We start from the raw sequence: 48,343 nt of genomic DNA, 5'->3' as shown, positions 1-48,343 counted from the left end.
GCCGAGCTCTTCGAGGCTCCTCCTGCCCTCCTCGCCGAGCCGGGCGAGCCCGTCCGACCGGAACAGCTTGCCGCTGCGGACGGCTCCGCCCGCTGCCGCGTACCCTCCGACGTCGCGGAAGTTGTAGGTGCCGTTGACCGGGATGCGCTGCGCGAGCGTGCTCATGGCATCAGTCTGCCATCCCGCACCGACGCCGCCGGCGTGGCGGCCGCTACTCGCCGAGGTGCTTGCGGCTGGAGATGGCGCGCTCGGCTTCGCGCTTGTCCTGGCGCTCGCGCAGGGCCTGGCGCTTGTCGTACTCCCGCTTGCCCTTGGCGACCGCGATCTCCACCTTCGCGCGTCCGTCGTTGAAGTAGATCTGCAGCGGCACGATCGTGTAGCCGCCCTGCTTGACCTTGTTCTCGATCTTGAGGATCTGCGCCTTGTGCAGCAGCAGCTTGCGCTTGCGCCGCGGGGCGTGGTTGTTCCAGGTGCCGTCCAGGTACTCGGGGATGTGCACGGCGTCGAGCCACGCCTCTCCCCCGTCGACGAACGCATAGCCGTCGACGAGCGACGCGCGTCCCTCGCGCAGCGACTTGACCTCGGTCCCGGTGAGGACCAGTCCGGCCTCGTAGGTGTCCTCGATGGTGTAGTCGTGGCGCGCTCGGCGATTGGTGGCCACGACCTTCTGGCCACGTTCCCTGGGCACAGCTGCTCCTGTTCGTTACGGCGGAATGCTGCCCGGCACGGCGCGCGGGCAGCAGATCAGCCTACACCCTGAGGTAGCGCTTGATGGCGAAGTTCGCACTGATGGCGGCCAGCGCGACGCCGATCACGATGATCAGCGGGATGACCGGCCAGGCCTGCTCCATCGACACGAAGTTGATCGACTGGATGCTGTTCTGCAGCGCGCCGCGCACGAACACCTGCACGATCACCGTGATCACCACCGCCGAGAGCACCGCCCCGATGAGCGCGGCGATCACCCCCTCGATGATGAACGGCGTCTGGATGAACCGGTTGGACGCGCCCACGAGCCGCATGATCCCGATCTCCCTGCGCCGCGAGAACGCGGACAGCCGGATCGTCGTCGCGATCAGCAGCACCGCAGCGACCAGCATCAGCGCGGCGATCCCGAGCGCGGTGTAGCTCGCAGTCGAGAGGATCCGGAAGATCTGGTCGAGATAACTGCGCTGGTCGACCACGCTCTGCACGCCGGGACTTCCGGACAGCGTCTCGGAGAGCACGTCCGACTGGTTCGGGTTCTTCAGGTTCACCCAGAACGTCTGCGGGATCATGTCCGGCGTGACGTAGTCGGCGATCTGATTGCCCTTGAACTGCTGCTTGAACTGCTCGTAGCCCTGCTTCTGGTCCTGGAAGTAGAACTTCTGGATGTACGGCGCGAGCTCGGGCGACTCCAGCTGCTTCTCGACCGCGGCGATGGTCTGCTCGGTGGCGGCCCCGCCCTGGCAGTTGTCGGTCTGCGTGCACATGTAGACCGCGACCTGCGCCCGGTCGTACCAGTACGTCTTCATCTGCCCGATCTGCAGCTGCAGCAGGGCGGCGGTACCGACGAAGGTCAGCGAGATGAACGTCACGAGGATGACCGAGACGACCATCGAGAGGTTGCGGCGGAGGCCGTTGCCGACCTCGGACCAGATGAGTCCGAATCTCATTTCGTCGGCCCCACATTCTGCTCGCCGTCGCGGTCGGTGTCCTCGCGCAGGCCGCGCAGGTCGAGGTTGGCGGTGAAGTTCAGGTGCTCGGGCAGCCCTTCGCCCGCGGGCGGCGGGGGCACAGGAGCGGTCGCGAACTGCACCGGCGCCGGGTAGCGCTCGGCGGCCGGCTGCGCGGCCGGGACCGGCTCCGGCGCTGCCTGCGGCTGCTGCGGCGGAGCGTACGCCGGCTGCTGACCGGTCGGCGGCGCCGAGACGGGCGCCTGCGGGTTCGAGACCGGGGCGTGCGGGCGCGTCATCGGCTCGGCCGCGGACGGCTGCTGGACCGGCTGAGCCTGCGGCTGGGTGGCCGAGGGCCCTGGCGCGGCCGGCGTCTGCACCGGAAGCACGACGGGGACCCCGTCGACGGCTCCCGGCAGCGGGATCGCGGTGGTCACGCCGTAGCCGCCGTGCCGCTCGTCGCGGACGATCTGACCGTTCACCAGCTCGATGACGCGGCGCTTCATCTGGTCGACGATCGCTGCCTCGTGCGTCGCCATCAGGACGGTCGTGCCGCCGGCGTTGATCCGCTCCAGGACAGCCATGATCCCGGCGCTGGTGGCCGGGTCCAGGTTTCCCGTCGGCTCGTCGGCGAGCAGGATCTGCGGCTTGTTCACGACGGCGCGGGCGATCGCCACGCGCTGCTGCTCACCGCCGGAGAGCTCGTGCGGGAGGCGCTGGGCCTTGCCGTCCAGGCCGACCATCTTGAGGACGTCGGGGACGGCCTCCTGGATGAAGCCGCGGGACTTGCCGATCACCTGCAGCGTGAACGCGACGTTCTGGAAGACGTTCTTGTTCGGCAGGAGGCGGAAGTCCTGAAAGACGACGCCGATGTTGCGGCGGAAGTACGGGACCTTGCGGGAGGAGATCGTGCCGAGGTCCTGCCCCAGCACGTGGATCTTGCCCTTGGTGGGCTTCTCCTCCTTCAGGATGAGGCGCAGGCAGCTCGACTTGCCCGACCCGGACGCGCCGACGAGGAAGACGAACTCACCGCGCAGCACCTCCAGGTTGATGCCGTTGAGCGCCGGGCGCGTCGTGCCCGAGTACTGCTTGGATACGTGTTCGAACCGGATCATGACCTCTAGAGACTAAGCACCCCGGTGCCGATCCCGCAGTAGCGACATGCCAACCGGCCGCAAGCCTGACAGCGAGCCGGACGCGAGGTGTGCGAGCGCTATCCCGCGTACCGGAAGACGCCGGTCTCGCGCCGCACGAATCCGACCGATTCGTACAGGGCGATCGCCGCCGCGCGGGAGGGACGCGATGTCAGCTCGAGCGAGCGGACGCCGTTGCGCTCCGCCTCCTCGATCAGCCGCTGCAGCAGGGCGCGCGCGCAGCCGTGGCCGCGCGCGGACTCGTCGACGACGACGTCGTCCACATGCCCGCGCATCCCGGTGACGAGCGGGTAGACCACCAGCGACGCCATCCCGACGATGCGGCCGTCGAGCCGCGCGACGAACAGCGAGGTCGACGCGCTCTCGACGACGGAGGCGACGACCGCAGGATCGGCGACGGCGGAGCCCGAGAGCTGGGGCAGCAGCCGCTGCACCGCCTCCATCACCTCGTCGCCCGCGGCGACGACGCGCTCGACGACGACGGAGCTCACTCCTCGTCGCCCGCCTTCTTGCCCGCGCGCCAGCGGATGCCCGCGGCGATGAAGCCGTCCAGGTCGCCGTCGAAGACGGCGGACGGGTTGCCGGACTCGTACCCGGTGCGCAGGTCCTTCACCAGCTGCTGGCCGTAGAGGAAGTAGGAGCGCATCTGGTCGCCCCAGCTCGCGGTGATGGTGCCGGCGAGCTCCTTCTTCTTGGCGGCCTCCTCCTCCTTCTGCAGCAGCAGCAGGCGGGTCTGCAGCACGCGCATGGCCGCGGCGCGGTTCTGGATCTGCGACTTCTCGTTCTGCATCGAGACGACGATGCCGGTCGGGAGGTGCGTGATGCGCACGGCGGAGTCGGTGGTGTTGACCGACTGGCCGCCGGGGCCGGAGGAACGGAACACGTCGACGCGGATGTCGCCCTCGGGGATGTCCACCTCGGTGGCCTCCTCCATGAGCGGGATGACCTCGACCGCGGCGAACGACGTCTGGCGCTTGTCGGCGGAGCCGAACGGGCTGATCCTGGCGAGCCGGTGCGTTCCCGCCTCGACCGACATGGTGCCGAAGGCGTACGGAACGTCGACCTCGAACGTGGCCGACTTGATGCCAGCACCCTCCGCGTAGGAGGTGTCCATGACCTTGACCGGGTACTTGTGCTGCTCCGCCCAGCGCAGGTACATGCGCATGAGCATCTCGGCGAAGTCGGTGGCGTCGTCTCCGCCCGCTCCGGAGCGGATGGTGACGATCGCGGCGCGCTCGTCGTACTCGCCGTTCAGCAGCGTCTGCACTTCGAGGTCGCCGAGCGCCTTCTGCAGCGACTCGAGCTCGGCGCGGGCCTCGGCCGCGGACTCCTCGTCGTCGCCCTCGTTGGCGAGCTCGACGAGCACCTCCAGGTCGTCGAGCCGGCGCTCGATCGTGGTGATCCTGCCGAGCTCGGCCTGCCGGTGGCTGAGCGCGCTCGTCACCTTCTGGGCGTTCGCGGTGTCGTCCCAGAGGTCCGGCGCTCCCGCCTTCTCGCTCAGGTCGGCGATCTCCGCACGGAGCTTGTCGACATCGACGACGGCGGTGATGTCGCCGAGGGTGGAGCGCAGCTCGGCGATCTGCGGGGAGAGGTCCAGTTCAATCATGGCGTCCTCCAGCCTACCGGCCGCGGGCGCGGCGGGCGCGGGAGGCGCCGGCGGACCTCAGAAGCCGACGGCGAACCCGGAGGACCAGATCGTCGCGAACGTGCCGATCAGCGCGACGAGCGCCGTCGCGACGAGCAGCCAGGGGCCGAACCGGACGCGCCATCTGCGCACCGGGAGCAGGACGGCACCCGCCACCGCGAGCGCGCCCATCCCGCCGAGGGCGATCATCGCCGGCCGGTTGCGCGACGCCGGGTCGCACGGCTCGCCGTCCGCGGCGGAGCACACCACCTCCCAGCCCCACACCCACAGGATCAGCAGAACGCCCGCCGCCCAGATCAGGACGAAGGCGGCGGAGGCTCTGACGGGACCGTTCACGGCCCCCACCCTATGCACCGCGGAGAGCCGCGACGACAGTTGTAGTGTGTTAACGACATGACTTCCGACGAGCGCCCGTTCAGTTTCCGCTCCGTGGCCCTCGCCGCCTTCCTGCCCACTCTGCTGTTCTCGATCGGCGAGGGCGCGATCATCCCGATCATCCCGATCGCGGCGGGGAATCTGGGCGCGTCGCTCGCGATGGCCGGCTTCATCGCGTCGATGGTGATGCTCGGCGAGCTCGCCGGCGACATCCCGAGCGGCTGGATCGTCTCGCGCATCGGCGAGCGCTGGTCGATGGTCGGCGCGGCCGGCGTCGCGATCCTGGGCGTGGTGGTCTGCCTGCTCGCGCCGAACTACTGGGTGCTGATGGCGGGGATCTTCCTGGTCGGCCTGGCGACCGCTGTGTTCGCCCTGGCCAGGCACGCGTTCATGACCACCTACGTCCCGCCGCGCTACCGGGCGCGCGCGCTCAGCACCCTCGGCGGCATCTTCCGCGGCGGCTGGTTCGTCGGGCCGTTGATCGCCTCCGGTGTGATCGCCGCCACCGGCTCGACGCAGTCCGTGTTCTGGATCTTCGTCATCAGCTGCCTGGGGTCGGTCATCGTGCTGCTCACCCTTCCCGACCCCGAGAAGATGTTCGGGCCGAGCCCGCGGGTCGCAGACGCGGCGGGCGAGCTGCTGACCGCGGGAGAGGAGGACGCGGAGGAGCGGACACACGGGCTGTTCCGCACGATCTGGTCGTTCCGCGCTGTGCTCGCGCGGATGGGCTCCGGCGTCGCGCTCGTCGCCGCCGTGCGGTCCGCCCGCACGGTCCTGATGCCGCTCTGGGCGGTGTCGATCGGGCTGAGCGAGTCGAACACCGCCCTGATCATCGGCATCGCGGGCGCCGTCGACTTCGCGCTGTTCTACGCGAGCGGCCAGATCATGGACCGGTTCGGCCGGATGTGGAGCGCCATCCCGTCGATGCTTGGCCTGGGGACCGGGTTCGCCGTCCTCGCCTTCACGCACGATCTGGACGCGAAGGTCGCGTGGTACATCGGCGTCTCGATCTTCCTGTCGGTCGCCAACGGCATCGGCTCCGGCATCATCATGACGCTCGGCGCCGACCTCGCACCGAAGGAGAAGCCCGCGGCGTTCCTCGGCGCCTGGCGCTTCGCCGGGGACGCCGGTCAGGCCGCCGCTCCCCTGTTCGTCTCGCTGCTGACGGCCGTCGTGTCGATCTCGTTCGCGAGCGGCATCATGGGGCTGCTCGGACTCGTCGGCGCCGGGATGCTCGCCAGGTACATCCCCCGCTACGTGCCGCGCCGCCCGCGCACCGCCTGAGTCGCGCGTGCGGGCACGGCCCCCGCCATCGCTTCCCGAGTTGTTCACGCGACACGCCGGCGCTCGGCGTGCAAAACTCAGGAAGCGATTGCGGGGCCGCGGCCACGCCGGGAATAGCGTCCCGGCGCCGGCGGTTCGGACTCGATGCAAACGCATGAATCGGGAGGATCGCATGGCGGCAACGCTGGAACTGGGCATCGACACCTTCGGCGACGTCACCGCCGACGCGGACGGGAACCTGCTGCCGCACGCGCAGGCGCTCCGCAACGTGGTCGCGCAGGGCGTCCTCGCCGATCAGGTGGGACTGGACTTCATCGGGCTCGGCGAGCACCACCGCCGCGACTTCGCCATCTCCTCCCCCGAGGTCGTGCTCGCCGCGATCGCCGGGCGGACCGAGCGCATCCACCTCGGCTCCGCCGTCACCGTGCTCAGCTCCGACGACCCGGTGCGCGTCTTCCAGCGGTTCGCGACCCTCGACGGCGTCTCCGGCGGGCGCGCGGAGGTCATCCTCGGCCGCGGCTCGTTCATCGAGTCGTTCCCGCTGTTCGGCTTCGACCTCGCGCAGTACGAGGAGCTCTTCGACGAGAAGCTGGACCTGTTCGCCGCGCTCCGCACCCAGGAGCCTGTCACCTGGCAGGGCGCGCTGCGCCCGAGCCTGACGAACCAGTCCGTCTTCCCGCCGGTGGAGAACGGCCTGCTGAAGACCTGGATCGGCGTCGGCGGCAGCCCGGAGTCCGTCGTCCGCGCCGCGCGGTACGGCCTGCCCCTGATGATCGCGATCATCGGCGGCGGCCCGATGCGCTTCCAGCCGCTCGCCGAGCTCTACCGCACCGCGCTCGACCAGTTCGGGATGGACACCGACCTGCCGATCGGCGTTCACTCCCCCGGCTTCGTCGCCGCGACCGACGAGGAGGCCAAGGAGATCCTGTGGCCGCACTACGAGGCGATGACCAACCGGATCGGTCGCGAGCGCGGCTGGCCGCCCGCCACCCGCGCGCGTTTCGAGCACGAGGCGGCGGAGGACGGAGCGCTCGTCGTCGGCTCCCCGGAGACGGTGGCGAAGAAGATCGCGTACGCCGCGAAGGGCCTCGGGCTGACCCGCTTCGACCTGAAGATCAGCAACGGGACGCTCGGCCACGACCACCTCATGCGCGCCATCGAGCTCTACGGCACCGAGGTGGCCCCGCGCGTCGATGAGCTATTGTCGTAGCCGCGCCCAGCGCGCGCTGCGGGAGTGGTGAAACTGGCAGACACGCAGGATTTAGGTTCCTGTGCTTCACGGCGTGAGGGTTCGAGTCCCTTCTCCCGCACCGCTGTCCGGTACCGCCGTCGCGCGGCCGGCGTCACGACTCGGGACAGCGGGACCACCGCAGGGGACCCGACACGCCGCGGATACCCAGACGACACGGCGAGTCGCGTCCCTTGTGTGCGAGTTCGTGGTCGCCGCGGGCGCGTGCGCCATCGCCCCATGGTGCGATCAGCAAGGCCACAGTCAGACCACAGGATGATCTTTGCAGCCGCTGCGGAATTCGCACGGCGCGTGCAGGTTGAGCCCAGTAAACTCGGCTGCACCCGCACCCGATCCCCTGGAGAGTCTTGATCCACCACGCTGGCCTCATCCCCTGGCTCGACCCGCACACGATCATCTCCGCGGCGGGCCCCTGGGCGCTCCTGGTGGTGTGCGGCATCATCTTCGCCGAGACCGGCCTGCTGGTGGGCTTCCTGCTCCCCGGCGACACGCTGCTCGTCATCTCCGGGCTGCTCTCGCACAGCGACCACCCGGTGTTCGGCTTCGACGTCTGGTGGGTCGCGCTGTTCATCGCGATCGCCGCGTTCCTCGGCGGCGAGGTCGGCTACCTGATCGGGCACAAGGCGGGGCCACGGGTGTTCGAGCGCAAGGAGAGCGGTCTGTTCAGCATGGAGAACGTGCGGAGGACCAACCACTTCTTCGAGCGCTTCGGCGCGCTCGCGGTGATCCTCGCCCGCTTCGTGCCGATCGTGCGCACGTTCGCCCCGGTCGCGGCGGGCGTCGGCCACATGAACTACAAGAAGTACTCGCTCTACAACGCGATCGGCGCGCTGATCTGGGGCGCCGGCCTGACGTTCTTCGGGTACCTGATCGGCTACATCCCGCCGGTGGCGCGGTTCGTGTCGAACTACATCGACATCATCCTGATCGGCGCGGTCGTGATCACGCTCATCCCCACGCTGTTCCACTACGTGCAGTCGGTGCGCAAGGCCAAGAAGAAGCGCATCGCCGACGAGGCGGCCGGGACGCGCCCCGCCACCAGCCCCGACGCCTGAGGCCGCGGAGGCCCCGCGCCGCAGCAACTCAGCGGTGGAACTCGTCCTCGTGCGCCGCGTGCTCGGCCGGCTCCAGCTGGAACGTGGAGTGCTCGACGTCGAAGTGCTTCGAGAGGCAGCCGGAGAGCTCGTCCAGCAGCCGCCCGGTCCCGCCGGAGCGGAACACCGCAGGCTCCACCACGACGTGCGCCGTGAACACCGGCGCGCCGGAGGTGATCGCCCAGACGTGCACGTCGTGGACGGCGACGACGCCCGCCGTCCCGAGGATGTGGTCCCGGATCTCGGCGACGTCGGTGTCGGCGGGCGCCGCCTCGCTCAGCACCCGCACGACGTCCCTGAGCAGCAGGAACGCGCGCGGGACGATGAACACGGCGATCAGCAGCGACGCGATCGCGTCCGCCTGCACGAAGCCCGTGAGCATGATGACGACGGCGGCGACGATGACGGTGACAGAGCCGATCAGGTCGCCGAGCACCTCCAGGTACGCGCCGCGCATGTTGATCGAGTGACCGGCGGCGGGACGCAGCAGCAGCAGCGCACCGACGTTCGCGACCAGGCCGATGGCGGCCACGACGAGCATCGGCGTCGACTGCACCTCCGCCTCGCCGTTCACCAGGCGGCCGATCGCGCCGATGGTGACGGACACCGCGACGGCGACGAGGATCAGCCCGTTGATCAGCGCGCCGAACACCTCCGCGCGCCGGAACCCGAAGGTCTGCCGGTCGGTCGCCGGCCGCGCGGCGACGATGGTCGCCATGAGCGCCACGATCAGCCCGGTCAGGTCGCTGAGCATGTGCCCGGCGTCGGCCAGCAGCGACAGCGACCCGCTCAGCAGGGCCCCGACGACCTCCACGACGAGCACCGCCGCCACGATCCCGATCGCGATCAGGAGTCGGTTGCGGTTGGCGGCGTGCCCATGGTTGTGACTCATCACTTCTACGGTAGATAGAAGTCGGCCCCGCCGCCAGCGATCCCGCTAGATAGGAATGAGTGCCGTTCTCGTTATCGCGGAGGGCGTCACCCCGACGCCAGGGACCGCAGCGCCGGCGCGATCGCCGCGAACGCCCTGGCGCGGTGGCTCTGCGCGTTCTTGACGTCCGGTCCGAGCTCGGCCGCCGTCTCGTCGAAGCCCTCCGGGATGAAGATCGGGTCGTAGCCGTGGCCGTGCTCGCCGCGCGCCTCCGACGCGATCCGGCCCGGCCAGATGCCCTCGACGACGGTGGTCGACCCGCCCGGGACGACCAGTGCGAGCGTCGCGGTGAAGTGGGCGCCGCGGGTGCCCTCCGGGAGCTCGGCCAGCTGGTCGAGCAGGAGCGTGAGGTTGGCCTGCGCGTCGCCGTGCCGGCCCGCCCAGCGCGCGGAGAAGATGCCAGGCGCGCCGCCCATCGCGTCCACGCAGATCCCCGAGTCGTCGGCCAGCGCCGGGAGCCCGGTGTGCGCGGCGGCCGCGCGCGCCTTGATCAGCGCGTTCTCCTCGAAGCTGACGCCGTCCTCCACGGGCTCCGGGCCGTCGTAGGAGACGATCTCCAGGCCCGGGACGGCGTCGCCCAGGATCTGCTGGAACTCGCGGGCCTTGTGCGGGTTGTGGGTCGCGAGGACGACGCGGACCATCAGCCTTCGATCCCGAGCTCGGAGGAGGCGAGCGCGGCGGTCTGGATGCCGGCGAGCTCCGTCGTGCCGGCGAGCGCGAGGTCGAGCAGCGCATTCAGCTCGCCGCGGTCGAACGGGGCGCCCTCGGCCGTCCCCTGCACCTCGACGAAGAGGCCGCGGCCGGTGACGACGACGTTCATGTCCGTCTCCGCGCGGACATCCTCGACATATGCCAGGTCGAGCATGGGCGTTCCGTCGATGATCCCGACCGAGACAGCGGACACCGAGTCGATCAGCGGCGTCGCCTTCTGCGCGATGAAGCGGTGCTGGCGTCCCCACTCCAGTGCGTCGGCGAGGGCGACGTACGCTCCGGTGATCGCCGCGGTGCGCGTGCCGCCGTCGGCCTGCAGGACGTCGCAGTCGAGCACGATGGTGTTCTCGCCCAGCGCCTTCATGTCGACGACGGCGCGCAGGCTCCTGCCGATCAGGCGGCTGATCTCGTGCGTGCGGCCGCCGATCTTGCCCTTGACGGCCTCGCGGTCCATCCGCTCGTTGGTGGAGCGGGGCAGCATGGCGTACTCGGCCGTGACCCAGCCGCGGCCCTTGCCCGCCATCCAGCGCGGGACGCCGTTGGTGAAGGATGCCGTGCACAGCACGCGGGTGTTGCCGAACGAGATCAGTGCCGAGCCCTCGGCCTGGCGGCTCCAGCCGCGCTCGATGGTGACGGGCCGGAGCGCCCCGGCGGTGCGCCCATCGGCGCGGGTGGTGTCGGACATGTCTCTCCTCGAGGTGGTGGGGCGGTTGCTCCCGCTGCTCACAGCGGCAGGTCGATCACGCCGGTCTGCACCAGGTCGACCCGCGAGACCTCGGGGCCGATGAAGCGGTGCGCCAGGCGCAGGAAGTCGTCGGCGTCGTCGCCGGTGGCCTCGTAGCGGATGGTCGGGCCGGTGGCGGCCCGGCGCTCCAGGCCGCCGCCGACGAGGGTGCGGTAGACGTCCTTGGCCGTCTCGGTGTCGCTGGAGACCAGGGAGACGCCCTCGCCCATCACGTACGAGATCGCGCCCTTCAGGAACGGGTAGTGCGTGCAGCCGAGCACGAGCGTGTCGACGTCCGCATCCCGCAGCGGCGCCAGATAGTCGGCGGTGACCTGCAGCACCTCGTCGCCGCTGGTGATCCCGGCCTCCACGAACTCGACGAACCGCGGACAGGCCTGGGTGAACAGCTGGAGCGTCGGCGCGGCGGCGAAGGCGTCCTCATAGGCGCGGGAGGCGACCGTCCCGACGGTGCCGATCACGCCGACGCGACCCGTCCTGGTGGCGGCGACGGCGCGGCGCACGGCCGGCTGGATGACCTCGATCACCGGCACCGAGTACCGCTCGCGCGCGTCCCGCAGCACGGCGCTGGACGCGGTGTTGCACGCGATCACGAGCAGCTTGACGCCCTGGTCGACGAGGAAGTCGAGCACCTCGAGGGAGTACCGGCGCACCTCGGCGATCGGCTTCGGGCCGTACGGGGAGTGCGCCGTGTCGCCGACGTACAGCAGCGACTCGTTCGGGAGCTGGTCCCTGATGGCGCGGGCGACGGTCAGGCCGCCGACGCCCGAGTCGAAGATCCCGATCGGCGCATCACTCACAGCAGTCCAGCCTACCCCGCCCGCCCCGGGTCTCCGCCGGTATGGTGGTCGGGTGACCGAGTCCTCCGCGCTCCTGACCGACCGCTACGAACTCACGATGCTCGACGCCGCACTGCTGGCAGGCACGCACGAGCGCGAGTGCGTCTTCGAGGCCTTCACCCGGCGGCTCCCCGCCGGCCGCAGGTACGGCATCCTGGCCGGGACAGGGCGGCTGCTGGAGCTGGTGGAGGCGTTCCGGTTCGGCGACGACGAGCTGGAGTACCTCCGCGAGAACGCGGTCGTGCGCCAGGAGACCCTCGACTGGCTCGCCGACTACCGGTTCTCCGGCACCATCCGCGGCTATCGGGAGGGCGAGGTGTTCTTCCCCGGCTCGCCGTTCCTGATCGTGGACGCGCCGTTCGCCGAGGGGGTCATCCTGGAGACGCTCATCCTCAGCGTCTTCAACTACGACTCGGCCGTCGCCTCCGCGGCGGCGCGCATGGTGACCGCCGCCGTCGGCCGTCCGCTCGCCGAGATGGGCTCACGGCGCGCCAACGAGCGCAGCGCGGTCGCCGCGGCCCGCGCCGCGTTCATCGCCGGCTTCGGCGCCACCTCGAACCTCGAGGCCGGCCGCACCTGGGGCGTCCCGACGATGGGCACGGCCGCGCACGCCTTCACGCTGCTGCACGACAGCGAGGAGGACGCGTTCCGCGCCCAGGTGGAGGCGCTCGGCCCCGGCACGACGCTCCTCGTCGACACCTTCGACGTGGAGCGGGCGATCGAGACCGCCGTCCGCGTCGCCGGTCCCGGGCTCGGCGCGGTCCGCCTCGACTCCGGCGACCTGCCCAAGCTCGTGCGCCAGGTGCGGGACCAGCTGGACTCCCTCGGTGCGACGGCGACGAAGATCACCGTCACCAACGACCTGGACGAGTTCACCATCGCCGCCCTCGCCGCCTCCCCCGTCGACTCGTACGGCGTCGGCACGTCGGTCGTCACAGGCTCCCGCTACCCGGCCTCCGGGATGGTCTACAAGCTGGTGGCGCACCGCGAGCACGGCTCGGACGGCGCGTGGATCCCGGTGGCGAAGAAGTCCGACGGCAAGGCGAGCATCGGCGGCAGGAAGCACCCGGTGCGCAGGCACGATGCCGCCGGCCGCGCGGTCGCGGAGGTCATCCACATCGTCGAGGGCGGCGACGTCCCCGACGACACCGGCCGCGACCTGCTGGTCCCGCTGATCACCGACGGCGAGGTGCACCGCGAGCACCTCGGCCCGGAGGGGACGCGACGCGCGCGCGAGCACCGCGAGCTCGCGATGCGGGAACTGCCCGATCAGGCCTTCCGGCTCGGCCGGGGCGACCCGGTGCTGCCGACGCTCTTCGAGTGAGGCCGGACTACTCGTCCCGCAGCTTCTCGTAGATCTCCTTGCAGGTGGGGCAGACCGGGAACTTCTCGGGATCGCGCCCCGGCGTCCACTTCTTGCCGCACAGCGCCTTGACCGGCTTGCCGGTGACCGCGGACTCGAGGATCTGCTCCTTCTTCACGTAGTGCGAGAAGCGCTCGTGGTCGCCGGGGTCGACGTTCTGGAGCAGCTCCTCCAGCTCGCGGTCGAGCGTGGTCGCGCCGCCGCCCGTCGGCAGGCCGCCGGGTTCGGAGATGCTGGCGTCGTTCATGCCTCCAGTGTAAACGCGCGAGCCGTCAGTCGTTGCGGTTGGCGAACGCCATGATCTCCGGCCCGCGCCGGTCGAACGCGCGCGCGCCGATCCAGGTCCCGCCGAAGAACGCGGCGAAGCCGATCAGCACGGCGGCTATCGGCGCGATCCCGAGCCAGAACGCGTTCACGGTCAGGCCGAGCACCAGGAAGACGAGCACGGGAGACGACAGCAGGATGATCGCGAAGATGCTGAAGAACTGGGCGAGCGCGGCGAACGCGCCCGAGGTCTGCGGCTGGCTGAACGCGCTGTCCCCCGGCTTCGTCGCCGGATACGGGAACAGGACCGAGGTCACGCTGGACAGCCCCAGCCCGATCACCAGGATCGCCCCGCTCAGCGCGGCGACCGACGGCAGCACCGCCCAGTCGCCGAACACGGCGGTCGTCAGCACGGAGCCGATCGCGATCACGGGGATGCCGATCAGCACCGACGGGAACATCCGCCCGAGCCGGTCCGCGACGCCCCGCGTCCCGGAGACGAGGTGCAGCCAGATGGCCGTGCTGTCGAAGGCGAGGTCGTTGTGCGTCGCCCAGCCGATGAAGAGGCACACCAGCGGAAGCGGCACGAGCACGACCCAGTGGATCGGGAGCCCCGCGAGCACGAGAGCGACGATCACGAACACCGGGATGACGGGCACCATCATCAGCGAGACCCAGTAGCGGGCGTCGCGGCCCCAGTAGGTGATGGACCGCGCCGCGATCGCGGCGGTCGGGCCGCCCGGCAGCCGGTCGAACCAGCCCAGCCCGCTGTACGCGCGGGTGTGCGCCTCCCTGACCGGCGTCCGCAGCACGCGCTCGACGAGCGCCTCCCACGCGAACCAGAGCAGGCCGAGGACCACGACCGCGATCAGCAGCTGCAGCAGCGCGACGCCCCACTCGCCCTCCGCGGCAGCTCCCGGCGCGCTCCACGCCGCGCCGAGCGGCGTCCAGGCCAGCCAGCCCGCGAAGCCGCCGAGCGCCGCGAGACCGTCGCGGCCCCAGTCGACGGTGAGCAGGAGCAGGATCACCGGGGCGAGCAGCACCAGCAGGAGCGTTCCGATCACCCCGCCCGCCTCGCGCGACCGGCGCGTGGCGAGGAAGGAGGAGGCGAGCGCGGTCGAGACCCGGGAGGCGAGCACGCAGGTCAGCACGATGATCGCCGCGCAGACCAGCGCCAGCGCGGCCGCGCCCGCGTCGCGCGACCACGTGATCACGGTCGCCAGGCTGCACAGGGCGAGCACGACGGAGGGGACGCCGATCAGCCCGGACAGCAACAGGCCGAGGGCGAGCGGCCGGGTCGGGATGCCGAACAGCGCGAACCGGCGCGGCTCCAGCGTGTCGTCGACGCCGAACAGCAGCGGCAGGAGCACGAAGCCGAGCACGACGATCGAGCCGACGACGACGAGGACCGTGTGCACGGCCGCCGCATCGGGCGCCATCCGCGCCGCCACCAGGGCCGCAACGACGATGACGGTCGTGACCGCCCCGTAGAGCAGCCCGAGCACCAGTCCGAACACCTGCCACGGGCTGCGCCGGAAGGCGTTGCCCATGAGCTGGAGCTTCAGTCGGAGAAACTGTGCAACCACTCCATGCCCTCCGCTGCCTTGCGTCCGCCTGCCAGGTCGACGAAGCGCTCCTCGAGCGTCTGCTCTCCTCTGACCTCGTCGATCGTCCCGGCGGCGAGGACCTCGCCGCGCACGATGATGGCGACGCTGTCGCACACCCGCTGGATCATGTCCATCCCGTGGCTGGAGAGCACGACGGTGCCCCCGGCGGCCGTGTAGCGCTGCAGGATGTCGATGACGTTCGCGGCGGAGACCGGGTCGACGGACTCGAACGGCTCGTCGAGCACGAGCAGCCGGGGCGAGTGGATCATGGCGGCGGCCAGGGCGATCTTCTTCGTCATCCCTGCGGAGTAGTCGGCGACGAGCCTGCCGAGGGCGTCCTCGATCCCGAAGGCGGCGGCGAGATCGGCGGAGCGGGAGCGGACGGTCTTCGCGCTCAGGCCGCGCAGCGTCCCCGCGTAGTGCAGGAACTGGGCCCCGGTGAGCCGGTCGAAGAGCCGCAGCTTGTCGGGCAGCACGCCGATGACGTGCTTGGCGCGGACCGGCTCCGCCCACACGTCGACGCCGTGCACGACGATGCGGCCGGCGTCGGGACGCAGCAGTCCGGTGACCATCGACAGCGTGGTGGTCTTGCCTGCCCCGTTGGGACCGACGATGCCGTAGAACGATCCCTCGCGGACGTCCAGGCTCACGTCGTGGACGGCGACCGTGTCGCCGTAGCACTTGTGCAGGCCGCTGAGGGCGAGGACGGTCGGGCGCGTGTCGACGACGGGCTTCGGGGCGGGCACCGTCTGCGGTGCGGACGCGGCCTTCGTCGTGCGCTGCGCCGGGGTGGCCTTCGCCGCCGTCGACCGCTTGCGCTGCGACGGCGCGCGCGTGCTGCTCCCCGCAGCAGCGGCCGCCGTCTTCGGCGCCCGCTTGCGCGGGGTCGCGGCCGGAGCGGACTCCGCCTCCGCGTTCGTGCCATCGGCCATTGCAGTTCCCCCTTGGTGCTTCTGCGTGAGAGCCGGTTCCGCGGACTCGGCCGGGACCTCCTCAGGCCGTGTGCCGTCGGGTCGCGCGCGCTCGGAACTCACCACGCAACCGTACCAAGACAGGAGTGTCTGCGTAGCCCCCGCGGGCCGCTCTCCACGAGTCTGAGCGCCTTGGAAAGTGCTGTGTGGAAGATAACGACCCCACAACGACATCCGTCAAGCCCTGCCCCCGGACGAGGGTCGCCGGTAGTCTTGCGGAGGCATAACGAGGTGTCGATACGCGTAATGCGCGAGTGAACTCCGGGCGACATCCGGGGGAACAGCGGACGCGGCGACGGTCGCCGCCCCTCTGTCGCGCGGACTCAAGGAGATTGATTGTGACGACTCAGGTAGTGATCCTCGCCGCCGGCATGGGCAGCCGCCTCGGGCGCAGCCTGCCGAAGCCGCTGACGGAGCTCAACGACGGCCGCACGATCATGCAGCAGCAGTTCGACAACATCCACGCCGCGTTCGACAAGGACGTCAAGGTCACCATCGTCGTCGGCTACAAGCTGGAGCACATCATCGAGGCGTTCCCGGACGCCGAGTTCGTCTACAACGAGCAGTACGACCAGACCAACACCTCCAAGAGCCTCATGCGCGCCCTGCAGGCCTCCGCGCCCGGCGGCGTGCTCTGGATGAACGGCGACGTCGTCTTCGACCCGGCCGTCCTGGTGCGCGGCGCCGCGATGGTGGCCCGCGACCAGACCTTCGTGACGGTCAACACCTCGTCGGTCGCCGACGAGGAGGTCAAGTACACCACCGGCCCCGAGGGCTACATCCAGGAGCTGTCCAAGACGGTCAAGGGCGGCCTCGGCGAGGCGGTCGGCATCAACTACGTCTCCAGCACGGACAAGGCCGCTCTGCTGCGCCAGCTGCAGCGCGTCGCCGACCAGGACTACTTCGAGCGCGGCATCGAGCTGGCGATCGAGCAGGACCGCATGCTGGTCGAACCCGTCGACATCTCCGACCTGTACGCCGTCGAGGTGGACTTCCAGGAGGACCTGGAGCGCGCGAATCTTTTCGTATAGTCGAAGCGCCGCGTGACGACTCACGCAGCTTCGATCAATACGATGGGTTCCCGTGACGAGTACTTCCGCTGACGTGCGCCCCGAGCAGCGCACCCGGTTCGCGCGCTACCGCCATTCGCTGTGGCTGCTGACCAAGCGCGATCTGCGCGTCCGGTATTCGACGAGCGCCCTCGGCTACCTGTGGTCCATCCTGGACCCGCTGGTGATGAGCGCCATCTACTGGTTCGTCTTCACCGTCATCTTCCACCGCGGCGTCGGCGAGGACCCGTACATCGTGTTCCTGCTCGCGGCGCTGCTGCCGTGGATGTGGTTCAACGGCGCGGTCTCGGACAGCACACGGGCGTTTTTGCGCGAGTCGAAGCTGATCCGCTCCACGATGATCCCGCGCACCATCTGGGTGAACAGGATCGTCGCGTCGAAGGGCATCGAGTTCCTGCTCTCGCTCCCCGTCCTCGCCGTCTTCGCCATCGCGACGGGGGCGAAGGTGAACATCGACATCCTGCTCTTCCCGCTCGCCATCCTCATCCAGGTGGTGCTGACCGTGGGCATCGGACTGCTGATCGCTCCCCTCGTCGTGCTGTTCCGGGACCTGGAGCGCGTCGTCAAGCTCGCGCTGCGCTTCCTCTTCTATGCCTCCCCGATCATCTACAGCGCGCGCGACCTTCCGGGCGGCTGCGGCGGCGGAGTCGCGGCCAAGCACTGCGCCGCGTACGTCGCCGCGCATCCCGGCGCCTCGACCGACACCCTGTTCTCGCTGCACTTCTGGTCCGCGTTCAACCCGCTGACGGGCATCTTCAGCCTGTACCGCGCGACGTTCTTCGCGCAGGAGCTCGACTGGTTCCTGGTGGGCGTGAGCGCCGCGATGTCGGTGCTGATCCTGCTGATCGGCTGGCTGGTGTTCAAGCGCTACGAGCGCGATGTGCTGAAGGAGATCTGAGTGGCTGTCGTCATCGACGTCGCCGGGCTCGGCGTGCGCTTCCGCCGCAACCGCGGCGCCCGCCGATCGTTCAAAGACCTGTTCGCCTCCCGGCAGCGGCGCACCCGTCCCGACGACTTCTGGGCGCTCCGCGACGTGTCGTTCCAGGTGCAGGCCGGCGAGGCCATCGGGGTCGTCGGCAGAAACGGGCAGGGCAAGTCGACGCTGCTGAAGCTCGTCGCCGGCGTCCTCCTGCCGGACGAGGGCCGGGTGCGCGTGACGGAGGGCGTCGCCCCCCTGATCGAGATCACCGGCGGCTTCGTCGACGATCTGACGGTGCGGGACAACGTGTACCTGACCGCGGGGCTGCACGGGATGACGAAGGCGCAGGTCGACGCGCGCTTCGACGAGATCATCGGCTTCGCCGAGATCGCCGACTTCGTCGACACCCCGTACAAGCACCTGTCCAGCGGCATGAAGGTGCGCATCGCGTTCTCCGTCATCTCCCAGCTGGAGGAGCCGGTGCTGCTGGTGGACGAGGTGCTCGCGGTCGGCGACCGCGGCTTCCGCGAGAAGTGCTACCGGCGCATCGAGGAGCTGCTCGCCGACGGCAGGACGCTGTTCTTCGTCTCGCACAACGAGAAGGACCTGCGTCGCTTCTGCGCGCGCGGCCTCTATCTCGACAAGGGCGCCCTCGTTCTGGACGGCCCGATCGAGGACGTCCTCGAGCTCTACAACACCGACTACGGAGCCTGAGGAACCCCTGGCCAGCGGCGATTTCCGGGCGAGCGGAGATTCCTCCACAGAAAGAATTCCGCCGAGTTGTCCACAAAGGAGGTCCGAACGCCCGATTCCGGGGTCTGAGCGTCGGAGGCCGTAACTACCGTGGCTGCCATGAGACACCTTCGCAACCTCCGCGCCCCTCTCCCGCAGCCCCGCACGCGACGCATCGCCTACCCCGTCCCGTGGGTCGTCGACCGCAGCGCGGCACCGCACTACCGCATCGTCAACGCGGGCACTCAGGAGCTCCGCGGCGTCACGGTGACCATCGCCGGCGCGTCCGACGTCCGCGTGAGCTCGCCCGCCTCGATCCGCCCGGGGGAGGCCGTGCGTGCCGACCTGGTCCCCGGTCCTTCCCGCGACACGCTCCTCGTGCTGCGCTGGTTCCCTCCCGACGGGCGCGAGTACCTGTGGCAGATCAGCTTCTGACGTCCGGGCGCACGCAGTGCGTGCATTCGCGCGCATTCGAGTCCGAGGCTCGACCGGGGAGGCCCGGCCGCTCTGGCCCGGAAAGAGAGGCTCACCGTAGGCATGGGATATGAGACAACCGTTATCTCCGGCCGCGCAGCTCTTCGGCGACCGCGTCCGCAGCGCCAGGATCGCGCTCGGGCTCAGCCAGGAGAGCATCGCCGAGCTCGCTCAGATGCACGTGACCAACTACGGGAAGATCGAACGCGGAAGCTCCAATCCCAGCCTGACCACGATCATCCGGATCGCGAGCGTGCTCGGGATCGAGGTGAGCGCGCTCACGGACGGGATCGGCGTCGACGATCTCCCGCCGCGCTACGACGTGTTCACGGCGCGGTCGTTCATCGAGGCGAGGGACGCCCACCGCTGACCGGCCGGCGCCCGTCCTGTCCCGCCGCGCGATCGGCGGGCGCGGGCCGAGCGCGCGCAACCCGCGCGCGGGCCCTCGCGGTTTCCCGGGCCGCGCCTACACTCGGTAACGATGGCCAAGAAGCAGGAACCCTTCGTCTCCGTCACCGGCGGCCCCCCGCGCGGTGGCGATACCCCGCGCTCCGTGGATGCGACGCTCGATCGCTTCCTGGGCATCCAGCGCCCCGTGGTGGTCGCTCACCTGCGCGGTCTGCGACGCCGGCACCCGGACGCGACGGCGCCCGAGCTCGCCGCGATGCTCGAACGCCGCTACCTCGCCGCGGTGACCACCGGCGGCGCAGCGGTCGGCGCGACCGCGGTGATCCCCGCCATCGGTACCGGGGTCACCCTGGCGCTGTCGGGGCTCGAGACCGCGGGCTTCCTCGAGTCCACCGCCCTCTACGCGCAGTCCCTGAGCGAGCTGCACGGCATCGCCGTCGACGATCCGGCGCGGGCACGCGCCCTGGTGCTCACGATGATGCTCGGCCGCGAGGGGACGGACCTGGTCCGCCAGCTCGCCGGCCAGGTGACGGGGAGCGGCGTCGTCCGCACCGCCTACTGGGGCGAGCTGGTCACCTCCAACCTGCCCGCGATGGTGGTCGGGCCCCTGGTCGACCGGCTGCGCAGCGCGTTCATCCGGCAGTTCGCGGTGCGCGGCGGCGCGTCGATCGTGGCCCGCGCCATCCCGTTCGGGATCGGCGCGGTGATCGGCGGCACCGGGAACCACATCCTGGGCAAGCGCGTCGTCCTCAACTCCCGGCTCGCGTTCGGGCCGCCGCCGAGCGTCATCCCGGAGGCACTGCTGCCCGCGGAGGGACCGGGAGCGGTCCGCCGCCTCGGCACGTCCGCAGGGGCCGGCGTCATGCGTGCCGGGCGGGTGCTCCGCAGCGCGGTACCGACGCGCATCCCCGGTGTGCGGCGGGGCGGACGCGCGCTCCCGGCGCCGTCGGACCCGGACTCCCCCGCCCAGCCGCCCCTGGCCATCGAGAGCGCGCGCCGGCAGCGAGAGGACACCGTGGAGAAGGCGGACGGCACCGACGGCTGACGGCGCCGCCGGGTCAGACGATGGGCGGCCGGCCGGCGAGCGTCATCCGCCACACCGTGCGCCAGCGCAGCGGCCGGCGCTCGCCGGGATCGGTGCGCCAGCCCTCCGCCCAGCCCGCGAACCAGGGCCGCAGGACCGCGGGCTTGCGGAACCAGCGCAGCAGTTGGATGGCGGTCCAGGAGCCGACGTAGAGCGGGATGAGGACGGCCGGCAGGTTCCTGCGCGCCAGCCACACCCGGTTCCGCGCGTTCAGCCGGTAGTAGTAGGAGTGCCGCGTCGGCGAGACCGCCGGGTGCTCGGCCACGAGGTCGCCCGCGTACCAGACCCGCTTGCCCTGGTCCCACACCTTCCAGGCGAGGTCGATGCCCTCGTGCGCGTAGAAGAACGGGTCGGCCCAGCCGCCCGCGCGCTCGAACACCGCCCGCGGCATCACGATGACCGCCTCCAGCACCGAGAAGACGGGACTCGGGGTCGCCGGGTCGCCCTTGCGGATCCGCGGGATCCAGCGGCGCGGCGATGGCTTGCCGTTCTGCGCGCGCAACCGCGGCTGCAGCATCCCGATGGACGGGTCTGCCACGAGCTTCCCGATCGCGTCCGCGAGGAACGTGGGCGACGGGATGTCCGCGTCGTCGTCCAGGAAGAACAGCCAGTCCCCCGCCACCAGGGGAACGCCGCGATTGCGGCCGGCGGGGATCCCCACGTTCTCCGGCAGCGCGAGCGAGCGCACGCCGTCCGGAAGGGCGGGGTCGGCGGTCGCCGGGTCCCAGCCGTTGCCGACGACGACGATGTCGGTGCGGACGCCCTGCTGGGCGAGCACCGACTCCAGGCCGTGCCGCAGCTCGACGGGGCGGGTGCCCTGCGTGAGCACCACGACCGCGACGGTCGGCTCAGCCACGGACGCGCCGCGAGGACATGATGGTCACGAAGTGGCCGACGATCGCCAGCAGCGCCAGGGGCACGAGCGCGCACAGCAGGATGCGGTCGGCCAGCGTGGAGCCGATGAAGAGGCCGACGATGGAGAACACGAAGATCAGGATGGTCAGCTCCACCGAGTGGTACAGGCGGTGGAACGGCAGGAAGCGCGCGGCCCTGCGCAGCGTTGCGATGAGCCCGTGCGTCGGCGCGTACGCGGCCTGGGTGTCGGCGAGCTTCGGCAGGCCGGCGTTCGCCCTCGCCACCCGCACCATATCGTTCAGCGCCTTGTTGAGCACGATGATGAGCGCGAGCAGAGTGCCCAGGTTCGTCCACAGGAAGTCCTGCGGCGCCTCGAACGGGTACCCGGCCGCCCGGATGCCGAGCACGATCGCGATCAGCGTCTCCGTCGTGTAGTGGCCGACGTTGTCCAGGAAGATCCCGGCGGGCGACGACGTGCGCCGCCAGCGGGCCACCTCGCCGTCGCAGCAGTCGACGAGCATCTGCAGCTGGCCGAGCACGAGCGCCAGCGCGGCGCCGCCGATCCCGGGGATGAGCAGGCTGGCCGCGGTCGCCCAGCCGGTGAGGATCATCAGCCCGGTGACGCCGTTGGCCGAGATCGAGGTCTTCAGCAGCACCCAGGTGAGGTACGGCGACAGGTTCCGCAGGTACAGCGACGCCGTCCAGTGCTCGGCGTTGCGCCGCCCACGGACCTCGGGAGGCTGCGCCACCGCCCGCAGCTCCGCGATCGAGGCGGGTCGCGCGCCGTGGCCTCCGGTTGCCGGTGCTGACATGCCTACCTTCCCGTGTGGGCCGTGATGTTCCTGGTGAGCGACAGGTATCCGAGGATGAAGCCGATCCCCCAGCTGAAATGGATGCAGGGCAAGACTACGAGAAACCAGAGGAACGACGAAAAGCCGTCCCTGCGCCCCCACACCAGCGCCGAGACCACCACGATCAGCAGGTACGCGACCGGGATCGCGAAGCCCCACAGCAGCCACGGCGCCGCTCCCAGCAGCGCCTGGACGATGCCGGCGATGCCGAGCAGCAGGCCGATCGCCACCCCGACCACCATGACCGGCGGCGCGAAGTAGCGCAGGCCGTTGGAGGCGGGGAAGCGCCGGGCGAGCTCGCCGCGCCACACGCCGGTCGACACGAACTGCCTGGCCAGCCGGTACAGGTTCGGCCGGGGGCGGTAGGTCACCTTCAAGCGCGGGGTGAACCAGACGGTCCCCCCGCTCTGCCGGAGGCGCCGGTTCAGCTCCCAGTCCTGTCCGCGCTTGATCTCCTCGTCGAAGAGGCCGACCTCCAGCAGGCGGTCGCGGCGGAAGACGCCGAGATAGACGGTCTCGGCCGGGCCGGCCTCGCCGCCGACGTGCAGCTTGGTGCCGCCCAGGCCGACGCGGCTGCCGTAGGCGCGCGCCACCGCGCGCTCGAAGGGCGTCGTTCCCTGCGCGTCCATCAGGCCGCCGACGTTGTCGGCTCCGGTGGCGAGGATGGTCTCGACGGCGATGCGCGCGTAATCCGGGGGCAGGACGCTGTGCGCATCCACCCGGATGACGATCGGGAACCGGGACTCGCGGATCGCGAGGTTGAGCCCCGCGGGAGTCGACCCGATCTCGTTGTCGACGACGCGGATGCGGGAGTCGACCGCTGCGAGCTCCTCGACCAGTTCGTTCGTGCCGTCGATGCTCGGCCCGAGCGCGATGGTCACCTCGAACGGACCGGTGTAGTCCTGGCCGAGAAGGCTGTCCACGGCCGCCCTGACATGGGTCGCCTCGTTGAGGACGGGCATCACGTAGGAGACACCGGGGAGGGTGTCCGCACTGAGGTCCGGCATCTGGTCCATTCGTCGTTTCGGGTCGGCCCCGAGCTTACCAGTCGGCCTTCCGGGCCGGCCGAGCACAGCGACGCCGAAGGGCTTACCAGTCGGCCTTCCGGGCCGGCCGAGCACAGCGACGCCGAAGGGCTTACCAGCCGGCCTTCCGGGCCGGCCGAGCACAGCGACGCCGAAGGGCTTACCAGCCGGCCTTCCGGGCCGGCCGAGCGCAGCGACGCCGAAGGGCTTACCAGTCGGCCTTCCGGGCCGGCCGAGCGCAGCGACGCCGAAGGGCTTACCAGTCGGCCTTCCGGGCCGGCCGAGCGCAGCGACACCGAAGGCCGCCCCGCGCTGGGCGGGACGGCCTACGAGGAGAACGGGGTTCAGTCCGTGGTCAGCGACCCGAGGGTCACCGTCGCGGTCTTCGACTGGCCGTTGTGGATGTAGGTGATGTCGGCGGTCGCGCCGGCGGCGAGTGCGCGCACCTGGGCGGTCAGGTCGGTGGCGTCGGTGATCGGGGTGCCGTTGAAGTTCACGACGATGTCGCCCTCGGCCAGACCCGCCTTCGCCGCGGCGCCGCCGCTGGTGACGCTCTTGATCAGCGCGCCGACGGTGGTCGCCTTGCTGTCCGAGCTCGCGTCGGCGACAGAGGCGCCGAGCAGGCCGTGCGTGGCGGAGCCGTTCTTGATGATCTCGTCGGAGACCCGCTTGGCGAGGTTCGACGGGATGGCGAAGCCGACGCCGATGCTGCCGGACTGGCCGCTCGAGGAGCTGTTGCCGCCCGCGCTCGCGATCGCGACGTTGACGCCGATCAGCTCGCCCTTGCTGTTCAGCAGCGCGCCGCCCGAGTTGCCGGGGTTGATCGACGCGTCGGTCTGGATGACCGGCAGCGAGATCGTCCCGGACGAGCTCTGCTGCTGCTGGGTGGACCCGCCGCCCTGACCGGGGAAGTCGAAGTTGAACGGGTTCTGCTGGCCGTTGTTGCCGTTGCCGTCCGTGCCGTCGCTGGACTTCGGCGCCGCGGAGGACGCGATGCTGATCGAGCGGTTGAGCGCGCTCACGATGCCGTCGGTGACGGTGCCGGAGAGTCCGAGCGGGGCGCCGATGGCGACGGTGGTGTCGCCGACGTTGAGCTTGCTGGAGTTCGCCCAGGTCATCGGCGTCATGCCGGAGGCGCCGTCCAGCTTGATCACGGCGAGGTCGGTCGTCGGGTCGGTGCCGACGATCTTGGCGGAGTAGATCTTGCCGTCGTTGTCGGTGACGGACACGTTCACGTCGGAGGCCTGGCCGTCGAGCGTGACGACGTGGGTGTTGGTGAGGACGTAGCCGTCGGAGGTGAGCACGATGCCGGAGCCGGTGCCGCCCTCGCTGGACGCGCTGACGTTGATCGTGACGACGCTCGGCGAGGCCTTGGCGGCGACCGCAGTGATCGTTGTCGCGTTGTTCGTGTCGTTCACCGTGATGTTCTGCGGGCCCGACACGGTCTTGATCGTGGCGTTGTTGGAGGTGGCCGAGTACAGGCCGACGCCGGCGCCGGCGCCGGCGACACCGCCGATGAGCGCGCCGATGGCGAGGGTGGCGATGATGAGGCCGGTGCTGGTCCGCTTCTTCGTCTTCACCGGCTCGGATCCGGGCGCTGTCGAGTAGCCGTGCTGCTGGCCGTAGGGGGCGTACGGGCCGGGCTGGCCGGCTGGCTGGCCGAAGGAGCCGTTGCCGTAGTCCGGGGCGCCGGTGTGGCCTGCGGGCTGGCCGTAAGGCTGCGGGTGGACGGGCTGCGTCGGCTGCGTCTGGTGGTACTGCGGCTGCTGCGCGGTGGGCTGCTGCGCGGTCGGCTGCTGCGCGGTCGGCTGCTGCGCGGTGGGCTGCTGCGCGGTCGGCTGCTGCGCGGTCGGCTGCTGCGCGGTCGGCTGCTCTGCCGTCGGCTGCTGCGCGCTGGGCTGCTGCTGGGCAGGGATGGTCCAGCCGCCGTCGGCGGCGACGGGAGCCTGCGGCGCTGCGGGAGCCGGAGCGGCGTCCGCGGCGGGAGCCGGGGCGGCCTCGGCGGCGCGCTCCTCGGCAGGGGTCTGTGCGGGAGCCGCCGCAGCATCCACGACCGAGTCGGTGTCGGCGTCGTGCTGGGGCTTCGCGGGCTCCGGAGTGATCGGGGTGTCGGTCATGGTGTGGTGCTCCTTCCAAGCACTGACAGCTTGGGTTCCAAACCTGGGTGTTCTATTTGCACGTCCTGTGGGCGACCTTCCGCCTCCCGATGACTCTCCATAACGTACCGAATGCATGAGGTGAGAACGAGGGCCTAGGTTGGGTGCAGAGGCACGGAAGGGGTGCGGGATGGCCGTCGGCGGAGCGTGGCGCAGAGCCGCGGGAGGAGCAGGCCTGCTCGGCGCGGACGGGTCGGTGCGGCCGACCATCTTCGCCGAGATGAGCGCCCTGGCCGTGCGCACCGGCGCCATCAACCTCGGGCAGGGCTTCCCCGACGAGGACGGCCCTGCCGAGGTGACAGAGGCCGCGATCGCCGCCATCCGCGCCGGCGAGAACCAGTACCCGCCCGGCCCGGGCATTCCGGCGCTGCGAGCCGCCGTCGCCGACCACCAGCGCCGGTTCTACGGGCTCGAGCTCGACCCGGACCACGAGGTGCTCATCACCGCCGGGGCGACCGAGGCGATCGCGGCGGCCCTGCTGGCGCTGCTGGAGACCGGCGACGAGGTGGTGACCTTCGAGCCCTACTACGACGAGTACGGTGCCGTGATCGCCCTCGCGGGCGGTGTGCACCGCACCGTGCCCCTGGAGCTGCCCGACTTCCGTCCCGACCTGCAACGGCTCCGGGAGACGGTCACCGACCGCACCAGGGTCATCCTCGTCAATACGCCGCACAATCCCACCGGAGCGGTCTTCGACCGCGAGCTGCTGACCGAGATCGTCGCCCTCGCCGAGCGCCACGACGCGATCATCGTCACGGACGAGGTGTACGAGCACCTCACCTTCGGCCCTGCGCACATACCGATCGCGACGCTGCCGGGCGCCAGGGAGCGCACGGTCACGATCTCCTCGGGCGGCAAGACGTTCAACACGACCGGCTGGAAGGTCGGCTGGCTCACCGCTCCGCCCGACCTCGTCACGGCGGTGCTCGCGGTGAAGCAGTTCCTCACCTACGTCAACGGCGCGCCGTTCCAGCCCGCGATGGCGGCCGGCCTCGCCCTGCCCGACGCGTTCTTCAGCGGGATCGCCGCGGCGCTGCGGCACAAGCGGGATGTGCTGTCCGCGGGCCTGCGCGCCGCCGGCTTCGCGGTGGCGCCGTCGGACGGGACCTACTTCGTCGTCGCCGACGCCGCGCCGCTCGGCCACCCGGACGCGGTCGAGTTCTGCCGCAGCCTCCCCGAGCTGGCGGGCGTCGTCGCCGTCCCGCTCGCCGCGTTCTGTCGCGACGACTACGCGCGGCGCACCGCCTCCCTCGTGCGCTTCGCCTTCTGCAAGCGCGTCGAGGTGCTGGAGGAGGCGGCGCGGCGGCTCGGGGCGCTTGCGGCGGGCTCCTGACCGCCTACTCCCCGGCCGGCTCGACCCGGTAGCGCCGCAGGGCCAGGGCGGGGTTGCGCTCGCGCACCTGGTGCACGCGCTCCGTGGAGGCCTCGGCGACCGCGATCCCGGTCGTCTCGGCGAGGCCGGCGACGGTGACGCCCATCGGGTCGACGATGGTGCTCGCGCCGATGCCGATCGGCGGGATGTGGTCGGCGGCGGCGACGTAGAGGGTGTTCTCGATGGCCCTGGCCGCGAGCAGCGTCGTCCAGTGGTGCTCCTTGAGCGGGCCGCGCACCCACTCGGCGGGGATCGCGACGAGGTCGGCTCCCGCGTCCGCGATCCTGCGGGTCACCTCGGGGAAGCGCAGGTCGTAGCAGGTCTGCATCCCGACCCGGAGGCCGTCCACCTCGAACACCTCGGGCGGCGCGGTGTCCCCGGCGACCACCCACTCCGACTCGTGGGAGCCGAACGCGTCGTACAGGTGCTGCTTGCGGTAGACCGCGACGCGCTCGCCGGCGTCGGAGACCGCGACGAGCGTGTTCGCGAAGCGGTGCCGCTCGCCGGTCTGCTCCACGAGCCCGGCGATCGCGTACAGCCCGTGCTCGCGGGCGACCGCACCGAGGGAGGTGACGAACTCGCCGTCCAGCGGCTCGGCGTTGCGGGCGAAGGACGGGCCGAGCGGGTCCGTGAAGTACGAGGCGTACTCGGGGAACACCACCAGCCGTGCCCCGCGCTCCGCCGCGACCGCGACGAGGGCGGCGACGACGTCCCTGTTGTGCACCCGGTCGTCGGTCGGGGTGAACTGCGCGACGGCGACGCCGACGGCGGTCACGACGCGCGCTCCGCACCCGGCACGGCCTCGGCGACCGGCTTCGGGGTCTCGACGGGCAGGCGCAGGCTGATCGAGGTGCCGACGCCTTCCTCGCTCTGGATGTCCAGCCGGCCGCCGTGCGCCGTCACGATCGCCTTCGTGATCGTGAGGCCGAGGCCGACCCCGGGCACCGCGTTGCGGGTGGCGGTGGATGCGCGGAAGAACCGCTGCGAGAGCTGGCTGAGCTCCACAGCCGGGATCCCGATGCCGGTGTCCGTGACGGCGATCACCGCCTCGTCCCCCTCGCGCGCGAGCGAGACGGTCACCGTCCCCCCGGAGGGCGTGAACTTCAGCGCGTTCGACACCAGGTTGTCCACCGCCTGGCCGAGCCGGACCGGGTCGCCGCGCACCAGCACCGGAGCGTCCGGGACGTCGGAGACCAGCGTCACACCGGCGTTCGACGCGACGGGGTTGGCCGACTCGACGGAGGCGGCGACGACGCTGCGCAGCTCGGCGTCCTTGATGTCGATCGGGAAGCGACCGGATTCGACCTGCGCCGTGAACAGCAGGTCGCCCACGAGGCGCAGCAGCCGGTGCGCGTTCCGCTCGGCGACGCCGAGGTATTGCAGCTGCTCCTCGGAGAGCGGCGACTCGTCGTCGTCCCGCATCAGCTCCAGGTAGCCGAGGATCGAGCTGAGCGGGGTGCGCAGCTCGTGCGAGATCAGGCCGACGAACTCGTCCTTCAGCCGGGCGAACTCGCGGGCCTGCGTCATGTCCGTCGCCACGAAGATGAAGCCGACGCGGTGCCCGTTCTCGTCTAGGCGCGGCGTCGCCGCCACTTGCACGGGCACGTGCTTGCCGTCGGCGCGCACGTACGTCCAGTCGCGGACGTCCGCGTACCCGGCGCGCACCGTGTCCACCAGCGCAGAGAAGTCGTCGGCGCTCGACACCGTCGTGAACCGCGCGTCCATCTCCCGCAGCCGGTCCTCCAGCTCGGACTCCAGGTGGAAGTCGATGACGTGCCTGCGGCCGTCGACCACCTGCTTCTCGGTGAGGCCGAGCATCTTCTCTGCCCCCGGGTTCCAGACGTCGATGAGCCCGTCCAGGTCGGTGCCGATCACCGACTGCTCCGTGACGGCATTCCAGATGCTCTGGATGAGCCGGTTCGCCGTCCGCAGCCGCGCCTCGTTGAGCACCAGCTCGTCCTGGGCGCGGACCGCCTGGGCGAGCAGCTCCTGGCGCTGCTGCGCCTCGGCCGTCGACGCCTCCAGCCGTTTTCGGAGCCGGTGGGCGATCTCGTTGATGACCGCGGCGACCACCAGGTAGATCACCGGGGAGAACACGGCCCGGACGAGATCGCTCGGTGAATCCGGCACGTCCGTCACGACCAGCGGCGCGAGCAGGACGACCAGCATCCCGGCCGCGGCCACCACGATGGCGTACCGACCCTCCTCGGAGGCGATCCAGATGAACGGAAGCAGCAGGACGACCGAGACCGGAGAGGCCCCGCCCCCGGTCGCCAGCCGCAGGAAGCCGACGGCCAGCAGGGCGATCACCGGAACGACGAGCGCCCAGCCCACCGCGGTCCGTCCCCAGGGCACGACCGTCGAGAGCAGCACAGCCACCGCCATCAGGGCCAGCGAGACCAGCAGGTAGACCGGTGCGGTCACCACCGCGACGCCCGGAAGCAGTTCGACGCAGATGGCGAGGGTGTACCCGATCAATGTCGGGATGAGCTTCATGAAGACGGACGGCGAGTCGATCGGCAGGCGTCCGAACCAGCGGTCGAGGGTCATGCCGGCTCTCCAACGGCGAGCATCTCGCGGATGCGCTGCGCGAGCGCCCGCGGGCTGAACGGTTTGATGATGAAGCTGTCCGAGCGGTCGGCGACGACGCCGTGGTCGGTCAGCAGCTGGACGGACGCGGACACCATCAGGATGAGCGTCCCGCTGGTCTCCGCATCCCCGCGGATCGCCTCGGCCACCTCCACGCCGTTCATGCCGGGCATCGAGATGTCGAGCACGACGAGGTCGATGCCGCCGTCGCGCACCGCATCGAGCGCGTCGCGGCCGTTGTCCACTGCCGCGGCGATCTCCACGCCTGCGCGCCCGGCGGCGATCACCATCAGGCCGCGGATGTCGTCGTCGTCATCGGCGATGACGACGCGCTTCGCACGATCGGTCACGAGAAGAACACCAGACGGACGACGACGATCGCGGCGATGACCACGAGGGCGATGCCCGCGTAGCCGATCAGCCGGAACTCCCAGCGCCGGTTCCGCTCGATCTCGCGCTGCAGCTCCTCGCGCTGCGCGCTGGTCGGCTCGACGGGGCTCATCCTTCTCCCTCCCGTTCGTTCCCGGCGGCGACGGCGTCCCTGAGCACCGTCGCGACCCGGTCGTACCGCCCGACGTCGGCGGCGAGGTGGCTGTCCGTCGACGCCACGATACGCGCACCGGCGGCCAGCAGGGCGGCGATCGCGGCGGGGCCGGGGCATCCCCACTTCTCGTTCACCTCGACGATGGTCCCGGTCGCCGCGGCCGCGGCGGCCCAGGCGGCGAGGCGCTCGGTTCCGAGCTGCTCCTCGGCGAGCCCGACCTTGGGCAGGATCGAGAACCAGTGCGCGAGCTGTGCGTTCGGCGTCCGTTCCATCGCCCGGATGCTGGCCGTGACGAGCAGGTCGAGCGCGTCGTCCGCCGCGAGCCCCGCGGCGAGCTCGTCCCTGGTCCGCTCCGGCGACCACGGGCCGTCCGGTCCGGGGAACTGGTGGTCGCCGATCACGACGGCGTCCACGCCGCCCTCGCCGACCACGAGCAGCGCGGGCGTGTCGACGGCGCCCGAGGCGTCCAGCAGCTTCGCCTCGACGCCGGTGAGCACCGTGAGCCCGTCTGGCACCTGCTCCAGGGCGACCGCCGCCAGGAACTCGGGGACCCAGGTCGTCGACGCGCGGACGTGGTCGGTCAGCCGGATCCGGCGCAGTCCCGCCGCCGAGGCGGCCGCGATGTTCTCGGCCAGGGTGCTCCGCGCATCGTCGGAGAACGAGGAGTGCACGTGGAAGTCGCCGAGCAGCAGATCGTCCACGTCGACGACGGCGCTCACTCCTCGAGACCCTCCGCGTGCGCGGCGTTCTCGGAGACCAGCACGTCTCCGGGATCGAGGAACACGTCCTCCAGGAACCGCACGTTCGCCAGCTCGGCGAAGTCGACCGAGGACGGCACCGGTCGGCCGAGCACCAGGTCGAGCAGGAGCGACGGCATGTCGACGCCGGCGGCGATGGTCAGCGGCATCGCGCCGGGGAACCGCGGGTTCACCTCGAGCAGCGCGGGCACGCCGTCCGCGCTGTAGCGCAGCTGGACGTTGGCGACACCGGTCAGCCCGATCGCCCGCGCGACCGCGGCGGCGGTGTCGGAGAGCTCGGCCCTGCGCACGGTCCGGCCGGCGATGGAGACGCCGGAGTCGACCCGCTCGCGCGACCGCGGAACCGCCGCGATCACGGCGCCGTCGAGTCCGGCCAGCACGTCCACCGAGAACTCCTCCCCCGGCAGGTTCTCCTGGATCAGGATGCTCTCGTCCTCGCCGAGGGCCTCCAGGGCGGCGCGGTCGGCGATCAGCCGGACACCGCGCGAGCCGGCGCCGCTGCGCGGCTTCACGATCACCGGGAACGTCCAGTCCTCGCCGACGCCGGCCCGGTTCAGCAGCCGGGTGCGCGGGAGGCGCGCCTTGCCGTCCACCCGCTCGGCCAGCCGGAACTTGTCCAGGCAGGTCACCAGGGTCTCGTGGCTGGGCGCGGCGAGCGCGGTGCCGACGGCGGACAGCTCGCCGCGTCGCGCGGCCAGTCCCGGCAGCTCGACGTCGACGGTCGAGAACAGCACGTCGATGCGGTCGTCGCGGCACATCCCGATCAGCTCGTCGACGAAGGTCTCGGAGCGACCGGCCGGCACGATGCGCCTGCGGTCCTCCGGCACCAGGTACAGGCCGCTCGCCCAGCCGTCCATGTCGGCCGAGAACACCTCGACGTCGGGACGGGCGAGGAGCGAGCGGATGACGGCGATGCCCGCCGGTCCTCCCGCCCCGGTGACGAGCACGCGGGTCGTGGCGTCGGTCATTCCTGGGTCCTCCGGAGTCTGGCGTCGGTCTGCACGGTCGAGGCGGGCACGGAGATGTCCGCGGTGTCCCGCATCACCTCCAGCGGTTCGCAGCTGGTGCCGCCGCCGAACCGGGACCAGTACCGGGCGGTGGCGAGCACGAAGTCGTGGTCGAGGTAGCCGCGCACCTCGGTCTGCGAGCGGAAGCAGTCGATCAGGCGCAGCTTCGCCTCGGTGAAGCCGTCGATCGGGACGAACCGGGTCGGCCGGAAGTCGATCGTCGCCGACGGGCTCTGGAAGCAGCACACGGTCCGGACGTTGCGGGTGGCGACGTTGACGGCGGCATGCACGGCGCGGTGGTCCTGGTGCCGGTCGTGCGCGGAATGGGTGTAGACGATGTCGGGCTGCACTTCGGCGACGACCCGCTCGATGATCCCGACGGTCGGGTCGGCGGCCGAGATCCTGGTGTCCTCCAGGTCCTCCAGGAACAGCCGCGCCCCGAGCAGCTCGGCGGCGGCGAGCGACTCGTGCTGCCTGTCGTCCGCATCGCCGCCGCGCGCGCCGCGCGAGAGGGTGAGGATGACGACCTGGTTGCCCGCATCGCGGTGCGCGGCGAGGATGCCGCCCACGCCGATCTCGACGTCGTCGGGGTGCGCGCCGATGGCGAGCACCACCTGCTGCCGCTGCGAGGCGCGCTTGGTCCTGCTCTCCTCGGCGAGCCGGGTGACGATCGAGACCAGCTCCGCCGAGGCGATCGGCTTGGTCAGGAACTCGTCGGCCTGGGCGCGCAGCGCGGAGACCGCGTAGTCGACCGAGACGTGCGCCGTCATCACCACGACCGGCATCCCGGGGTATCTGCTGCGCAGCTCGCGCAGCAGGTCGAGCCCGGAGATGCCCGGCATCTCGATGTCGGTGATGACGAGATCGGGCTCGAACGCCTCGATGGTGTCCAGTGCGATCGACGGGTCGGTGACCGCGACGACCTGGGCGTCCGCACGCTTCTCCAGCACGGTCTTCATGTAGAACGCGACGTCCGGATCGTCCTCGATCACGCACACGCGGTACTTCTGAGCGGAACTGGCCATACGCTTCCCCTACGTCTCTGCACCGACTCTAGTGGGGCGACCGGTTCACCCGGGCGGACGCGCCCGGGCTCCCGGACCGATTTCCGCACCCCCCGAAACCCGTGCTAGAGTTTCTTCTTGTGCCGCGGGGTGGAGCAGCTCGGTAGCTCGCTGGGCTCATAACCCAGAGGTCGTAGGTTCAAATCCTGCCCCCGCAACCAACAGGCCCGGACTCCGGGGAGAAATCCCCGGGTCCGGGCCGATTTTTGTCCGGAGGAAGATGGGCGAGAGCCTCGACGGCGAGCGCGTCGCAGCCGTGTGGGAGGAGCATCCCACCTGGGCGCTCCTCCGCAGCTACAACGGTCGCTGGGTCCTCCCCCTGTTCTCGCGCCACCTGGAGCACGCCGACGGGCCCGTCTCCGCCGACTGGTTCCACCAGAAGGTGGCCGACGCGCTCGACGCGACCGACGGCGACGCCCCCGCCGACGACCCTGTCGACTCGGCTGCCGCGGACACCGGGCGGATGTCGCCCGCCGAGTACTGCCGCGGCTGGGTGGACAGCCGCTGGCTGATCCGCTCGCGGCCCGGCAACCGCGACGACAGGGCGCAGTACCGGCTCTCGCAGTACGCCCTCCAGGCGCTGCGCATCGTCCGCGAGCTCTCCGAGCCGGACACCGCGGTCTCGGAGGCGCGGTTCGCGAGCATCGCGCACGCCGTGCACCAGCTCGCCGGGCTGACCGATCCCACCGCGGAGTCGCAGCTGGCCCGCATCGACGACGAGATCGCCGCGCTGCAGCGCCGCCGCGCCGAGATCGTCCAGCACGGCGTCGACGAGGTGTCGCCGGAGGCGGTGAAGCGCCAGGTGCGCGAGGTGCTCCGGCTCACCGCGTCGCTGCCGGAGGACTTCCGCCAGCTCGGCGCCATGGTGGAGCAGCGGCACCGCGAGGTCGCCCGCATCGCCTCCACCCAGCAGGTCGGGAAGGGCGCGCTGGTCGACCAGTTCCTGCGCGACAACGACCTGCTCGAGCAGACCCCGGAGGGCCGCGCGTACCGCGGCTTCGCCGCCATGCTCTCCTCCCGCGAGCTCGAGGGGATGCGTGCCGACATCGAGCGCGTGCTCTCCCGGGCTGCCGCCGATCAGCTGACCGAGCGGCAGCGCGGGCAGCTCGAGACGCTGATCACCTCCCTGCTCGCCGAGGAGCAGGCGGTGCAGGAGACCTACGTGCGCTGGACGTCGTCCCTGCGCCGGTTCCTCAGCCGCAACGGATCGGAGAAGCATGCCAGGCTGCTCTCGCTCGCGGAGCGGGCGCTCGCGGCGGGTGCACTCTGGGCGGAACGCAGGCCGGGGCCGGTGCTCACCGACGAGGATGTGCTCGGCATCGGCGGCTGGAACCTCGTCGACGTCACGCAGGCGCAGCTCTGGCGCGACCGCGGCAGGCCGGAGGTCGGGATCGCGATCACCGAGAACGACGATCCGCTGCCGGAGTCGGAGCGCGAGGCGCTGCGGCTCGCGGTCGAGACCAGTGCCGCCGCCGTCCGCGAGCGGGTCGCCGAGCTGCTGCACGAGCGCGAGACGGTGACCGGCGCCGACGTGTACGCCGCGACGCCGGACGAGTTCCGGCGGCTGGGACTCGCGGTGAGCCTGATCGAGCTCGGCGCCGAGCTCGGCGCGGTCTCGGAGGGCGTGCAGACCGTTCCGCTGGCGGTCGGCGACGAGGAACGCGAAGTGACGATGCCGCTGCTCGTCTTCGGGCGCGACGCGATCGAACAGGAGGAACGGTGACGGACACCACGGAGGATATCGAGCGGCAGGACGCCGACTCCGATGCGTTCGGCGACCCGGTGCGGGACGCGCTTCCGCGCGAGGCGCGCCTGGCGCTGGTGACCGTGCTCACCAGCCGGTTCGTCACCAGGGCCAAGCAGCCGGACGCCTGGCGGGCGCTGCTGGACTACGAGGACGACATCCGCGCGCGCCTCGACGAGCTGTTCCTGACCCTGGAGATCGACGCGGACCACGAGGTCGCGTTCAAGCGCCAGAACGGCGACGACGGCGCGCCGATCCTGCTGCGCCGCGAGAAGCCGCTGTCCCGCGACGCCTCCCTGCTGCTGGTCCTGCTGCGGCAGGAGCACGCCTACACCGACGCCAGGGACGAGGCCGTCACCGTCACGCGCGACCACATCGCCGAGTTCCTCGGCCGCTTCCAGGGCGACTCGGCGCACGACGAGGTGCGCGTCGACCGCAGGATCAAGGCCGCGATCGCCGCGCTCGAGCGCCTGGAGCTGCTCACGCCCGGCACGGACGATCCGGACGTGTACACGGTCTCCCCCGCCGTCGTCCCGCTGATCGGGACCGCGGAGCTGGCGAGGCTCGAGCGGATGTTCCTCGCCGCTGCGGGCGAGGACGCGCCGCCGGCCGACGACGCCGACGATGCCGAGGACACCGACGCCACCGACGCCACCGAGGAAGAGGACCAGGCATGACCGACCTTCCCGTCGACGACGGCCTGATCCGCCGGGGCCAGTTCCGCATCGAGCTGGTGCAGCTGCTGAACTGGGGCAGCTATCAGGACATCCACCGGATGCCCGTCGGCCGCGGTGGCATCGCCATCCTCGGCCCGACCGGGCGCGGGAAGTCGACCGTGCTCGACGCCATGTCCGCGGTGATCATGCCGAACCCGCAGGAGTTCAACCGTGCAGCACGAGACGACTCCCGGCAGCGCAGCGAGCGCACCGTGTACAGCTACGCGCGCGGCAAGACCGACGAGGTGAAGGACGCGGGCTCCGACACCACGACGACGCACTTCCTGAGGCCGCTCGGCACCGCGTTCCCGAGCGGGGCCGCGATCACCTGGCGCACCGAGCTGGGCGAGACGATCACCGCGGCCCGGCTGGCCTGGATCGGCCCGGACACGGCGACCCAGGACGAGGTGACCAACGCGACCGTCTACCTGCTCGTGCACGGCGAATTCCCGCTCGCCCGGCTGAACGAGCTGGTGCAGGAGCCCGGGAGCTCCTCGCCGCTCACGCGCGCTTCGCTCGCGCGCCTGGTGCACCCGGAACGCGACCTCGTTACCGGATCGCAGCCGGAGCTGCGCGTCCGCCTCTGCGAGGAGCTGGGCATCGGCGGCAGCGACGAGTCGCAGCTGAAGGCGCTCACCCTGCTCCGTCGCGCGCAGGCGTCCAAGGGCGTGTTCTCGATCGACGAGCTGTTCAAGAGCTTCGTGCTGACCGAGCCGCGCGCCCTCTCCCGCTGGGAGACGACGCTGAGCAGCTACCGCGAGGCGTCGGCGCTGTACGACGTGTTCGAGACGACGCGTCGCAAGCTGGACGTGCTCGCCGACGTCCCCGCGCGCGCCGAGCAGTACGCTGCCGCCGCGGAGGACGCGAGCGGCAAGCGCCGGCTGCTGGTGCCTGCCGAGGGCGAGCACGACCCGCGACTGCGGGTGTGGCTGGCCGAGCGGATCCGGGACTGGGTCTCCGGCCAGGTGGACGCGGTGCGCGACGAGAAGCGCGAGCACGAGGCGGAGCACCGCGCCGCGGAGGCCGAGGAGCAGGCAGCGCACCGCGCCCAGCAGGACGCCCTGTCGCGGCTCGCGGCGCTCGGCGGCGATCCCGCCGTCGCGTTGCGCAGGGAGCTGGAGTTCGCGGAGCGCGTGCTCGCGACCCAGCAGCGCGAGCGCGCCGCCGCCGACGCCCTGTTCTCCCGGGCCGGCCTCGCCGCCCCCGAGACGGCGGAGCAGCTCACCGAGCTGGCCGCGCGCGCCGAGGAGCTGCTCGCGGCGACCGAGACCGACGAGGACGAGAAGGCCCGCCGCTACGAGCTCGCAGGGCGCGTGGACGCGGCCAAGCGCGCCATCGCCGCGCTGACGGCCCAGAAGCGCTCGTTCGAGCAGCGCCGCAGCAACGTCCCCGCCGACGCGGACGAGCGTCGCCGTCGCATCGCCGACGGCACCGGCATCCCGGCCGAGGAGCTCCCGTACGTCGGCGAGCTGTTCGAGGTGGCGCCGGGCCGCCGCGACTGGACGCGCGCGATCGAGAGCGTGCTCGGCGAGGTCGCGACGCACCTCGTCGTCGACCAGCGCCGGTTCGCCGCGGTCCGCCGGTTCGTGAACGAGAACGACATGCGCGGGCGCATCGTCCTGGTTCCCGCCGTCCCCGGTGCCGCCCCCGAGCTCGAGCCGATCGAGAGGACCGTCCCCGCCCTGCTCCAGTTCGACACCGCGAGCCCGTACTTCGGCTGGCTGAACGACGAGCTCGTCGCGGACCGCAGCGTCCTGTGCGTCGAGACTCCCGAGGAGCTGGACGCGCCGCGGCCCTCCGGTGTGAAGGGCGCCGTCACGCGATCCGGGATGCGCTCGGCGGCGCGGAACAGGGTGATCAAGGACGACCGGCGCACCGACTCCTGGATCGGCCTCGACAACACCCAGCGCATCCAGGCCATCGCCGCGGAGCTCGCCGACCTCGAGCGCGAGCTGGCGGCGGCGCGTGCGGCGTCGGACGCGGCGGAATCCGAGCGCAGCGCCGCCCGCAGCCGCAGCGAGGCTCTCGCGTCCATCCGCACCGTGGAGTGGGCGTCGATCGACGTCGCGTCCGCCCGGCTGCGCGTCGACGAGCTCGCCGCGCAGCTGGATCGCGTGGCCGTCGAGCACCCGGAGGTCGGCGAGCTGCAGCAGGAGGCGGACCGCCACGACCGCGGCCGGCTCGCCGCCGCCAAGCGCGGCGCGGCCCTGCACGCGCGCATCGTGGAGCTGGAGGCGCGGCACGCCGACCTGATCGACATCGAGGACAGCGTCGCCGACGCCCTCGAGCGGAACACGCCGCTCAGCGCCGACGAGCGGCTGCTGCTCGGTACCCTGCCGTTCGCCGCGCCGCGCGAGGCCGCCGATGTCGACCGCAGGTACGCGGAGGCGCAGGCGGCGGTGCGCGACCAGATCGAGACCCACCAGCAGGCGATGGAGCAGCACGAGCGCCTCCTGCTGCTCACCTTCGAGCGCTACCGCGACCTGGACCGCTCCGCCGAGATCGACGCGACGATCGACAGCCTTCCCGCGGTGCTGGCCATCCACCGCGGGCTGGTCGAGGACGACCTCCCCCGCGCGAAGGCCGACTGGCTCGCGAAGGCGGGGGCGAGCATGGGCGACAGCCTGCGCGCCCTGCTGACCCAGATCGAGGAGGACGGCCACGCCATCCGCCGCGGGGTGCGCCCGATCTCCTCCGCCCTGGCCGGCATCGAGTTCCGGGAGGGCTCGACGCTCGATATCGACCCGCGCCCGGTCTCCAACAGCGACCTGCACGACTTCAAGCGCACGCTGCGCAAGCACACCGCCGGCACGCTCGGAGCGGACAGGAGGGACGCCGCGGCGATCGAGCGGGACTTTCTGGAGCTGCGCCGCGACCTGTCCCGCCTCGAGGAGCGTTCGCGGGCGGGCGAAGCGTGGCGCAGGCGCGTGCTGGACGCGCGCGAGCACTACCAGTTCCGTGCGATCGAGACCAGGACCGACGGGACGCAGGTCGTGCACGAGGGCGTCGCCGGCAAGTCCGGCGGCGAGGGCCAGGAGCTGATCGCCTTCGTCCTCGGCGCCGCGTTGCGCTACCGGCTCGGCGACGGGACGGACAGCGTGCCCACCTACGCGCCGATCGTGCTCGACGAGGGCTTCGTGAAGGCCGACAACGAGTACACCGGGCGTGCTCTCGCGGCCCTGCGCGGACTCGGTTTCCAGCTGATCGTCGGCGCTCCGCGGGACAAGGTGAACGCCTTCGAGGAGCACGTCGAGTCTGTGGCCTACGTCACCGGTGACCCGGCACGCCCCGGCCTCTCCCGGATCTACTCCCTCAGCATCCGCGAGGCGCTCGAGGGCGAGCGGCTGGGAGTGCTCACCGCCTAGCGCCCGCGCCCCGATTCGTGCCGGATGTCGCCTGCCGGACCCGCTCGGGCGACATTCGGCGAACATGCGCGGTCAGTGGAAGCGCACCTCGTCCAGCTCGATCACCTCGACGCCGGCGGCGGCGAGGTCCAGTTCGACGCGTTCGACGATCTCGGCCGCGGGGGCGTCGTCGTCGTAGGTCGCGTGCGCGCCCGCCGGGACGACCACGTCGAAGCCGCGCTCGGCCGCGCCGATCGCTGTCGCCTGCACGCAGTGCTCGCTCTGCAGCCCCGCGACGATCAGCGCGTCCACCCCCATCGCCCGCAGCACGTCGGCGAGGGCGGGGTTGGACTCGAACGCGTTCGGCGCGTCCTTGCGCACGATCGGCTCGCCGGGGCGCGGCGGGAAGACCAGCTCCCAGCCGGGCGTGCCCGGCTCGTCGGGGTCGCCGGGCGGTCCGTCGTTCTTCACGTGCACGATCGGGGCGCCCGCGTCCCGCGCCGCCTCCAGCAGCCCGGCGAGCACATCGCGCAGCTCGGCCGCGCCGGCGACCGCGCCGTCGCCCTCCAGCATGTTCCGCTGGACGTCCACCAGGATGAGCCCGTATCCCATGCGGTCCATCATGCGCCGCATTCGCTAGGGTCGTAAGACGTGAGGAGGTCAGCACGTGGCTGAGGATCACGGAAAGGCGACCCAGGCCGCCGTCCGCGAGCGCAACCTGACGACCGCGCTGCAGCTGGTGCTCTCCGGCGACGGCTCGGCGACGCGCGCGTCGATCGCCCGGCGGACCGGGCTCACCTCCGCGACCGTGTCCTCCCTCCTCTCCGGCCTCATCGCCGACGGGCTCGTGGTCGAGGGCAGCCTCGCCGAGAGCACGGGCGGCAAGCGCGCGACCACACTGCGCGTGGACGCCGGCCGGAACGTGCTGCTGTCGGTGATCGTCCAGCCGGGGCTCGTGCGCGGCGCGGTCCTCGACCTGCTCGGCGACGTGGTGACGACCGTGTCGCAGCGCACGGAGACGCCGGGCGCGCTCGACGACGTCCGGGCCGTCGTGCGCCGTCTGGCCGCGTCAACGACCGCGCGCGTCGCCGCGGTGGGCGTGCAGGTGCCCGGCATCGCCGACGGCGGGCTGATCCGCGAGAGCGTCCAGCTCGGCTGGGTGGACGTCGACCTCGGCAGGGAGCTGTCCGGCATCGTCTCCGCGCCCGTGCACCTCGTGAACGACGCCGACGCGGAGGCGATCGCCGACTACGCGGTCTCCGACGAGTTCGGCGCCAACCAGCTCTTCGTCTCGCTCTCCACCGGCGTCGGCGCCGCCGTGATCGTCGACGGCGACGTGCTCGCCGGGGCGGCCCACCGCGCTGGCGAGATCGGCCACGTGCCCGTGCTGTTCGGGGACGACGCGCCGGTGTGCGCGTGCGGCAACCGCGGCTGCCTGGAGGAGCTGGTCTCGGTGACCAGCCTGCTCGGGCTCCCCCACGGCACCGACCTCGAGTCCGTGGACGTCGGCGCGCTCGCGACGCAGCCGGAGTCGCGCGAGCGGATCGCGGCCGGCGCGCGCATCCTGGCCAGGGCGCTGCTCATGCTCGGCGCCGCACTGGACGTGCCGAATGTCGTCCTCGGCGGCGCTGCCCCGAAGCTCGGGCCGGAGTTCATCGCGCACCTGCGCTCGGAGGCGGCACGGCATCCCGTGCGCGCGGCCATGCCGCTCAGCTTCCGCTACGCCAAGACCGCCCTGGAGCAGCCGTTCCGCGGGGCTGCGCAGCACGCGCTGCAGTCGACGCTCGGCGTCAGCTGGGCTCGCTGAGCAGGCGCAGCAGCGCGGCGCCGCGCTCGCGGTCGAGCCCGAACGTGGAGATGTCGGCGTAGCGGGCGTCCGGACGCTCACCCAGGTCGACGACGAGGACGAGCGCGCACGAGCCGCGCACGGCGTCGACGACGGCGCGCGACCAGGCGGCGGACCCGATGTCCGCGCCGAGCACGACCACAGGCGTCGCCGTCGCCAGGATCAGGTGCGGGTCGTCCGCCGGACCGGCGACGACCTCCGGGTTCCGCTCCCACCGGGCGGCGGCCGGCGATCCCGGCTCGCCCCATGCCTCGGCCAGTGTGTACCAGCGCGGGACACCGAGCCGCTCGTTGCCGAGACTCTCCAGCCGCACGACGGTGCAGCGGACCCGCACCTGCGGCAGCGCGTCCCGCACGCCCGGCGCGAGCAGGAAGCCGGCTGCGCCACGCCCGGCGAGGGCGTCGGTGCGCGGCCGGTCGGCGAGGAGGGTCATCAGGACACCCCGAGCTGCGCGGAGAGCACCATGACGACGCAGCCGCGCAGCACGATGTCTCTCCCCTGGCTCGTCATCCGGAGAGTCACGTCCGAGTGGAAGCCGGCCATCGTCCGATTGCGGAGCGTCTCGCGGAGCGCGTCGATCACGGGGCCCGCGAGCAGTTCCTCCGGGCCGGCCAGGACGACCTCGGACAGGTTGAGCGCGCCGACGATGGGGGCGAGCGCGACGCCCAGGCGCTGACCCGCCTCGCGGAGCACGGGCTCCGCCTCCCTGCCTGCGGCGATCGCGTCGGCGACGCGCGCCTCGAGCCGCGGGACGGCGAGCCATGCCTCCAGGCACTTCTCGCGATCGTACGGCGCCGCGGCGCCGTCGTCGGTGCCGACCATCACCTGGCCGATCTCGCCCGCCGCGAACCGGCTGCCGAAGACCAGTGCCCCGGCCACCAGCAGCCCGGAGCCCACGCCGTGGCCCACCTTCACGAGCATCATGTCGCCCTGCGCGTCGGCGAAGCCGTGCTCGGCCAGCACCGCGACGTTGGCGTCGTTCGCGACGAAAACCGCGAGCCCGGTCCGCTCGGCGATCCGGCGCTGCAGCGGGACGTCGCTCCAGCCCAGGTTCGGGGCGGCGGCGACGGTGCCGGAGGCGTCCACGATGCCCGGCGAGCCGATCCCGATGCCGAGGATGGGCGCCGTCGCCTTCTCGACCAGGGTGTCGACGAGCGCGAGCACCTTGGCGGTCGCCTCCTCTCCCCTGCTGCCGGCGAGTGCGATCTCCGCGGTCTCGAGGAGCTTGCCGTCGATGTCGAGGACGGCGCCGCGGAACACGCTGTGCTCGCTGAGATCCACGCCGATGATCTGGGCAGCCTGCCGGTTGACGTCGAGCAGGACCGCCGGCTTGCCGGGCCGCGCGTCGTCGCGCTGGCCGAGCTCGACCACTAGGCCCTCGGCGATCAGCTCCCCCACCAGGTCGGAGATGGTGACGCGGGTCAGGCCCGTCTCCCTGGCGAGGTCGGCGCGTGAGGCGCGGCCGGAGCGGTACAGCGACTGCAGCACGAGCGAGCGGTTGTGGTGCCTCGCGTGCTCGGGGAGCACCTTGCTGCGCGGCCGGAGTGCGCGGCCGGGCACCATCGCGCCGTCGCCGGGCACCGGGCGGGGCTCGGTGGCGGTCTGGCGGCGTGCTTCGTCGAGGAGCATGTTTGTTAGTAAAGTAGACAATCAAAGTGTGCGCAAGGGTTCGGCAGAATTTTCCCGCTCCTGAGCCCGTTTGGGACGCCTGTCCCCGCGCGAGCACGGGGCAGTCGTACCGAAACGGCCCACTCGCGGGCGTGCACTTCGGACAGCGGCCGAGGATACGCGAACGGCCCGCACCGAAAGGGTGCGGGCCGTTCGCGGTGGTGCTGCTACTTGCTCGAGGAGTTCCCCTCGGCCGCGAGGGCGGCCTGCAGAGCCTGCTGCAGCCTCTCGTCCGCCGCGCCGTACGCCGCCCAGTCGCCGGCCTTGAGGGCCGCCTGGCGGTCGGCGAGCGCCTGCTTCGCCTGCTGCAGCGCCTGCTGCAGGGCGGCGTTGTTCTGGCCGCTGGTCGAACCGGAGCCTCCTCCGGTGGAGCCGGAGCCGCCACCCGTGGAGCCGGAGCCGCCGGACGTGCCGCCGTTGCCGGTCGACGGAACGTTATTGTCTCCTGCCGTCGCTCCGGAGTCGCCGCCGAACAGCTTGTCGAGCGCCTGGTCGAGCGTGTCCTCGAACGCGATCTGGTCGCCGAAGGCGACGAGCACCTTCTGCAGCAGCGGGTAGCTCGTCTCGCCCGTCGACTTGACGTAGACCGGCTGGACGTAGAGCAGACCGCCGCCGACCGGCAGCGTCAGCAGGTTGCCGTTGATGATCTCCGTCTTGCCCTGTCTCAGCAGGTTGAGCGCTTGCGAGACGGCCGTGTCGGAGTCGAAGTTGTTCTGCACCTGCCCGGGCCCCGGGACGGTGTCGCTCGATGGCAGGGACAGGAGTCTGAGCTTGCCGTAGCCGGACGCCACCGTGCCCTTCGTCGCCCCGGCGTCCGCGTCCACCGCGAGATAGCCCTTCAGCACCGATCGCGAGGAGTCCCCCGCCGCCTGCGGGATGAACGTGGAGTACAGCGAGAACGACGGCGCCTTCTGGCCCGGCATCTGCATCGTCAGGTAGTACGGCGGCTGCAGGGTCGGGTCGCTCGGCGACGACGTCGGGTCGTTCGGGGTGGTCCAGGCGTCCTCACGCGAGTAGAACGAGCCGGCGTCCGTCACGTGGTACTGGCCGAGCACCGAGCGCTGCACCTTGAACAGGTCCTGCGGGTAGCGCACGTGGCTGAGCAGCTGCGCGCTCATGTCGCCGACCGGCTTGACCGTGGTCGGGAAGACCTTCTCCCAGGTCTTCAGGATCGGGTCCTTGGCGTCCCAGGCGTAGAGCGTGACCGAACCGTCGTAGGCGTCGACCGTCGCCTTGACCGAGTTGCGGATGTAGTTGATGTCGTCGAAGGCGTATGCCGGCTTCGGCGTCTCCGTGTCGGCGATGGCGTCGCTCAGGCTGCCGACGTGCGAGTACGGATACTGGTCGCTCGTGGTGTAGCCGTCGATGATCCACTTGATCCGGCCGTCGACCACCGCGGGGTAGGCCTGCGAGTCGAGGGTCAGGTACGGTGCGACCTTCTGCACGCGCTTGATGGGGTCGCGGTCGTAGAGGATCTGCGAGTCGTCGTTCACGGCGTCGGAGAGCAGGATCTGCTCGTCCTGGAACTTGAGCGCGTACACCAGCCGCTTGAAGACGTTGTCGAGCTTCGGGCCGCCGTTGCCGCTGAACGTCGTGTAGGTCTGCTGGGCGTCGTTCTCGCCGCCCGGGTAGTCGAGCTCGACGGGCTTGCTGCCCTTCGGCGCGCCGACGATCGAGTAGGTCGGCGACTGCTGGCCGAAGTACACCCGCGGCTCGTACTCCCCGAGCGAGCCCTGCACCGGGATGCCGGACTCCAGGAAGACCGGCTGGCCGTCCGTCGACCGCTTGTTGCCGTACGCGGCCACCATGCCGTAACCGTGGGTGTAGACGACGGTGTCGTTGAACCAGCTGCGGCTGGTCAGCCCCGACTGGTTGAGCTCGCGCACCGAGACCACGGCGTCCTGCTGGTTGCCCTCGATGGCGTAGCGATCGACGTTCAGGGTCCGCGGGAACGAGTAGTACTGCCGGAACTGCTGCAGCTGCTGGAACGACGGGCTGACGACCGCGGGGTCGATGATGCGGATCTGCGCGGCGGTCGCTGCGTCCTTGCGGAGCGCGCCCGGCTGGGCGTTCGTCGACGCGTTGTACGGGATGACCTCGATGTCGCTCAGCCCGTAGGCGTCCCGCGTCGCGTTGATCGAGTCCTGGATGTACGGGGTCTCCAGCGTCTTCTGGCTCGGGTCCACCTGGAACTTCTGGATGATCCACGGGTAGACCGCGCCCACGACGATGGCCGCGATGATCAGCAGCGCCGTGCCGACCATCGGGAAGCGCCAGCGGCCGACGAACGCGGTCACGAAGAAGAGGATCGCGACGAACACCGCGGCGCCGGCGAGCACGGCCCTGGCCGGGATGGTCGCGTTGACGTCCGTGTACGCCGCGCCGTTCACGAGGTCGTTGACGTTGGAGTCGGTGACGGTCGCATACCGGTCGAGCCAGATGCTGATGCCCTGCAGCAGCAGGTAGAGGCCCGCGATGATCGAGATCTGCACGCGCGCGGACTTGGAGATGCGCACCTCGCGGCCGCTTACCCGGATGGAGCCGTACAGGTAGCAGGTGGCCAGCGTCGCGATCAGCGAGATGAGCACGACCGCGGAGGCGAACCCGACGGCGCTGCGGTAGAACGGCAGCGCGAACAGGTAGAAGCCGATGTCGAGGTGGAAGAGCGGGTCGGTCTTGCCGTACGACGTCCCGTTCAGCCAGAGCGCGGCGGTCTGCCAGCGGCTCGCGGCGGAGACGCCGGCGAAGATGCCGAAGACGATCGGGATGCCGTACATCGCGAGCCGGCGCAGCGGCTCGATGACCTGCTGGTAGCGGTCGAGCTGCGTGTTCAGCTTCGCGTAGACCGGGCGCAGCCGGTAGGCCAGCTGGATGGACAGCCAGAGCGGGACGGCCATCCCGAGGAATCCGACGAAGAACATCGCGATGCCGGCCAGCCACTGCGTGGTCAGCACGTTCAGGAAGCCGACCTGCTGATACCAGAGGATGTCGGCGTACAGGCCCGCGAACACGAAGAACAGGATGATCAGCGCCACGATCACACCGAGGGTGATCCAGACGGCCGCGCGGCGGCGTCCTGCTGGTCGAACTGCAGCTGTTGAAGTCACGTGTGGCCCTCTTGCTCTCGCGTGGCGGTCAGACAACCATCCTAGGGCGGCGTCGCTGCGAGAAAGCTGCGCTCCACCCGTCCACCGCTTGTGGGTTCGCCGTACGCCGCGTGCCGGTCAGCCGGTCGCGCCGCCGCCGAGCACCTCGCGCACGCCGGAGACGAGAAGCCCGGCGGCGCCGCGCTCCTTCGCCGTCGCCGCCGCGCTCTTCGACGGCACGACATGCGCGAGGACCGGCTTCGACCGCCCCGTGAACGTCTTCCAGACCTCGGCGGCGGCGCCGTAGTCCAGCCCCAGCCAGTCCCACAGCCCCTCGGTGCTCGGCAGGAGGTCCGCGTCCGCCTGCACCCCGCTCGCGTAGTAGTAGCCCCAGGTGCGGTAGCCGTGCGCCGTCGCGGCCTGCGCCCACTGCGTCGCGGTGCAGAAGCCCTTGGCGACGAAGGTCCGCTTCGGGGTCGGCGACGCGGCCATCAGCGCGAACAGCTCGTCGAAGTGCGAGGCCGGCACCACCTTCGGGTCGACGAAGATCGCGTGCGTCGCCGCGTACGCTCTCACCAGCTCCTCGAACCGCAGGTACGGCTGAGCCGGCTGCGAGGGGTCCGTCGTCTCGGCCGCGCTGATCCGGTGATCGCGGATCTCGTCCCAGGTGTGCTCGGCAGCCACGAAGCCGCTGGTGCCGGAGGTGCGGTCGAGGGTCGCGTCGTGCAGCCCGAACCAGACGCCGTCCCGCGAGCGGGCCAGCGAGATCTCCAGAGCGTCGACGCCGAGGTCGACGGAGTTGCGGTAGCCGAGCATCGACATCTCCGGCCAGTCGAGCGACCCGCCGCGGTGCGCGACCGTGAAGACGCCGGAGGCGACGAGCCGGTCGGCGAGGACGCCGCCCGCCGGCCGCTGAAGCAGCCGGGGCAGCACGAGCGCGCTGCCGCCGGCGATCGCCGCGACTCCGACGCCGACGGCCCCGCCGATCAGGGCGCGGCGGGAGACGGTGCGGCGCGGCTGCTCGTCGTCCATCCCGGCCGCCGACCGCTCACGACGCCGGGCAGGTGGGCAGGCCGGCGGTGCTCGCGCCGCCGCTGACGGCCTTGAGCACCTTGAGCGAGTCGCTCAGCGTCTTCACCGCGAACACGTGCAGGCCGTCCGGGATGTGGCCGGTGACTTCGTCGCAGTTCGAGGCGGGGGCCAGGAAGTAGCTGGCGCCTCCGGTGTCCCGCGCGGCGTACATCTTCTGCCGGATGCCGCCGATCGCGCCGATCGTGCCGGTGTTGTCGATGGTTCCGGTCCCTGCGACCCGCTTGCCCCCGTTGAGCTCGCCCGGCGTCAGCTTGTCGATGATGCCGAGCGCGAACATCTGCCCGGCGCTCGGGCCGCCGACGTTGTCGAGCTGGATCTTGACGTCGAACGGGAAGGTGTAGTCCATCCCGGCGCCGATGCCGAGGACGGTCTGGCTGCCGGACCGGGTCGGCGTCAGGGAGACCGTGGACGCGGCGCCGTCGCGCACGATGCCGATCTCCGCGGCCTTGTCCGTCCCGTTCTTCGCGACCAGGTCGCGCAGGCCCTGGATGCTCTTGACCGACTCCCCGTTGACGCTCGTGATCTCGTCGCCCTCCTTGAGGACCTTCGCGGCCGGGGTGCCCGTGATCACCTGCTTGACGGCGACGGCCTGGGGGAAGTCGTAGCCGAGCTGGTTGAGGGCGGCGGCCACCGCATCCTGCTGCGAGTCCACCATCAGGGCGGCGTTCTGCGCGTTCGACTGCTCGGTGGTCGTCCCGGGCGGGAACACCGCGTCCACCGGCTGCACGGCCCTGCTCGGGTCGAACCAGGCGCGGATGATGTCCAGCCAGCTCGGCCGCGAGTCCGGGTTGCCGACGACGGAGACGGTCAGCAGGTCGAGCGAGCCGGAGGTGGGGTAGGTGGTCTTGCCCGGGATGGAGATGAGTGGTTTCGCATCCTTCGACGGGTCGCTGCCGACGCTCTGGTCGGTGCCGAGCGTGTTGAACACCGGGCCGGGCTGCTCGATGACGAACGGCGCGGGCGCCAGCGCGAGCACCAGCGCGAGCACGACGGCCACGGCCACGGCGACCCAGCCGATGACGACGCGACGCGACGGAGCGACCCGGCCGCCCCCTCCTGCCGGGCTCACGGGCGTGTCGTCGTCGGTGAAGAGGGTCACGTCTCGTCGGGTCCTTCGCGTCGTGTTCGCCACGGGCGCACTGTCCGTGAGGCTGCCGGATGCGATTCCCACCCGGCTCGTGGCTGTCAGCAGCTAGCGTAGATGGCAAGCCTGGAAAGCCGTAATGAACCGGCGCACACACTTCGAGACGAGGGGCGCTCACGATGGCCGACGATCCGAACAAGGACCCGGACGACGAGTTCCGGGACATGCTGCGCGAGTTCCTGTCGGGGAACTCGTCCATCGACCCCTCGCAGCTCGCGGGGGCCGCGGGCCTTCCGAACGACCCCGCCAGCATCCAGCAGCTGCTCGGCCAGCTGCAGAACGCGCTGATGACCCCGGGCGGCGGCATCAACTGGGACCTCGCCCAGCAGCAGGCCCGCGCGCTCGCCTCCGAGGGGGCGCACGCGGTCACGCCCGCCGAGCGGGCGGCGATGGAGCAGGCGTTCCACGTGGCGGCGCTCTGGCTCGACGAGGCGACCACCGTCGCCGAGCTGCCCGGCAGCCCGGAGCTGATCGGGCGCGCGGAGTGGGCACGGCAGACGATGCCGATCTGGACGCAGCTGGCGGAGCCGGTCGCGCTCAGCATCTCGGACGCCCTCACGCGCGTGCTCACCGAGCAGGCGCCGGAGGAGATGCAGGGCATGATCCAGAACGCCGGGCAGGTGATGCGCTCGATCGGCGGCGCACTGTTCGCGATGCAGCTCGGCCAGGTGGTCGGCCAGCTCGCCAAGGAGGTCGTCTCCGGCGGCGACATCGGCATCCCGCTGCTCCCGGAGGGCACGGCGGCGCTGCTGCCCCAGAACGTCGACGAGTTCGGCGACGGCCTGGACATCCCCACGGACCAGGTGCAGCTGTACCTCGCGGTGGGGGGGGGCGGGCGGGGCCGGCGGGGGCGGCGCGCGCCGTGGCGGCGGCGGCCGGGGCTCAGGCCGAGCACCGCCGGCGCGCGCGGG

General features: G+C 71.2%; 47 protein-coding genes and 2 tRNA genes. 18 read left to right on the top strand and 31 right to left on the bottom strand.

Annotation, left to right across the window (positions count from 1 at the left end):
• The 7 genes from ACTHMF_RS06415 to ACTHMF_RS06385 all read right to left on the bottom strand — a co-directional run.
• Positions 1-165: tyrosine-protein phosphatase (locus tag ACTHMF_RS06415; RefSeq protein ID WP_440316753.1), on the bottom strand; the 165-nt coding region annotated here is incomplete at its 3' end.
• A 46-nt stretch (positions 166-211) separates the two neighbouring features.
• Positions 212-688: an SsrA-binding protein SmpB gene (gene smpB, locus ACTHMF_RS06410; RefSeq protein WP_314146724.1), complete on the bottom strand. Its 477-nt coding sequence runs from the start codon at positions 686-688 to the stop codon at positions 212-214.
• A gap of 61 nt (positions 689-749) precedes the next feature.
• Positions 750-1,655, bottom strand: a complete 906-nt coding sequence (gene ftsX, locus ACTHMF_RS06405; protein WP_314146725.1) for a permease-like cell division protein FtsX — start codon at positions 1,653-1,655, stop codon at positions 750-752.
• A complete protein-coding gene (ftsE, locus tag ACTHMF_RS06400; RefSeq protein ID WP_440316752.1) occupies positions 1,652-2,770 on the bottom strand; it encodes a cell division ATP-binding protein FtsE in 1,119 nt (372 codons plus the stop codon). The genes ftsX and ftsE overlap by 4 nt, the downstream gene beginning before the upstream one ends.
• Positions 2,771-2,868: 98 nt before the next feature.
• On the bottom strand, positions 2,869-3,300 hold the full coding sequence (locus ACTHMF_RS06395; protein ID WP_440316751.1) for an N-acetyltransferase family protein: 432 nt from the start codon (positions 3,298-3,300) through the stop codon (positions 2,869-2,871).
• Positions 3,297-4,415, bottom strand: coding sequence for a peptide chain release factor 2 (prfB, locus tag ACTHMF_RS06390; RefSeq protein ID WP_314146728.1), 1,119 nt, complete (start codon positions 4,413-4,415; stop codon positions 3,297-3,299). The genes ACTHMF_RS06395 and prfB overlap by 4 nt, the downstream gene beginning before the upstream one ends.
• 57 nt (positions 4,416-4,472) lie before the next feature.
• On the bottom strand, positions 4,473-4,790 hold the full coding sequence (locus tag ACTHMF_RS06385; RefSeq protein ID WP_314146729.1) for a hypothetical protein: 318 nt from the start codon (positions 4,788-4,790) through the stop codon (positions 4,473-4,475).
• Positions 4,791-4,847: 57 nt separating this feature from the next.
• On the opposite strand from ACTHMF_RS06385, the gene ACTHMF_RS06380 reads away from it, so the two are divergent.
• From ACTHMF_RS06380 to ACTHMF_RS06365, 4 genes are all read left to right on the top strand, one after another.
• Positions 4,848-6,113 carry an MFS transporter gene (locus ACTHMF_RS06380; protein ID WP_440316750.1) on the top strand — a complete coding sequence of 422 codons (1,266 nt, stop codon included), beginning with the start codon at positions 4,848-4,850 and terminating at the stop codon, positions 6,111-6,113.
• Positions 6,114-6,285: 172 nt separating this feature from the next.
• Positions 6,286-7,323: an LLM class flavin-dependent oxidoreductase gene (locus ACTHMF_RS06375; RefSeq protein ID WP_440316749.1), complete on the top strand. Its 1,038-nt coding sequence runs from the start codon at positions 6,286-6,288 to the stop codon at positions 7,321-7,323.
• Between the two features lie 18 nt (positions 7,324-7,341).
• Positions 7,342-7,423: transfer RNA gene (locus tag ACTHMF_RS06370), tRNA-Leu, on the top strand.
• Between the two features lie 289 nt (positions 7,424-7,712).
• Positions 7,713-8,417: a DedA family protein gene (locus tag ACTHMF_RS06365; protein ID WP_399552890.1), complete on the top strand. Its 705-nt coding sequence runs from the start codon at positions 7,713-7,715 to the stop codon at positions 8,415-8,417.
• A gap of 28 nt (positions 8,418-8,445) precedes the next feature.
• Here the strand turns inward: ACTHMF_RS06365 and ACTHMF_RS06360 are convergent, their stop codons facing one another.
• The 4 genes from ACTHMF_RS06360 to murI all read right to left on the bottom strand — a co-directional run bounded on the left by ACTHMF_RS06360 (position 8,446) and on the right by murI (position 11,640).
• Positions 8,446-9,348 (bottom strand): cation diffusion facilitator family transporter, encoded by a 903-nt coding sequence (locus tag ACTHMF_RS06360; RefSeq protein WP_440316748.1) that lies wholly within the window; start codon positions 9,346-9,348, stop codon positions 8,446-8,448.
• An 86-nt stretch (positions 9,349-9,434) separates the two neighbouring features.
• On the bottom strand, positions 9,435-10,028 hold the full coding sequence (gene rdgB / locus ACTHMF_RS06355) for an RdgB/HAM1 family non-canonical purine NTP pyrophosphatase (RefSeq protein WP_440316747.1): 594 nt from the start codon (positions 10,026-10,028) through the stop codon (positions 9,435-9,437).
• On the bottom strand, positions 10,028-10,783 hold the full coding sequence (gene rph, locus ACTHMF_RS06350) for a ribonuclease PH (protein ID WP_314146736.1): 756 nt from the start codon (positions 10,781-10,783) through the stop codon (positions 10,028-10,030). The genes rdgB and rph overlap by 1 nt, the downstream gene beginning before the upstream one ends.
• A gap of 38 nt (positions 10,784-10,821) precedes the next feature.
• The gene (gene murI, locus ACTHMF_RS06345; protein ID WP_440316746.1) at positions 10,822-11,640 is read right to left on the bottom strand and encodes a glutamate racemase; all 819 of its coding nucleotides are present in this window, start codon (positions 11,638-11,640) and stop codon (positions 10,822-10,824) included.
• 52 nt (positions 11,641-11,692) lie between these two features.
• On the opposite strand from murI, the gene ACTHMF_RS06340 reads away from it, so the two are divergent.
• On the top strand, positions 11,693-13,003 hold the full coding sequence (locus ACTHMF_RS06340; protein WP_440316745.1) for a nicotinate phosphoribosyltransferase: 1,311 nt from the start codon (positions 11,693-11,695) through the stop codon (positions 13,001-13,003).
• A 7-nt stretch (positions 13,004-13,010) separates the two neighbouring features.
• Here the strand turns inward: ACTHMF_RS06340 and ACTHMF_RS06335 are convergent, their stop codons facing one another.
• From ACTHMF_RS06335 to ACTHMF_RS06325, 3 genes are read right to left on the bottom strand one after another with little or no spacing between them, the layout of a single operon-like run.
• Entirely contained in the window at positions 13,011-13,289 is a 279-nt protein-coding gene (locus tag ACTHMF_RS06335) for a DUF3039 domain-containing protein (protein ID WP_314146739.1), read from the bottom strand.
• Positions 13,290-13,314: 25 nt separating this feature from the next.
• Positions 13,315-14,856, bottom strand: coding sequence for a hypothetical protein (locus ACTHMF_RS06330; protein ID WP_440316744.1), 1,542 nt, complete (start codon positions 14,854-14,856; stop codon positions 13,315-13,317).
• A gap of 11 nt (positions 14,857-14,867) precedes the next feature.
• Positions 14,868-15,845: an ABC transporter ATP-binding protein gene (locus tag ACTHMF_RS06325; protein WP_440316743.1), complete on the bottom strand. Its 978-nt coding sequence runs from the start codon at positions 15,843-15,845 to the stop codon at positions 14,868-14,870.
• A gap of 377 nt (positions 15,846-16,222) precedes the next feature.
• Here ACTHMF_RS06325 and ACTHMF_RS06320 point away from each other — a divergent pair, with 377 nt between their 5' ends.
• The 6 genes from ACTHMF_RS06320 (at position 16,223) to ACTHMF_RS06295 (ending at position 20,532) form a co-directional block, all read left to right on the top strand.
• Positions 16,223-16,915 carry an NTP transferase domain-containing protein gene (locus ACTHMF_RS06320; protein WP_440316742.1) on the top strand — a complete coding sequence of 231 codons (693 nt, stop codon included), beginning with the start codon at positions 16,223-16,225 and terminating at the stop codon, positions 16,913-16,915.
• Positions 16,916-16,967: 52 nt separating this feature from the next.
• A complete protein-coding gene (locus tag ACTHMF_RS06315) occupies positions 16,968-17,852 on the top strand; it encodes an ABC transporter permease (RefSeq protein WP_399552889.1) in 885 nt (294 codons plus the stop codon).
• A complete protein-coding gene (locus ACTHMF_RS06310; protein ID WP_314146745.1) occupies positions 17,853-18,587 on the top strand; it encodes an ABC transporter ATP-binding protein in 735 nt (244 codons plus the stop codon).
• A gap of 138 nt (positions 18,588-18,725) precedes the next feature.
• The gene (locus tag ACTHMF_RS06305; RefSeq protein ID WP_440316741.1) at positions 18,726-19,040 is read left to right on the top strand and encodes a hypothetical protein; all 315 of its coding nucleotides are present in this window, start codon (positions 18,726-18,728) and stop codon (positions 19,038-19,040) included.
• Between the two features lie 109 nt (positions 19,041-19,149).
• Positions 19,150-19,449, top strand: coding sequence for a helix-turn-helix domain-containing protein (locus ACTHMF_RS06300; RefSeq protein WP_314146747.1), 300 nt, complete (start codon positions 19,150-19,152; stop codon positions 19,447-19,449).
• Positions 19,450-19,560: 111 nt separating this feature from the next.
• Positions 19,561-20,532: a hypothetical protein gene (locus ACTHMF_RS06295; protein WP_440316740.1), complete on the top strand. Its 972-nt coding sequence runs from the start codon at positions 19,561-19,563 to the stop codon at positions 20,530-20,532.
• Between the two features lie 13 nt (positions 20,533-20,545).
• On the opposite strand, the gene ACTHMF_RS06290 is transcribed toward ACTHMF_RS06295, so the two are convergent.
• The 4 genes from ACTHMF_RS06290 to ACTHMF_RS06275 form a co-directional block, all read right to left on the bottom strand.
• Complete coding sequence (locus ACTHMF_RS06290; RefSeq protein ID WP_440316739.1) at positions 20,546-21,427, bottom strand: glycosyltransferase family 2 protein; 882 nt, start codon at positions 21,425-21,427, stop codon at positions 20,546-20,548.
• Complete coding sequence (locus ACTHMF_RS06285; protein WP_440316738.1) at positions 21,420-22,238, bottom strand: CDP-alcohol phosphatidyltransferase family protein; 819 nt, start codon at positions 22,236-22,238, stop codon at positions 21,420-21,422. The genes ACTHMF_RS06290 and ACTHMF_RS06285 overlap by 8 nt, the downstream gene beginning before the upstream one ends.
• 2 nt (positions 22,239-22,240) lie before the next feature.
• Positions 22,241-23,284 (bottom strand): glycosyltransferase family 2 protein, encoded by a 1,044-nt coding sequence (locus tag ACTHMF_RS06280; protein WP_440316737.1) that lies wholly within the window; start codon positions 23,282-23,284, stop codon positions 22,241-22,243.
• Between the two features lie 362 nt (positions 23,285-23,646).
• Positions 23,647-25,419, bottom strand: a complete 1,773-nt coding sequence (locus tag ACTHMF_RS06275; RefSeq protein WP_440316736.1) for a S1C family serine protease — start codon at positions 25,417-25,419, stop codon at positions 23,647-23,649.
• A 169-nt stretch (positions 25,420-25,588) separates the two neighbouring features.
• Here ACTHMF_RS06275 and ACTHMF_RS06270 point away from each other — a divergent pair, with 169 nt between their 5' ends.
• Complete coding sequence (locus tag ACTHMF_RS06270; protein WP_440316735.1) at positions 25,589-26,791, top strand: pyridoxal phosphate-dependent aminotransferase; 1,203 nt, start codon at positions 25,589-25,591, stop codon at positions 26,789-26,791.
• 4 nt (positions 26,792-26,795) lie between these two features.
• Here ACTHMF_RS06270 and ACTHMF_RS06265 read toward each other — a convergent pair whose 3' ends face one another.
• The 7 genes from ACTHMF_RS06265 to ACTHMF_RS06235 are packed head-to-tail and all read right to left on the bottom strand — an operon-like array spanning position 26,796 to position 32,753.
• The gene (locus tag ACTHMF_RS06265; protein ID WP_440316734.1) at positions 26,796-27,605 is read right to left on the bottom strand and encodes a carbon-nitrogen hydrolase family protein; all 810 of its coding nucleotides are present in this window, start codon (positions 27,603-27,605) and stop codon (positions 26,796-26,798) included.
• Positions 27,602-29,380 (bottom strand): sensor histidine kinase, encoded by a 1,779-nt coding sequence (locus ACTHMF_RS06260; RefSeq protein ID WP_440316733.1) that lies wholly within the window; start codon positions 29,378-29,380, stop codon positions 27,602-27,604. The genes ACTHMF_RS06265 and ACTHMF_RS06260 overlap by 4 nt, the downstream gene beginning before the upstream one ends.
• The gene (locus tag ACTHMF_RS06255) at positions 29,377-29,769 is read right to left on the bottom strand and encodes a response regulator (protein WP_440316732.1); all 393 of its coding nucleotides are present in this window, start codon (positions 29,767-29,769) and stop codon (positions 29,377-29,379) included. Before ACTHMF_RS06255 ends, ACTHMF_RS06260 begins: the two co-directional genes overlap by 4 nt.
• The gene (locus ACTHMF_RS06250; RefSeq protein WP_440316731.1) at positions 29,766-29,921 is read right to left on the bottom strand and encodes a hypothetical protein; all 156 of its coding nucleotides are present in this window, start codon (positions 29,919-29,921) and stop codon (positions 29,766-29,768) included. Before ACTHMF_RS06250 ends, ACTHMF_RS06255 begins: the two co-directional genes overlap by 4 nt.
• The gene (locus tag ACTHMF_RS06245) at positions 29,918-30,682 is read right to left on the bottom strand and encodes a PHP domain-containing protein (RefSeq protein ID WP_440316730.1); all 765 of its coding nucleotides are present in this window, start codon (positions 30,680-30,682) and stop codon (positions 29,918-29,920) included. The genes ACTHMF_RS06250 and ACTHMF_RS06245 overlap by 4 nt, the downstream gene beginning before the upstream one ends.
• Positions 30,679-31,689 carry an ATP-grasp domain-containing protein gene (locus ACTHMF_RS06240; RefSeq protein ID WP_440316729.1) on the bottom strand — a complete coding sequence of 337 codons (1,011 nt, stop codon included), beginning with the start codon at positions 31,687-31,689 and terminating at the stop codon, positions 30,679-30,681. Before ACTHMF_RS06240 ends, ACTHMF_RS06245 begins: the two co-directional genes overlap by 4 nt.
• Positions 31,686-32,753, bottom strand: coding sequence for a response regulator (locus ACTHMF_RS06235; protein ID WP_314148330.1), 1,068 nt, complete (start codon positions 32,751-32,753; stop codon positions 31,686-31,688). The genes ACTHMF_RS06240 and ACTHMF_RS06235 overlap by 4 nt, the downstream gene beginning before the upstream one ends.
• 123 nt (positions 32,754-32,876) lie before the next feature.
• On the opposite strand from ACTHMF_RS06235, the gene ACTHMF_RS06230 reads away from it, so the two are divergent.
• The 4 genes from ACTHMF_RS06230 to ACTHMF_RS06215 all read left to right on the top strand — a co-directional run bounded on the left by ACTHMF_RS06230 (position 32,877) and on the right by ACTHMF_RS06215 (position 38,617).
• Positions 32,877-32,953: transfer RNA gene (locus ACTHMF_RS06230), tRNA-Met, on the top strand.
• Positions 32,954-33,012: 59 nt separating this feature from the next.
• Positions 33,013-34,515 carry a DUF3375 family protein gene (locus ACTHMF_RS06225; protein WP_440316728.1) on the top strand — a complete coding sequence of 501 codons (1,503 nt, stop codon included), beginning with the start codon at positions 33,013-33,015 and terminating at the stop codon, positions 34,513-34,515.
• On the top strand, positions 34,512-35,213 hold the full coding sequence (locus tag ACTHMF_RS06220) for a DUF4194 domain-containing protein (protein ID WP_440316727.1): 702 nt from the start codon (positions 34,512-34,514) through the stop codon (positions 35,211-35,213). The genes ACTHMF_RS06225 and ACTHMF_RS06220 overlap by 4 nt, the downstream gene beginning before the upstream one ends.
• On the top strand, positions 35,210-38,617 hold the full coding sequence (locus ACTHMF_RS06215; protein WP_440316726.1) for an ATP-binding protein: 3,408 nt from the start codon (positions 35,210-35,212) through the stop codon (positions 38,615-38,617). The genes ACTHMF_RS06220 and ACTHMF_RS06215 overlap by 4 nt, the downstream gene beginning before the upstream one ends.
• Positions 38,618-38,689: 72 nt before the next feature.
• On the opposite strand, the gene ACTHMF_RS06210 is transcribed toward ACTHMF_RS06215, so the two are convergent.
• Positions 38,690-39,208 (bottom strand): isochorismatase family protein, encoded by a 519-nt coding sequence (locus tag ACTHMF_RS06210; RefSeq protein WP_440316725.1) that lies wholly within the window; start codon positions 39,206-39,208, stop codon positions 38,690-38,692.
• Positions 39,209-39,263: 55 nt separating this feature from the next.
• Here ACTHMF_RS06210 and ACTHMF_RS06205 point away from each other — a divergent pair, with 55 nt between their 5' ends.
• Complete coding sequence (locus ACTHMF_RS06205) at positions 39,264-40,403, top strand: ROK family protein (protein WP_440316724.1); 1,140 nt, start codon at positions 39,264-39,266, stop codon at positions 40,401-40,403.
• Here ACTHMF_RS06205 and ACTHMF_RS06200 read toward each other — a convergent pair.
• From ACTHMF_RS06200 to ACTHMF_RS06180, 5 genes are all read right to left on the bottom strand, one after another.
• A complete protein-coding gene (locus tag ACTHMF_RS06200; protein ID WP_314148336.1) occupies positions 40,387-40,875 on the bottom strand; it encodes a hypothetical protein in 489 nt (162 codons plus the stop codon). The genes ACTHMF_RS06205 and ACTHMF_RS06200 overlap by 17 nt on opposite strands.
• The gene (locus ACTHMF_RS06195) at positions 40,875-42,071 is read right to left on the bottom strand and encodes an ROK family transcriptional regulator (protein WP_440316723.1); all 1,197 of its coding nucleotides are present in this window, start codon (positions 42,069-42,071) and stop codon (positions 40,875-40,877) included. The genes ACTHMF_RS06200 and ACTHMF_RS06195 overlap by 1 nt, the downstream gene beginning before the upstream one ends.
• A 206-nt stretch (positions 42,072-42,277) precedes the next feature.
• Entirely contained in the window at positions 42,278-45,217 is a 2,940-nt protein-coding gene (locus ACTHMF_RS06190) for a UPF0182 family membrane protein (protein ID WP_440316722.1), read from the bottom strand.
• Between the two features lie 117 nt (positions 45,218-45,334).
• A complete protein-coding gene (locus ACTHMF_RS06185) occupies positions 45,335-46,228 on the bottom strand; it encodes a glycerophosphodiester phosphodiesterase (RefSeq protein WP_314148339.1) in 894 nt (297 codons plus the stop codon).
• A gap of 16 nt (positions 46,229-46,244) precedes the next feature.
• Positions 46,245-47,387 carry a YlbL family protein gene (locus ACTHMF_RS06180; protein WP_314148340.1) on the bottom strand — a complete coding sequence of 381 codons (1,143 nt, stop codon included), beginning with the start codon at positions 47,385-47,387 and terminating at the stop codon, positions 46,245-46,247.
• A gap of 164 nt (positions 47,388-47,551) precedes the next feature.
• Between ACTHMF_RS06180 and ACTHMF_RS06175 the strand changes: the two genes are divergently transcribed.
• A partial coding sequence (locus ACTHMF_RS06175; RefSeq protein ID WP_440316721.1) for a zinc-dependent metalloprotease occupies positions 47,552-48,343 on the top strand: 792 nt, incomplete at its 3' end.

This window comes from Leifsonia sp., from assembly GCF_051955155.1.
Taxonomy (GTDB): domain Bacteria; phylum Actinomycetota; class Actinomycetes; order Actinomycetales; family Microbacteriaceae; genus Leifsonia.
This window is presented reverse-complemented; position numbering and strand designations above follow the sequence as displayed.

Coding starts and splice junctions, on each gene's coding strand:
- ftsX (WP_314146725.1), bottom strand. CDS start 1,655: ATGAGATTCGGACTCATCTGGTCCGAGGTCGGCAACGGCCTCCGCCGC.
- ftsE (WP_440316752.1), bottom strand. CDS start 2,770: ATGATCCGGTTCGAACACGTATCCAAGCAGTACTCGGGCACGACGCGC.
- prfB (WP_314146728.1), bottom strand. CDS start 4,415: ATGATTGAACTGGACCTCTCCCCGCAGATCGCCGAGCTGCGCTCCACC.
- ACTHMF_RS06380 (WP_440316750.1), top strand. CDS start 4,848: ATGACTTCCGACGAGCGCCCGTTCAGTTTCCGCTCCGTGGCCCTCGCC.
- ACTHMF_RS06375 (WP_440316749.1), top strand. CDS start 6,286: ATGGCGGCAACGCTGGAACTGGGCATCGACACCTTCGGCGACGTCACC.
- ACTHMF_RS06360 (WP_440316748.1), bottom strand. CDS start 9,348: ATGAGTCACAACCATGGGCACGCCGCCAACCGCAACCGACTCCTGATC.
- rdgB (WP_440316747.1), bottom strand. CDS start 10,028: ATGGTCCGCGTCGTCCTCGCGACCCACAACCCGCACAAGGCCCGCGAG.
- rph (WP_314146736.1), bottom strand. CDS start 10,783: ATGTCCGACACCACCCGCGCCGATGGGCGCACCGCCGGGGCGCTCCGG.
- ACTHMF_RS06335 (WP_314146739.1), bottom strand. CDS start 13,289: ATGAACGACGCCAGCATCTCCGAACCCGGCGGCCTGCCGACGGGCGGC.
- ACTHMF_RS06330 (WP_440316744.1), bottom strand. CDS start 14,856: ATGGGCAACGCCTTCCGGCGCAGCCCGTGGCAGGTGTTCGGACTGGTG.
- ACTHMF_RS06325 (WP_440316743.1), bottom strand. CDS start 15,845: ATGGCCGATGGCACGAACGCGGAGGCGGAGTCCGCTCCGGCCGCGACC.
- ACTHMF_RS06305 (WP_440316741.1), top strand. CDS start 18,726: ATGAGACACCTTCGCAACCTCCGCGCCCCTCTCCCGCAGCCCCGCACG.
- ACTHMF_RS06300 (WP_314146747.1), top strand. CDS start 19,150: ATGAGACAACCGTTATCTCCGGCCGCGCAGCTCTTCGGCGACCGCGTC.
- ACTHMF_RS06295 (WP_440316740.1), top strand. CDS start 19,561: ATGGCCAAGAAGCAGGAACCCTTCGTCTCCGTCACCGGCGGCCCCCCG.
- ACTHMF_RS06285 (WP_440316738.1), bottom strand. CDS start 22,238: ATGTCAGCACCGGCAACCGGAGGCCACGGCGCGCGACCCGCCTCGATC.
- ACTHMF_RS06280 (WP_440316737.1), bottom strand. CDS start 23,284: ATGCCGGACCTCAGTGCGGACACCCTCCCCGGTGTCTCCTACGTGATG.
- ACTHMF_RS06275 (WP_440316736.1), bottom strand. CDS start 25,419: ATGACCGACACCCCGATCACTCCGGAGCCCGCGAAGCCCCAGCACGAC.
- ACTHMF_RS06270 (WP_440316735.1), top strand. CDS start 25,589: ATGGCCGTCGGCGGAGCGTGGCGCAGAGCCGCGGGAGGAGCAGGCCTG.
- ACTHMF_RS06260 (WP_440316733.1), bottom strand. CDS start 29,380: ATGACCCTCGACCGCTGGTTCGGACGCCTGCCGATCGACTCGCCGTCC.
- ACTHMF_RS06250 (WP_440316731.1), bottom strand. CDS start 29,921: ATGAGCCCCGTCGAGCCGACCAGCGCGCAGCGCGAGGAGCTGCAGCGC.
- ACTHMF_RS06240 (WP_440316729.1), bottom strand. CDS start 31,689: ATGACCGACGCCACGACCCGCGTGCTCGTCACCGGGGCGGGAGGACCG.
- ACTHMF_RS06235 (WP_314148330.1), bottom strand. CDS start 32,753: ATGGCCAGTTCCGCTCAGAAGTACCGCGTGTGCGTGATCGAGGACGAT.
- ACTHMF_RS06225 (WP_440316728.1), top strand. CDS start 33,013: ATGGGCGAGAGCCTCGACGGCGAGCGCGTCGCAGCCGTGTGGGAGGAG.
- ACTHMF_RS06215 (WP_440316726.1), top strand. CDS start 35,210: ATGACCGACCTTCCCGTCGACGACGGCCTGATCCGCCGGGGCCAGTTC.
- ACTHMF_RS06210 (WP_440316725.1), bottom strand. CDS start 39,208: ATGGGATACGGGCTCATCCTGGTGGACGTCCAGCGGAACATGCTGGAG.
- ACTHMF_RS06200 (WP_314148336.1), bottom strand. CDS start 40,875: ATGACCCTCCTCGCCGACCGGCCGCGCACCGACGCCCTCGCCGGGCGT.
- ACTHMF_RS06195 (WP_440316723.1), bottom strand. CDS start 42,071: ATGCTCCTCGACGAAGCACGCCGCCAGACCGCCACCGAGCCCCGCCCG.
- ACTHMF_RS06185 (WP_314148339.1), bottom strand. CDS start 46,228: ATGGACGACGAGCAGCCGCGCCGCACCGTCTCCCGCCGCGCCCTGATC.